The organism is Streptomyces sp. BoleA5 (assembly GCF_000373665.1).
In the GTDB taxonomy this organism is placed as follows: domain Bacteria; phylum Actinomycetota; class Actinomycetes; order Streptomycetales; family Streptomycetaceae; genus Actinacidiphila.
Genome location: NZ_KB892092.1, coordinates 1 through 57,671, shown reverse-complemented (window position 1 = coordinate 57,671; position 57,671 = coordinate 1). Strand labels below are relative to the sequence as shown.

Annotated in this window: 42 protein-coding genes and 1 pseudogene (1 of these 43 running past the window's edge); 15 read left to right on the top strand and 28 right to left on the bottom strand. The window is 71.4% G+C overall.

All coding sequences use genetic code 11. The features are described 5' to 3' along the window. A protein-coding gene (locus tag B085_RS41670; protein WP_158689683.1) for an ALF repeat-containing protein crosses the window boundary here: on the bottom strand, positions 1-1,061 show its beginning. 2,539 nt of this gene lie to the left of the window's left edge; only the first 1,061 of its 3,600 coding nucleotides appear in the window; it begins with the start codon at positions 1,059-1,061; the stop codon falls past the left edge of the window. Between the two features lie 384 nt (positions 1,062-1,445). Between B085_RS41670 and B085_RS46670 the strand changes: the two genes are divergently transcribed. The 5 genes from B085_RS46670 to zwf all read left to right on the top strand — a co-directional run bounded on the left by B085_RS46670 (position 1,446) and on the right by zwf (position 8,179). After that, positions 1,446-1,964, top strand: coding sequence for a hypothetical protein (locus B085_RS46670; protein WP_063741000.1), 519 nt, complete (start codon positions 1,446-1,448; stop codon positions 1,962-1,964). Positions 1,965-2,112: 148 nt separating this feature from the next. Then, the gene (locus B085_RS0107730; protein WP_018557998.1) at positions 2,113-4,290 is read left to right on the top strand and encodes a S1 family peptidase; all 2,178 of its coding nucleotides are present in this window, start codon (positions 2,113-2,115) and stop codon (positions 4,288-4,290) included. Positions 4,291-4,721: 431 nt separating this feature from the next. Further along, positions 4,722-5,369: a hypothetical protein gene (locus B085_RS49190; RefSeq protein WP_158689682.1), complete on the top strand. Its 648-nt coding sequence runs from the start codon at positions 4,722-4,724 to the stop codon at positions 5,367-5,369. 313 nt (positions 5,370-5,682) lie between these two features. After that, the gene (gnd, locus tag B085_RS0107715) at positions 5,683-6,714 is read left to right on the top strand and encodes a phosphogluconate dehydrogenase (NAD(+)-dependent, decarboxylating) (RefSeq protein ID WP_026250781.1); all 1,032 of its coding nucleotides are present in this window, start codon (positions 5,683-5,685) and stop codon (positions 6,712-6,714) included. A gap of 7 nt (positions 6,715-6,721) precedes the next feature. After that, a complete protein-coding gene (gene zwf, locus B085_RS0107710) occupies positions 6,722-8,179 on the top strand; it encodes a glucose-6-phosphate dehydrogenase (protein WP_037731438.1) in 1,458 nt (485 codons plus the stop codon). Between the two features lie 83 nt (positions 8,180-8,262). Here the strand turns inward: zwf and B085_RS0107705 are convergent, their stop codons facing one another. From B085_RS0107705 to B085_RS0107680, 6 genes are all read right to left on the bottom strand, one after another. Continuing rightward, positions 8,263-9,945 carry a hypothetical protein gene (locus B085_RS0107705; RefSeq protein ID WP_018557993.1) on the bottom strand — a complete coding sequence of 561 codons (1,683 nt, stop codon included), beginning with the start codon at positions 9,943-9,945 and terminating at the stop codon, positions 8,263-8,265. Next, positions 9,942-10,667 (bottom strand): ABC transporter ATP-binding protein, encoded by a 726-nt coding sequence (locus B085_RS41665; RefSeq protein ID WP_037731437.1) that lies wholly within the window; start codon positions 10,665-10,667, stop codon positions 9,942-9,944. The genes B085_RS0107705 and B085_RS41665 overlap by 4 nt, the downstream gene beginning before the upstream one ends. A 1,149-nt stretch (positions 10,668-11,816) precedes the next feature. Further along, positions 11,817-13,070, bottom strand: a complete 1,254-nt coding sequence (locus B085_RS0107695; RefSeq protein ID WP_018557991.1) for a TIGR02679 family protein — start codon at positions 13,068-13,070, stop codon at positions 11,817-11,819. Next, positions 13,060-17,148 (bottom strand): TIGR02680 family protein, encoded by a 4,089-nt coding sequence (locus B085_RS0107690; protein WP_018557990.1) that lies wholly within the window; start codon positions 17,146-17,148, stop codon positions 13,060-13,062. The genes B085_RS0107695 and B085_RS0107690 overlap by 11 nt, the downstream gene beginning before the upstream one ends. Then, on the bottom strand, positions 17,145-18,569 hold the full coding sequence (locus B085_RS41660) for a TIGR02678 family protein (protein WP_018557989.1): 1,425 nt from the start codon (positions 18,567-18,569) through the stop codon (positions 17,145-17,147). The genes B085_RS0107690 and B085_RS41660 overlap by 4 nt, the downstream gene beginning before the upstream one ends. A gap of 61 nt (positions 18,570-18,630) precedes the next feature. Continuing rightward, complete coding sequence (locus B085_RS0107680) at positions 18,631-20,154, bottom strand: TIGR02677 family protein (protein ID WP_018557988.1); 1,524 nt, start codon at positions 20,152-20,154, stop codon at positions 18,631-18,633. Positions 20,155-20,690: 536 nt separating this feature from the next. Here B085_RS0107680 and B085_RS0107675 point away from each other — a divergent pair. Continuing rightward, positions 20,691-21,065 (top strand): hypothetical protein, encoded by a 375-nt coding sequence (locus B085_RS0107675; protein WP_018557987.1) that lies wholly within the window; start codon positions 20,691-20,693, stop codon positions 21,063-21,065. A 114-nt stretch (positions 21,066-21,179) separates the two neighbouring features. After that, positions 21,180-21,537: pseudogene (locus tag B085_RS50570) on the top strand (transposase family protein); the annotation flags it as partial. A 90-nt stretch (positions 21,538-21,627) separates the two neighbouring features. On the opposite strand, the gene B085_RS0107670 reads toward B085_RS50570, so the two are convergent. Both B085_RS0107670 and B085_RS0107665 read right to left on the bottom strand, forming a co-directional pair. Then, on the bottom strand, positions 21,628-25,914 hold the full coding sequence (locus B085_RS0107670) for a trypsin-like peptidase domain-containing protein (RefSeq protein ID WP_018557986.1): 4,287 nt from the start codon (positions 25,912-25,914) through the stop codon (positions 21,628-21,630). 42 nt (positions 25,915-25,956) lie between these two features. After that, on the bottom strand, positions 25,957-26,322 hold the full coding sequence (locus B085_RS0107665) for a CU044_2847 family protein (RefSeq protein ID WP_018557985.1): 366 nt from the start codon (positions 26,320-26,322) through the stop codon (positions 25,957-25,959). 314 nt (positions 26,323-26,636) lie between these two features. Between B085_RS0107665 and B085_RS0107660 the strand changes: the two genes are divergently transcribed. Further along, positions 26,637-28,856 (top strand): carbohydrate-binding protein, encoded by a 2,220-nt coding sequence (locus B085_RS0107660; protein WP_026250779.1) that lies wholly within the window; start codon positions 26,637-26,639, stop codon positions 28,854-28,856. Positions 28,857-28,927: 71 nt separating this feature from the next. On the opposite strand, the gene B085_RS0107655 is transcribed toward B085_RS0107660, so the two are convergent. The 4 genes from B085_RS0107655 to B085_RS0107640 form a co-directional block, all read right to left on the bottom strand. Next, positions 28,928-30,097, bottom strand: a complete 1,170-nt coding sequence (locus B085_RS0107655; protein ID WP_018557983.1) for a hypothetical protein — start codon at positions 30,095-30,097, stop codon at positions 28,928-28,930. 38 nt (positions 30,098-30,135) lie between these two features. Further along, positions 30,136-31,428: a replication-relaxation family protein gene (locus tag B085_RS0107650; RefSeq protein ID WP_158689681.1), complete on the bottom strand. Its 1,293-nt coding sequence runs from the start codon at positions 31,426-31,428 to the stop codon at positions 30,136-30,138. 887 nt (positions 31,429-32,315) lie between these two features. Next, positions 32,316-32,483 (bottom strand): GntR family transcriptional regulator, encoded by a 168-nt coding sequence (locus B085_RS0107645; RefSeq protein ID WP_018557981.1) that lies wholly within the window; start codon positions 32,481-32,483, stop codon positions 32,316-32,318. Positions 32,484-32,532: 49 nt separating this feature from the next. Next, a complete protein-coding gene (locus tag B085_RS0107640) occupies positions 32,533-32,784 on the bottom strand; it encodes a GntR family transcriptional regulator (protein ID WP_018557980.1) in 252 nt (83 codons plus the stop codon). A gap of 153 nt (positions 32,785-32,937) precedes the next feature. On the opposite strand from B085_RS0107640, the gene B085_RS49945 reads away from it, so the two are divergent. Continuing rightward, positions 32,938-33,216, top strand: coding sequence for a hypothetical protein (locus tag B085_RS49945; protein WP_199789169.1), 279 nt, complete (start codon positions 32,938-32,940; stop codon positions 33,214-33,216). Beyond that, complete coding sequence (locus tag B085_RS0107630) at positions 33,213-33,674, top strand: hypothetical protein (protein ID WP_158689680.1); 462 nt, start codon at positions 33,213-33,215, stop codon at positions 33,672-33,674. Before B085_RS49945 ends, B085_RS0107630 begins: the two co-directional genes overlap by 4 nt. Positions 33,675-34,158: 484 nt before the next feature. Here B085_RS0107630 and B085_RS0107625 read toward each other — a convergent pair whose 3' ends face one another. After that, positions 34,159-36,042: a DUF2075 domain-containing protein gene (locus B085_RS0107625; protein WP_018557977.1), complete on the bottom strand. Its 1,884-nt coding sequence runs from the start codon at positions 36,040-36,042 to the stop codon at positions 34,159-34,161. Between the two features lie 417 nt (positions 36,043-36,459). On the opposite strand from B085_RS0107625, the gene B085_RS0107620 reads away from it, so the two are divergent. Further along, complete coding sequence (locus tag B085_RS0107620) at positions 36,460-36,768, top strand: transposase (RefSeq protein WP_018557976.1); 309 nt, start codon at positions 36,460-36,462, stop codon at positions 36,766-36,768. After that, positions 36,765-37,637, top strand: a complete 873-nt coding sequence (locus B085_RS0107615) for an IS3 family transposase (RefSeq protein WP_018557975.1) — start codon at positions 36,765-36,767, stop codon at positions 37,635-37,637. Before B085_RS0107620 ends, B085_RS0107615 begins: the two co-directional genes overlap by 4 nt. Before the next feature lie 107 nt (positions 37,638-37,744). Here B085_RS0107615 and B085_RS0107610 read toward each other — a convergent pair whose 3' ends face one another. From B085_RS0107610 to B085_RS0107585, 6 genes are all read right to left on the bottom strand, one after another. Beyond that, the gene (locus B085_RS0107610; protein ID WP_234018521.1) at positions 37,745-41,131 is read right to left on the bottom strand and encodes a CHAT domain-containing protein; all 3,387 of its coding nucleotides are present in this window, start codon (positions 41,129-41,131) and stop codon (positions 37,745-37,747) included. 135 nt (positions 41,132-41,266) lie between these two features. Beyond that, on the bottom strand, positions 41,267-41,431 hold the full coding sequence (locus B085_RS49185) for a hypothetical protein (RefSeq protein ID WP_018557973.1): 165 nt from the start codon (positions 41,429-41,431) through the stop codon (positions 41,267-41,269). After that, a complete protein-coding gene (locus B085_RS0107600; RefSeq protein WP_267881084.1) occupies positions 41,431-42,060 on the bottom strand; it encodes a DUF6338 family protein in 630 nt (209 codons plus the stop codon). Before B085_RS0107600 ends, B085_RS49185 begins: the two co-directional genes overlap by 1 nt. A gap of 346 nt (positions 42,061-42,406) precedes the next feature. Beyond that, positions 42,407-42,583, bottom strand: coding sequence for a hypothetical protein (locus B085_RS46665; RefSeq protein WP_158689679.1), 177 nt, complete (start codon positions 42,581-42,583; stop codon positions 42,407-42,409). 41 nt (positions 42,584-42,624) lie between these two features. Next, entirely contained in the window at positions 42,625-43,545 is a 921-nt protein-coding gene (locus B085_RS0107590) for an NAD-dependent epimerase/dehydratase family protein (RefSeq protein ID WP_026250777.1), read from the bottom strand. A 30-nt stretch (positions 43,546-43,575) separates the two neighbouring features. After that, positions 43,576-44,613: a ScbA/BarX family gamma-butyrolactone biosynthesis protein gene (locus B085_RS0107585; RefSeq protein WP_018557969.1), complete on the bottom strand. Its 1,038-nt coding sequence runs from the start codon at positions 44,611-44,613 to the stop codon at positions 43,576-43,578. Between the two features lie 372 nt (positions 44,614-44,985). On the opposite strand from B085_RS0107585, the gene B085_RS0107580 reads away from it, so the two are divergent. Further along, positions 44,986-45,762: a response regulator transcription factor gene (locus B085_RS0107580; RefSeq protein ID WP_037731447.1), complete on the top strand. Its 777-nt coding sequence runs from the start codon at positions 44,986-44,988 to the stop codon at positions 45,760-45,762. A gap of 123 nt (positions 45,763-45,885) precedes the next feature. Continuing rightward, positions 45,886-46,512, top strand: coding sequence for a ScbR family autoregulator-binding transcription factor (locus B085_RS0107575; RefSeq protein ID WP_026250775.1), 627 nt, complete (start codon positions 45,886-45,888; stop codon positions 46,510-46,512). A gap of 55 nt (positions 46,513-46,567) precedes the next feature. On the opposite strand, the gene B085_RS0107570 is transcribed toward B085_RS0107575, so the two are convergent. The 8 genes from B085_RS0107570 to B085_RS0107535 are packed head-to-tail and all read right to left on the bottom strand — an operon-like array spanning position 46,568 to position 56,636. Next, positions 46,568-47,137, bottom strand: coding sequence for a TetR/AcrR family transcriptional regulator (locus tag B085_RS0107570; protein ID WP_018557966.1), 570 nt, complete (start codon positions 47,135-47,137; stop codon positions 46,568-46,570). Continuing rightward, positions 47,130-48,482 (bottom strand): MFS transporter, encoded by a 1,353-nt coding sequence (locus tag B085_RS0107565; protein WP_018557965.1) that lies wholly within the window; start codon positions 48,480-48,482, stop codon positions 47,130-47,132. The genes B085_RS0107570 and B085_RS0107565 overlap by 8 nt, the downstream gene beginning before the upstream one ends. Positions 48,483-48,541: 59 nt before the next feature. Further along, positions 48,542-49,528: a 3-oxoacyl-ACP synthase III family protein gene (locus tag B085_RS0107560; RefSeq protein WP_018557964.1), complete on the bottom strand. Its 987-nt coding sequence runs from the start codon at positions 49,526-49,528 to the stop codon at positions 48,542-48,544. A gap of 46 nt (positions 49,529-49,574) precedes the next feature. Continuing rightward, positions 49,575-50,828 carry an ATP-grasp domain-containing protein gene (locus B085_RS0107555; protein ID WP_018557963.1) on the bottom strand — a complete coding sequence of 418 codons (1,254 nt, stop codon included), beginning with the start codon at positions 50,826-50,828 and terminating at the stop codon, positions 49,575-49,577. Beyond that, a complete protein-coding gene (locus tag B085_RS0107550) occupies positions 50,825-52,840 on the bottom strand; it encodes an acetyl/propionyl/methylcrotonyl-CoA carboxylase subunit alpha (RefSeq protein ID WP_018557962.1) in 2,016 nt (671 codons plus the stop codon). Before B085_RS0107550 ends, B085_RS0107555 begins: the two co-directional genes overlap by 4 nt. A gap of 7 nt (positions 52,841-52,847) precedes the next feature. After that, positions 52,848-54,452 carry a carboxyl transferase domain-containing protein gene (locus tag B085_RS0107545; protein WP_018557961.1) on the bottom strand — a complete coding sequence of 535 codons (1,605 nt, stop codon included), beginning with the start codon at positions 54,450-54,452 and terminating at the stop codon, positions 52,848-52,850. A gap of 46 nt (positions 54,453-54,498) precedes the next feature. Continuing rightward, positions 54,499-55,710 (bottom strand): aminotransferase class I/II-fold pyridoxal phosphate-dependent enzyme, encoded by a 1,212-nt coding sequence (locus B085_RS0107540; protein ID WP_018557960.1) that lies wholly within the window; start codon positions 55,708-55,710, stop codon positions 54,499-54,501. Positions 55,711-55,748: 38 nt separating this feature from the next. Continuing rightward, positions 55,749-56,636 (bottom strand): 3-hydroxybutyryl-CoA dehydrogenase, encoded by an 888-nt coding sequence (locus B085_RS0107535; RefSeq protein WP_018557959.1) that lies wholly within the window; start codon positions 56,634-56,636, stop codon positions 55,749-55,751. An 875-nt stretch (positions 56,637-57,511) separates the two neighbouring features. On the opposite strand from B085_RS0107535, the gene B085_RS46660 reads away from it, so the two are divergent. Then, a partial coding sequence (locus tag B085_RS46660; protein WP_158689688.1) for an IS110 family transposase occupies positions 57,512-57,671 on the top strand: 160 nt, incomplete at its 3' end.

The following is a 57,671-nucleotide window of genomic DNA, read 5'->3' as shown; positions in this document are numbered from 1 at the left end:
TGCGCGTCCACCGCGGCATCGGCAGCCGCGTTACGGGCACGGGACGCCGCCTGAGAAGCACCGGCCGCAGCGGCGGCCGCTTGAGAGGCGGCATTCGCAGCGACCCGAGCGGAGTTGTTCGCCGCCCGCGCGGCGTCGATCGCCTGCTGAGCGGAGGCAGCTGCCTGCGAAGCGGCTTTGGCAGCCCGGCTGGCGGCACGCGCTGCCTTGTCCGTGTCGTCCTTGGCGGCCTCGGCCTCGGCCGCGGCCTTCAGCGCCGCTTCCTTGGCCAATTGTGCTGCAGCGACGGCCTTGGCGGATTCCACCTTCGCGGACGCCGTCTCCTTCGCGGCCTGCCGGCCCGCCTCCTTCGCCTGCTCGGCAAGCTGGGCGACGGTGGCGTGCTCCTGATCCTTGGCGCGCGCGACGAACTGGCCGACCTCCAGGAACTCCCGGCGGTCGTCCGATGTCCCGTACAGCGCGATACGACCGGCAGCCCTCACATTGGGGCCACCCACACTGATGATCTGAACGAGCTGCACCCGCTCGTCCTGCTCACGCTGGGTGTACTGCCCCTCGCGCAGGAACGCCCTGACGTCGTCGATCGTGCCGTTCAGCGCCGCACGCCCGGCGTCCTGCACATTCGGACCGGATGTGCTGACGATCTGGGCCGCTCGGATCCGGTCATCCTGCGCCGCTGGCGCTTCCCAGCCGTCGTCCAGGAAATCCTCGAGCGCGGCCGGAGTGTCTGCCAGTGCCTCTCGGGCTGCCGCCAGCAACTCTGTGCCGCCCACGCTCGCGTACTGGGCGGCGCTCACTCGCATGTCCTGAAGCGCGATGTCGTCGACGGCCGCGAGAAACGCCTGCACGTCGGCGTCGCTGCCGGTCAGTGCCACCTCGGCGGCCGCCCTGACCCCGGGGCCGCCTTCCCTCCAGTAGTCGACGACCAACCCGCGCTCAGTCGGAGTCGTCTCCGCCTGGGTCACGCCGTACCCGGCGTCCGCCGGCATCTCCTGGGCTGCTGCCGGTGTGGGCGCCAACGACCCCAGGACAAAGGCCAGGGGAATGAGAGTCAGGCTCAAAGTGCGTATCGCACGCGACACCTTCCCCGCTAAGCCCGGCCCATTAATGCTCTGCTTCACAAATGACTCATCTCGTAGGGCGACGACTCATTCCGAATCGCCGACTGTCCGTGACGCGAGATCATATGCGGACCGGGATGCAATGCCCATGGGAAAAACAACAGGCAAATGGAACACCAACTCCCGGTCAAGCATCCCTGATCCAGGCCACACCTAAACGAGCGATCCGTGTGACACACGTCACATTTCTGGGCGCGGGGTGCCGAGGTAGTCTGCAGGACGCTTTGTCGACTACCCATCAACTGCGCGTAACGGGCCATCCTTCCCAAGGAAACCAGCGCTTCGGGCTTGGGATCGCCGCGCGCCACCCGAAAGGATTCTTCGGTGCCATCTGACCTTCGCAGACGCTTATTTGCCGGTGTTGTCGGTATTTTCGCGGCCCTGGTGGGGGTGTCCACCTTCGCCGCAGCCGCGCCTTCCCCGACCACAGCCAGCCGAACGGCCGTCGAAATTGCCCCGTTTGCCGTCGAGGACTTCTCTTATCCGAATGCCGCGAACGTACTTGCAGAAAAGGGCATTCTGCTCAAGAGAGGTGACGGCCACATCGTGTTGGCCGAGTGCGGAGCAACGGCGAACCAGATCAGGGTATTGACCGTGAAGGATGCATCGGTCGGCCGGGACGAGCTGTACTGCTTCCAGGCCACCGCCGGCACCGGCTATCTCACACTGGAACTCCCCCGCGTATTCGCCTTGGAGACCGCGGACCACCCCATCAGCGCGGACCTGACCGCCGACGGAGTGACCACCACCGTCGAGGTGGCAAAGGACGACTTCGCTCCTGTCGGCGAAGGCACTGTTGGTGGCGCCCGGTCCGTCCTGGTCGAGATACGCGTAACCGGCTGACGCTTCCTGCTCGCCCCAGCACAGACACAGGTCACCCGTCACAGCCGGCCGACCCCCCACACGAGCGCGCCTCTTCCGGCTCGCTCAAGTCACGACAGGATCCTTAATTGTGTTAAAGCCCTTTTCCCGTCTTGCACCCGCGGCCACCGTGCTCGCTTCCGGGCTGGTCTACGGTGTGCTCGCCGGCGCTCCGGCCCAGGCCGTCACCGGAAGCCCGGCCGCCAGTGGCAGCTACGCCTTCACCGCTCGCATCGACATCGACAACGGCGCACGAGCCTGCTCCGGAGCGCTGGTCGACACCGACTGGATCGTCACCGCCGGATCGTGCCTCGTGGACGACCCCGCGAGCGGGACCACACCGCCGGTCGGCAAGCCGGCCAAGCCCGTCACCGCCACCATCGGCCGCACCGACCTGACCACCACCTCCGGTGAGGTCCGAGGCGTCGTCGAACTGGTGCCCCGCAGCGACCGCGACCTCGTGCTGGCCCGGCTCAGCCGTCCCGTCACCAGCGTCGCACCGGTCAAGGTCTCCTCTACCGTCCCGGCCTCCGGCGAGCAGCTCACGGTCACCGGTTACGGACGCACCAAGACGGAATGGGCGCCGCTCAAACTGCACTCCGGAACCTTCAGCGCGGGAGCCACCCAGACCACCACCACACAGATGACCGGCCAGAACGGCGCCGCGGTCTGCGCAGGGGACACCGGCGGCCCCGCCCTGCGGCCTTCCGGCAGCACGTACGAGCTGGTCTCCGTCAACAGCCGCTCCTGGCAAGGAGGCTGCTTCGGCCAGGACACCGCCGAGACCCGCACCGACGCGGAGAACAGTCGCGTGGACGATCTCGGCGACTGGGTGCAGAGCGTCGTCAACAAGCCGAGGATCTCGGACTTCAACTGCGACGGCATCGAGGACGTCGCCGTCGCCGACCCCAAGGCGACCGTGGGCGGTGACAGCGGCGCAGGGCTGATACGCGTCATCTACGGCGGCGGAAAGGGCACAGCCGAGATCAACCAGGATCTCGACTGGGTGCCTGGCGGAGCCGAAGCCGACGACTGGTTCGGCGAGTCCATGGACGCTGTCGACTACAACCAGGACGGCTGCACCGACATCGTCGTCGGCACGCCCTCCGAGGACCTCGGCACCGCCACCGACGCCGGTATGGCGGACATCCTGTACGGTGCCGCCAACGGAGTGGGAGCGGGCACGCTCAAGTTCACCCACTTCGAGCAGGGCCAGGGCACCGGCGTACTGGGTTCCTCGGCTCCTGAGACCGGCGACCGGCTCGGCCAGGCCCTCGCCGCCGGGACCACTACGGCGGGCGAACCCTTCCTCGTCATCGGCATACCCGGTGAGTCCCTCGGTTCCATCGCCAAGGCGGGCAACGCGCTGTACGTACACGGCAGCAGCCTCTCCGTCGTCGGCATCAGCCAGGACAGCACGGGCGTGCCGGGTACCGCGGAGGCGAACGACGGGTTCGGCAGTGTCGTCGAAGCCGACGCCAACCACATCGCCATCGCCGCACCCAACGACGCCATCGGCACCAAGACCGGCGCCGGTACGGCCATCGTCTTCGACCACAAGCTGAACACCGAGGGCAAGCCCACGCCGTTGTTCGGCCTCGACCAGGACCTCGACACCGTCGCCGGCGCCGCCGAGGCCGGCGACCAGTTCGGGGCTTCCCTTGCCCTGATCTCCTACCGGCCCACCAGTTCCTCGACGGCCACAGACTCCATCCTGGCGGTGGGCTCGCCGGGAGAGGACCTGGACATCGACGGTGCCGCCAAGGCCGACGCGGGCAACGTCATCACCTTCCGTGTGACCGCGGCCGGGACCTACAGCCAGATCACCGAGATCGACTCCGGTACCGCCACCGACGATGTGACCGGCACCTCCGAAGCGGGCGACCGCTTCGGCCAGACGCTGGCGGCGGTGAACACCGCACCCCGCGCGGTCGGCTCGGCCGCCACGCTGAAGCTCGCCGTCGGTATCACCGGCGAGGCCATCGGTACCACCGCGAAGGCCGGTGCGATCAGCACCTTCTCCCTTCTCGGCTCCCCCGGGGCCAACGACCACTGGATCGAGTCGGGAGACGCCTCCGGCATCCCGGGAGCCCCGACCGCCAACGCGCAACTGGGTGCGAGCCTCCACTTCACCGCGACGAGCCTCTACGTCGGCATGCCCTACGGCCCCAGCACCTACGGCGCCGTCCACTCACTGCCCATGAGCAACGTGACGGCGGGCGGCGCGGACGGCACCGTCACCACCTTCCAGCCGGGCAGCGGCGGCCTGCCCGCGGCAGGCGCCCGCTTCGGGTACAACGTCCGCTGATCCGAGCGCGTGCGATCCCCGCCCGTCCCCCGACGCCGATCGCGTCGAGGGACGGGCGGGATGCCTCTCTGAATGCGGCCACGACCCTTTGAATCCGGGCGCCGCCTGACGACGTCGGCGTCCTCTGCCACTGCGGCCTGATCGACGGCATGAAACCGCGAAGCCCTCTGCCCAGCCGCCCCGGCGTCCGGCAGAGGGCTTCGCGGTTTCCGCAGGGCACCGGCGGAGCGCGTCTCCCAGGCCCCCACAGGGTCCGTCACCCGATCCCGATGTGGCCGCGTGGTCTGCGCGTATACGGAATCGCAATCGTCGATTCGGCTTCCTGTGCAACCTGTCAGGGCCGCGGCGTAGTAGAGAGTGGCGAGCGGATCACCGCCTCCGTCGGCCGAGGCCGTACGCGCGAGGCTCAACAACCAGCGAGGAGCGTCACGTTGTCCGGATTCAGAGGTGTCTCCGTAGCCGCCGCGCTGCTGGGCGGGGTCCTGTTGCTGACGGGGTGCACCGGTTCCTCCGACTCCGCTGCCGCCACGGCCACTTCGCCTTCGCCGAAGGCGTCCGCCTCGGCGGAGGTGTCCGCTGATGTATCGGCCTCGGCGGGGGCGTCGGGGAGCGCCCCTCCCTCGGCCTCGTCGTCCGGCTCCGCCGCGCCGCGGCCCTCGTCCCGCTCCACCACCCCGAAGGCCACCGGCGGCACCCGGCAGTCACCGGCTTCCGTCCCCGGCTGCCGCAATCTGGCCGCCGGCGGCGAGGTGAAGGCCGCGGTGACGCGGGCGTACCAGCGCGGTTTCCCGCGCCTCGTGCACATCGCGCCGGCGCCGGGGCGGTTCTTCTACGGCCAGTGCGGCACCGTCCGCTACGCCGCCGCCCAGTTCCAGCCCACGCAGGGCGCCACCGAGGGCGAGTTGGTGAGCCTGCAGGACGAGGGCAGCGCCATGAAGTACTTCCGCGCCTCCTCGGGGAGCGACTGGAGCTACGTCGCCACCGACGGCTTCCCCGCCAGCGAGGGCGGTTGCCGCGCCATCCCGCAGATCCCGCGGGCCCTGGCCACGGCCTGGCGGAACTGCCGCATCGCGCGCTGAGGTGCAGCCGCCGGGGCGGGGCGGCGGCCGGGACGCCGTCCTGCCCGCGCCGGGGATCGGTCGGCCGCGGGCCGCGGAACCAACGCGGCAGGACGGCCGCGTCACCGGGACGGCGCAGTGCGGCAGCGGCGCTCCGGCCGCGGCGCCAAGCCCGCCGGCGAAGGGAAATCGCAGGTCCGGGCCGCCGACGTACGGCGTTCCCCTCATCGCACCAAATGCCGTGAATGAGTAGATTCCCAAGGAGCCGCCCTGAGGCATGGGACAACAGGACCTCCGGCCCGCCGGAGGCCGCCGAGGAACGGGGAAACCGACGATGGCCACTGACTCACCCGTGCAACTCGGCATGATCGGCCTCGGCCGCATGGGCGCCAATCTCGTGCGCCGGCTGATGCGCGACGGCCATCCGTGCGTCGTCCACGACCTCAATCGCGACGCCATGCTGGAACTGGAGAAGGAGGGCGCCACTGCCGCCGCCTCCCTCCAGGACTTCGTGCAGAAGCTGGCACCGCCCCGGAACGTGTGGCTGATGGTCCCGGCGGGGGTGGTGCAGTCGACGCTCGACGAGCTGGCCGCGCTGCTGCAGCCCGACGACACCGTCATCGACGGCGGCAACTCCTACTACCGCGACGACATGACCCGCGCACGGCAGCTCGCCCCGCGAGGGATCCACTACGTCGACTGCGGCACGTCCGGCGGTGTCTGGGGGCTCGACCGCGGCTACTGCCTGATGATCGGCGGCGAGGACGCGCCCGTGGCGCGGCTGGACCCGATCTTCCGCACCATCGCGCCCGGCCGCGGGGACGCCGAGCCCACGCCCGGCAGGACCCGGACGGACGGGACGGCGCCGGAGGGCTATCTCCACTGCGGGCCGAGCGGCGCCGGCCACTTCGTGAAGATGGTCCACAACGGGGTGGAGTACGGGATGATGGCGGCCATCGCCGAGGGCCTCAGCATCATCCGGCACGCGGACGCGGGGCTCGGCCGCAGGGACGTCGACGCCGAGACGGCGCCGCTGCGCGAGCCCGAGGCGTACCAGTACGAGATCGACGTGGCCGAGGTCGCCGAGGTGTGGCGGCGCGGCTCCGTGATCGGCTCCTGGCTGGTCGACCTCGTCGCCGACGCGCTGGCCCGCTCGCCGCAGCTGGACCAGTTCACCGGCCGGGTCTCGGACTCCGGAGAGGGCCGCTGGACCGTCCAGGCGGCGATCGACGAGAGCGTGCCCGCCCCCGTCATCAGCGCCTCGCTGGCCGAGCGGTACGCGTCGCGCGGACTGGGCGAGTTCGGCGACAAGGTGCTGTCCGCGATGCGCGGCGAGTTCGGCGGCCACGCCGAGAAGACCGGGTGAGGCCGCCATGTCCCAGGCTTCCCCCTCCCCCACTCACGGCCTGGTCCCCGAGGACCATGTCGTGGTGCTGTTCGGCGCGACCGGCGACCTCGCCCGGCGCAAGCTGCTGCCGGGGCTGTTCCACCTCGCCAAGGCGGGACTGCTGCCGGCCCGCTACCGGATCGTCGGCTCGGCGCCCGCCCAGAGCGCGCTGAGCGACGAGGAGTTCCGCAAGCACGCGCGGGACGCGGTCGCGGAGTTCGGACGGTCGAAGCCCCGGGGCCGGGCGTGGGAGGAGTTCGAGGCCGCCCTGTCGTTCGGCGCGTGCGACACCGGCGCCGCCGGGCCGCTGATCGCGGCCGTACAGGAGGCCGAGCGGGCGATCGGAGGCAAGCCGCGGCGGCTGTTCCACCTGGCGGTGCCGCCGAGCGCCTTCACGTCCGTGGTGGAGACGCTCGGGGCGAGCGGGCTGTCCGAGAACGCCCGGGTGATCGTGGAGAAGCCCTTCGGCACGGACCTCGCCTCGGCACGGGCGCTCAACGCGTCGATCCACGCCGTCTTCGACGAGTCCCGGGTCTTCCGTATCGACCACTTCCTCGGCAAGGAGTCGGTCGACAACATCCTCGCCCTGCGCTTCGCGAACGGCCTCTTCGAGCCGGTCTGGAACCGCGACCACATCAGCCATGTGCAGATCGACGTGCCGGAGAGCATCAGCATCGAGGGGCGCGCGCAGTTCTTCGAGGGCACCGGCACGTTCCGGGACATGATCGTCACGCATCTCTTCCAGCTGCTGGGATTCATCGCCATGGAGCCGCCGACGGCGCTGCAGGCGCAGTCGCTGCGGGACGAGAAGGAGAAGGTCTTCGAGTCGCTGCAGCCCGTGGATCCGGCGCATGTCGTCCGCGGGCAGTACGAGGGGTACCGGTCCGAGCCGGGCGTGGATCCGAAGTCGGACACCGAGACGTTCGTCGCGCTGCGGGTGGGGATCGACAACTGGCGGTGGGCCGGGGTGCCGTTCTACCTGCGTTCGGGCAAGTCCCTGGCCGAGGCGCGGCATGTCGTGACGCTCGGCTTCCGGGAACCGGCGCTGCGCATGTTCCCGCTGGCCGCGCGCGGCCACGCCGGGGCCCGCAGCAACGCGCTGGTGATCGACTTCGACGACCCGGGCCGGATCACGGCCTCGTTCCTGGTGAAGGACCCGGGCCCCGCCATGCGCCTGAGCAGGGCGGAGATGGTCTTCAGCTACGCGGAGTCCTTCAACTCCATGCACGCGCTGGAGGGCTACGAACGCCTGCTCCTGGACGCGATGCTGGGCGACCAGTCGCTGTTCACCCGCTCCGACGGCATCGAGCGCCTGTGGGAGGCGTCGACGCCGCTGCTGGAGAACCCGCCCCCGGTCGAGTCGTACGCTCCGGGCTCCTGGGGCCCGGACAGCGTCCGGCATCTCATCGCGCCGCACCACTGGAGCCTTCCGCACCGGAGGTGAGCGGCAGGCGGCCGGGAATCGGCGGACGGCCTCGACAGACGTCGCCGGCTCACCGCCTGAGGCGGCGGCCGGCGACGCCCCCGTCAGTCCGCCAAGGGAGCCGTCAGGTTCCCGATCCGCGTGACCGCCCAGCGCACCATGATCCCCGTCACCATGGCGCTCGCCACGGCGGCGGTGACGATCGAGGCGGCCGAGCCGGAATGCAGCGCGGTCAGGAACGGGACGACCAGCGTGGCCACCGCCGCCAGCGCCCCGGCGCCGTACCAGCCCAGGAACAGCACCGGGCCCATGCCGCCGGCGGGAGACTGGGCCGACGACATCAGCAGATGGTGCTTGGTCGCCCCCCGGCAGGCGTTGACCAGCGAAGCGCCCACCAGCGGCGGCACCAGGGCCGGTGCCAGCCACGCGCGGGCCCCCGCGCCTTCGCCTGCCAGCACCCCCGCCGCCGCCAGCGCGACCAGGAGCCCCAGCGCGACGGGCACCGCCGTGTGCCGCAGCATCAGGCCCCGGTAGGGGTACGGCGCCCACGACCCGCGTCGGGTATCGTCGGTCTCCACCCGGGCGGGCTCCAGCAGCTGGGTCAGCGACCAGTAGCCGAAGACCAGTGAGGCCAGCGCCGCCGTCACGCCCGTCCCGCCGTGCGCCGAGGCCGCCAGCACCGCGCCCAGCACGGCCAGGACCCCCAGCACCACTGCCCGGCCCAGCCGGCCCGGGGTCCGCAGCAGCGCGAGTGTGTCCCGCCACGGCACCGCCAGTTCCGGCCGGCGGGGCGCCGGCAACCTCCATCGCACCGACCGGCCCCCGCCGGTGACCCCGGCCACCGCCTGCCGCGCGGTACGGAACTCCACCGTGCGCAGGGCGGCCATCACGCCGGTCGCGGTCCGGGATCGCCGCCGTACCGCGGACAGCGCCAGCGACCCGGTGAAGCGGTGTGCCGCGGCCAAAGCGCCGACCACCACCACCGCCAGCAGGACGCCCGCGGCCCAGCCGCCCGGCAGCGCGGCCGGCGTGGGGGCCAGCGCGGCCAGCCCGGCCCAGCCCCACGGCCCGGACCACAGCTCCACCCGCTCCAGCCCGGGCAGCCGGTGGCCGGCGACCGCCAGCACGGTCTGCGCCACCAGCGCCAGAACCGCCATGGCGACGTACGGAGTGGCCAGCCGGGCCCAGCGGGCCACCCGCTCGCTGCCCTCCACCGCGGTGGCCAGCGCGGTCGCCAGCAGCGGCAGACCGCTGCCGCCCAGCAGGCACCAGCCGAACGCGGCCGGCAGCCCGACACCGACCGTCAGGCCCAGCGCGATCATGCCGATCACCGAGACCAGCAGTCCGGCGCCGCCCGCGACGGCGGCCGACCCCCAGAACCACGGCCGCAGCACCTTGGCGACGTTCACCGGCTGGGCCAGCAGCCAGTCCACGCTCTCGCGCGGCGGCACCACCGGCCCGCGCCACTGGGCGTCCCAGGCGGCGATCAGCAGCCATCCCAGCCCCAGCGCGCAGGACCCGGCCGGCAGCGCGGCCAGGATCGCCGGTCCGTGACCGGAGTAGTCGGCGCCCATCGACTTCTCGAGGAACAGCCCCAGGCTCGGCAGCCCTCCCCACACCGCGAGGAGCAGAGCCACGCAGTACACGGCGTAGGCGATCTGGCCGGTCCTCTTGCGGCGGTGCGGGGTGCGCAGGTCACGGACCAGCCGCAGCGTCTCGCGCGTCCAGTCGTCCTCGTCGGACCAGGCCGCGGAGTGCTCACCGGTCTCTTCCGAGAGGGTGGTCACCGGCCACCGTCCGGGCTCTCGGCCAGCCAGGTCAGTCCGTCGGTCCCGGTGGCGAGCACCTCGTCCGGGTGGCCGTCGGCCACCACCTTGCCGTCGCTGAGGACCAGCACCCGGTCGGCGACCGCCCGGGCCAGTTCTCCGTGGTGCGTCACCAGCAGCACTCCGACGCCTTCCGCGGTCTCCTTCTTGATCAGGTCCGCCAGCTGCCGCCGCGCGCCCGGGTCCAGTCGCTGTTCCGGCTCGTCCAGCAGCAGCAGATCGCGCGGCCGCACCATCGCGGAGGCCAGCAGCAGCGACTGGAGCTGCCCGGAGGACAGTGCCCCGGGCAGCGCGTCGGCGTGGTCGGTCAGCTTCCGCTCGGCCATCACGTGGCCGATCCAGTCGCTGGCGTCCTCCACCCCGTGGGCCACCGCGACCAGCTGCAGATGCTCGCGCACGGTGAGGTCGGGGTAACAGGCCGCGGTGTCGCCGACGACCGCCACCCGGGCCCGGACCGCCGGGTCGTTCTCGTTCATCGGCTTGCCGTCGAACGTCACCGTGCCGGTGCTCGGCTTGTCGCGACCGGCCGCTATGCGCAGCAGTGTCGACTTGCCGGAGCCGTTGTGGCCGAGCAGCGCCACGCACTTCCCGGACCGCAGTCGCAGGTTCATGGCGGCCAGCGCGGTGCGCTTGCCATAGACCCGGCTGACGCCGCTGAGCTCTAGCAATGGTGGTGCACCCATGTCGCCGGGCCTCTCGTCTACCGCGAACGCTGTCCCCGCTTCGGCCTCGGGACGACGGCCCGGAGCGGCTCGGCCATTGTCCACGCTCCGCCCGGCCGGGGGAGCGCTGGGTGTCCCTGGTCACTCCGGGTGCAGGGTGCCTGCGAGTCCATTGGTGAGAGGTCGCGGTCCCTGAAGACCTGGTGATCGGCTTGCCACTGCGCGGTCAGCCGGTCGACGGTGGCCGACGACGGTCCGGTGGCGGAACTGCGGACCTCTCCGGCGCGGGCACGAAGTTCCGGGTGGACAGCCGGTGCGGGTAGAGCGGCGTCAGGACCTCGGCGGCCTTCGGGGGCTTGCGGCACCTCGGCGGCAGGACCGCCGAGGAGAACCCGCCCGCGCCCCGCCCGCAGCCTCGTGCGCCCGCCTCTCGTCGACCCGCGGCACCTTGCCTCCACCACCGGGCCGACGTGGCGCCCTTCCGCGGCTGGTGGTCGCCGTTGCGCACCACCAGCGCCGCAGAGCCGGCCGGATGTCGCAGTCGAAGGTGATCACATGGAGCTTTCTACAGAATTTACCAAAAACCTATTGACTCTCTGAATATGCCGTGCATCGTGGTTTATAGGCCATAGCACCGGAAGAGTCGCAAAGCCGATGAGGACGTCTAGTCGGGGGAGCGACTTGGACAGGATGTGGTTCAGGCCCCCGGCAAGCCGGCGCGATACCGAGGCGACAGTGACGACTGAAGCTTCAGGACACGCGCAGATCTACCGGGGACTGTTTTGCCCTCGGAGCCTTCGCACAGGCCGGGCGCCGGTGCGGAGGCTCTGGCACGCCCACTCTCCCGACGGGACTGGCGCAGCCGGGCACGGGCCTGGCCGAGTCCGGCGGGGGGCCTTGCGGGGAGGGCCGCCACACCAGGCGCAGCTTCGTTCCGGTGGAGGTGGGCCGCTGCTGCGGTTCGTCGTTCATGGCGGCGACCTGGCGTTCGGCTGCGCCGATCAGTTCCTGGAGGGTGCCGGCGACCTCGGTGATGAGGGGGTCTCCGGAATCTCGCGCTCGTGGGCGGACAGGATGCGGGTCTGCTCGCCGACCTCGGCCGCTCCGCGCCTCGTCGGTGGCATCGGGCAGGTCCGTCCCCGGCCCGATGGCCGCGGATCGTTCGGCGCATCAGGTGCGGGCGAGGTCGGACAGGAGTACGGACAGGAGCCGTTCCTCCATGACCGCGCGGCCGGACCCGGTCATGGCCTGGGCGAGTCCGGGGTCCCAGGGGCTGTGCGCGGGTGGTCCGGCCAGGGGGGTGGACTCGCCATGGCCGAGGGCGGCGGTGTAGTCGGCCGCGGTCATCCGCCAGGTCCGGGCGCCGTGGCGGGCGAGGGCGGCGGCGGTGATGCGCAGGCCCGGCCAGTCGAAGTCGGCACGCCAGTGCAGCCGCACGCCGGCGCGGGCGGCGTCGCCGAGGAGCCGGTGACAAGCGGCGGACGGTACGCCCTCGGTGCAGACCAGGGCGGCACCGGTCTCCTGCAGTTCGGCGGCCGCGGCTCGCAGTACGGCCGGGTTCTCGCAGACGAAGACGGTGCGGGCGGCCGGGATGACCGGGTCGGGGGCGGAGGCGAGCTGGTGGAGGGTGAGCCGGAAAGGGATGGCGGCTTCGGCGGCCTCGCGCAGCCAGCGGCACACCGGACTGTCGCCCCTGGCGCCGGTGTTCAGGACCAGGACCTGGCTGGCGAGGTCGTCGGCGATGACTCCGGCGCTCTCCCACAGGACGCGCCGTCCCGCCCGGTCGCGCGGGACCTCGCCGTCCCCGCGTTCGGCCAGCGCGCGCAGCACGAGCTGTTCCAGCGGAGTGCCGGAGGCGAGAGACTTGGTGTCGCCGGTGGCCTGTTCGGCGAGCACCGGCAGCGGCACGATCCGTGCGGCGTCCTCGGGAAGCGCTTCCAGGACGCGGACGGCGGCACCGAGCAGGGGTGCGTCGGCGCGGCGCACCAGGCGGGTGAGGGTGCCGTCGGCGGCGATCCGGTCCAGCCATCGGGTGAACCAGGCGTGAGCGGCGAGCCGGCTGGAGCGGGCGGAGTCCAGCGCCGCCGCGCGGCGGGTGCCCTCGGCGGCGCGTTCGGCGGGCCGGTCGCGCAGCGGGCCGTCGAGTCGGGCGAGGGTGTGCGTCAGGCCGGTGCCGTATCGGTGGCGCAGGTACGCGTCCAGGTCGCGCAGCGGCACGGTCAGGCGCCGCACGGTCTCGGGCCGGTAGCGGCCGGTGATGCCGATGACGGTGCGGCGTTCGCTCTCGGCGGGCGCGGTCAGCCCGATGTCGCCGTCCAGCGCGCCGCCGGTCCGCTCCAGCCTGCGCCGGGCCGCGGCCAGCAGCCGGGCCCAGCCGTCGCCGCGCAGCTCCTCGTATGCTGCCGGTCCGTCCTCAGCCGGCAACCGCGGCCTCCCGTTCGGCGGGCGGGACGCGCCGGGTGCCGGGCGAGCCGAGGGCGGCGGTCAGGTCGCCGGTGTCGTCGGCGAGCAGCCGCGCGCCGTCCCAGACGAGCAGCAGCGCGGAGACGGTGTGGTCGATCGCCGAGTGGGCGAGGTCGTAGTGGGCGGCGGCGGGCACGGCGGCGTGCGCGGCCCACAGGTCGTACCCGGTCATGAACAGGTCGAGGTCGAACTGGGCGGCCAGCGACATCAGTTCGCCCCGCCCGGTGTCGTCGACGCCCGCGAACGCCTCGTCGAGGGCGAGCAGCCGCGGGGCATGAGGGTGGGCGGAGTTGAGCATGGCGTGCGCAGCGGCGAACAGCGGCAGGTGCAGCGAGACGGACTGCTCGCCGCCCGACAGGCGACTGTGCCGGGCGCGGGTGAGCTTCTCCTCGGACTTGTCGGGGCGTACCAGCTGGAACGCGAACTGCCGCCAGCGCCGGTAGTCCAGCACCTGGGTGAGCAGGTCGCGGTAGGGCAGGTCGCGGTGGCGGGCGCGGGCGTTCTTGATCTGCGTGGCGAAGTGGATGCGCGTCCGGGTCAGCCCGTCGGGGCCGAGCCGGGCGGCGTCGGCGTCGAGGAGGGCGCAGACGGCGCGCTGCTCGTCGTCGAGATGGTCCGCGAGCAGCCAGCTGACGCCGACGGTCGTGCCCGAGGACATGGTGCGGCTGCGCATGTCGGTGTTCATGCGCCGGATCAGGTCGCGGGCGTCGACGGTGCGGTCGTGGATCTGCTGGGCGAGCCGGGTGAGCAGGGCGTCCTCCAGGATGCGCTGCTCGGAGTCGCTGAGGAGTTCGGCCTGGTCGCGGCGGTGGGCGGCGATCTTCTCGGCGAAGGAGGCGACGGGCAGCGGGCCCTCCTCGTCGGCGACGCGCACCAGGATGACGCCGTCGGAGCCGTCCCATTCGGGCCGGTAGTCCTGTCCTGCGGCGGCGAGTTGGGCCTGAAGGTCGTCCAGGGCCCGGGTGAGGCGGGTGACGGACTGCTTGATGCTGCTCTCGGTGGGCGCCAGGTCGCGGGTGGCGGCCAGGATGGCCTGGTGCACGGCGGCCACGGCGGGCGGCAGGTCGTCGCCGGTCCAGTCGGCCTCCTGTGCCGGCCAGGCCAGGCCCGGCGGGCAGCGCAGGATGTCCAGCAGTTCCCGGGCGGCGTACGGGCGCAGCCCCCGGGCGGTGTCCTTCTCCTCGGCTGCGGCGACCGACCGGGCCTCGGCGGCTGCTGTACTGCGTGCCTCGGCGGCGGCGGTGGCCGCGATCGCGGTGTGCTGGGCGGCACGGGCCGCCTCGGCCTCCCGGGCCAGGGTGTCGATGCCGTCCTCGGTCTCCTGCACCTGACGCATCACGTCCTGCGCCTCGGCCCCGACGGCCTCCTGCAGGGCGTCGAGCTTGGCCGCCTCCTCGGTGTGGCGGCGGCGTGCGGAGCGTTCGGCGTCCGCCGCGGCCTCCTCGTCCTCGGCGGCGGCGGTGAGCCGGTCGGCGGCGGCCCGGGCGGCCTCGAACTGCCCGGCGTGTTCGCGGCGCCGAGCGGCCAGGTCGCGTACCGCCTGCTCGAAGGCCCGGACGGCGGTTTCGACGGCGTCGGTCCGGTCGGCGGGGATGCCGTGCTCGGCGGCGGCGCGCTGCAGGGCGCGGTGTGCGGCCGAGCCGGCGGCGATGGCTTCGTCGTACGAGCCCTGTGCGGCGTCGGCGGCCTCGCGGGTGGCGCGCAGGGCGGCCGCCGCCCGGTCGAGCTCGCGCAGCGCCCGGGTGATGCCGCCGGTTCGGGGCAGGGCGGCGCGGGCGTCGGCGTAGGCCTCCAGGGTGCCTTCGGTGCGGGCCTGGGTGCGGGCCAGGTCGTCGCATGCTGCGGTGAGTTCGGCGATCCGCTCCTCGCACGCGGCGATCCGGGCGGCGCGGCGGCGCTCGCGGGCGGTGGCCCCGACGTACTCGGCGTGCTCCTTGTTGTGCGCGCCGATCAGCACTCCGGCCGCGTACCGGCCGTCCGGGCTGATCTGCGGGGTGCCGGACGTGAGGTCGCCGGTGATGGCGACGGAGCGCAGTACGGCGGTGATCCGCTCGGTGGGCAGGGCGGTGCCGTCCTCGGGCCGCAGCAGGTCGGCCAGGCTCGGGCCGTTCACCGGTTCGCCCGCGCGCAGGTAGCCGTCGCCGCATCCGGCGGGCACGTCGGTGTCCTCGGCGGTGATGAGGGCGTCGAGGAGGCCGGAGGCCTCCAGGGCGGCTTCCAGCCCGGCGCGCCGGCTGTCGCTCAGGTCGTCGGTGAAGTCGACGAGTTGCCACAGCGGTGCGCCGTGGCCCTGCGTCCGGTCGGCGGTGCGGCCGCGGGCCGGGGGTGGGGCGTCGTCGTGCTCGGCGGCGATCCGGTCGCGCTCGGCCTCGGTCTCGGCGCGGCGGCGTTCGACGTCGGCGGCCTGGGCGCGCAGCGAGGCGAGGGTGTCGCGCAGTTCCTGCACGGCCGGGGCGGTGGCCTCGGCGAAGACGTCGGCGAGGCCGGCCGCCTCGGGCTCCCCGGTGCGCTCCAGGGCTTCGGCAAGCCGGTCGGCACCGTCCGGCGGGAGGAGCGTGCCGTGGACGGCCTTCCACTGGCCGAGTGCGGTGCGGGCCTGTTCGCGGGCGGACTCCACCGCCGACTCGCTGTCGGCTTCGGCGGTTTCGGCCGCCGCGACGGCTTCCTGGGCGCGGTCGAGTGCGGCCCGGGCCAGGTCGCGGGTCTGCTCGGCGGCGCGGCAGGCCTGCTGGGCGGTGCGCACGGCCCGTACGCCCTCCTGGCGGGCGGCGGCCAGTGCCGCGGAGCGCTCCCCGATCCGGCCGGGCTCGGCGTCGGCGGGGCTCCAGGCGATGCCTGCGGCGTGGGCGTGGTCGGCGACGGCGGCGGCATCGCGGGAGACTGCGGCGTCGAGTTCGGCGGCGAGGCGCTCGGCCCGCTCCGCGTCGGCGCGGGCGCGGCCGGTGGCGGCGGTGCGGCGTTCGCGTTCGGCCGCCGCCTGGCGGGCCGTGTGCTCGCAGGTGCGTACCAGACGTTCCAGGTCGGCGAGCTGCTCGACGGCCTGGTAGGCGGCGGACGCGCGGAGCTGGTCCAGGCGGGCGCGCTGGGCGGCCAGCGCGGCGTCGGCGTTTTCCGCGCGTGTTCCGGCGGCGGCCTGCCGCTCGCGGGCCGCCGTCAGCTCCTCGCCGGCGGTGTGCAGCGCGGCGGTGCGGTCGGCGGTCTCGGCGCGGCGGGTGGTGAGCCGGTCGGCGGCGGTGCGGGCGTGGACTCGCAGATAGGTGGAGTAGCTGAGCAGGAAGGCCCGGGTGGCGTCGTCGGCGGCGGTCAGGCCCTCCAGGGTGCGCTGGACGGACTCCATGTCGTCGAAGGAGCGGGCGGCTTCGGCGATCAGGTCGTCGTCGAGCGGGCGCAGGCCCTCGCTGAGGGTGTCGGACAGCTTGGCCGGGTCGAGGTTCTTGGCGAGCTGCGGGCGGCGCAGCGTGAGGATCAGGGTGAGCAGCTGCTCGTACCGTTCCTGGCCGAGGCCGAACAGGCGGCGGTCGACGGCGGCGCGGTAGTCGGTCGCCGAGACGATCAGCTCGTGTCCGAGTTCGGCGGCGAGCTGCTTCTTGGTCATCGGCCGGTCGTCGTCGGTGAGCAGGGAGAAGTCCTCGCCGACCCGGCCTTCGGTGACGAAGTGCCAGCGGGCCGGGGTGTCCCGGTGGCGCTGGGCGTGCAGTCCGATGCCGCAGGTGACGGCCTGGCCGGTGGTGGAGTGGGTGAACTCGATCCAGACGTAGCCGAGCGCGCTGTCCTGCCCGCGGAAGAGCAGGTTGGACTTCATGGTGCGGTCCTCGGCGGCGAACGGGTTGAGCCGCTTGGGGTCGATCCGGCCGTCGAGGACGAAGGGGAAGAGGACTTCGAGGGCCTTGGTCTTGCCGGATCCGTTGGGGCCGCGCAGCACCAGCCAGCCGCTCGCGAAGGAGAACTCCTCGTCCCGGTAGTCCCACAGGTTGACGATCCCGGCGCGGGTCGGGACGTAACGGGAGCGCGGGGCGGGGGCCTGAGCGGGGATGCTCACTGCGTCGGGTCCTTCACGATGTCGTCGGAGGTCGGTGCGGGGAAGGGGCGGCCTTGTGGCCTGGCGGGGGTACGGGTCTTCACCTGGGCGGTGACGCCGCGGTAGCGGGCGAGCAGCGGCAGGGCGAGGGCGCCGCCGTCGACGCGGGCGATCAGCGACATGGCGGCCAGCAGGCCGAGGGCCTGGTCGAGCAGCCGGTCCGGGTCGCCGCGCAGGTCGGCGGAGAAGCCCGCGCCGTACTCGCCGATGATCTCCTTGAGCCTGCCGCGCAGCCAGGAGTCGGTGACGAAGGGGTGGCGGACCTCCACCGGCGGCTCCTCCTGCGCCTGGTACGGGGAGGCCCTCGGCTCGTCCGGCTCCGGTTCTCCCAGTACGCCCGGGGCTCCCCGCGCCGGGAGGGCGTCGTCGATGCGCCGGGCGTGGGCCGCGAGGCGTTCGGCGGCGGTGGGCGCGGACAGCAGTTCCGGGGCGTGCCGTCCGGTGCGCTGTGCGGCCGCGCTGATCCGGGCACCGAGCAGCAGGGCGGCCTGCGCGACCGTGCCGCCGCCGGGAAAGCGGATGTCGGACAGTCGTCCGGAGGTGTCGATCAGGGCGACGCCCTCGGCCCTGCGCTCCACCGCCAGCCCGGTCAGGCGTTCCAGGTCCTCGGTGAGGGCGGGGGCGCGCAGTTGGCCGACGAGGTCGGGGTCGGTGTCGGCGTAGTACGCGACCGGGTTCTCCAGCACCAGGCGGCGGGCGCGGCGGGCCTGGTCGCGGCGCTGGGCGGCGCGGCCCGCCGACATGCTCAGCGCGCTGCCGGAGCCCAGCAGCGCGGTGACCGAGGTCAGGTGCTGCAGGACGCGGGTGGGCTGGTGGACGGCGGTGAGGATCTCGCGGTCGATGTCGTACAGGGCCTCGGCGCGTTCGGGGTCGCCGGCCCAGGCGGTTGCGGAGCCGTCGGCGAGGGTGAGCGCGCCGCGTTCGGTGAGCCAGGTGACGGCGTCGACGAACGCGTCCCGGTCGGCCTTGCGGGTGGTGTCCAGACCGAGGCCGTCGATGCGCGCGGCGTCGGCGGCGACCGCCTCGGCCAGCTCGCCGAGGGCGACCTGCGCACCGTGGCGGCCCAGGGCGGCGAGGGTGAGCACCAGGTAGGCGTAGCGGCGGCGGTCGAAGGGGCGGCCCGCGCGGGTGAGGGCGGGGCGGGTGGGGTCCAGGCTGTCCTGGGTGCGCTGCAGCCGGGCGGTGTCGGCGGTGGTGATCAGCCGGTAGCCGAGCGTCTCCATCAGGTCGGTGCGCAGTTGCTCCGCCCAGCGGCGCACGATGGGCAGGGCGGCGGTGTCCGGGTATCCGGCCGTGATCAGCGAATACCGCAGGACCAGCCGTACGGCCTTCTGGTAGTCGGCGAGTTCGAGCGGGGAGACGTCCTCGGCGACGCGGCTCATGCGGCCTCGCTCCGCTCGGCCGGGCACGCGCCCGGCGCGCGCCTTGGCGTCGTTCGCTCGCTCATGCGGTGACCTCCAGGCGCAGCCCGTCCAGGTGGAGCCGTCCACGAACGGTGTCGACGGTGGTGGAACCCTCGGCGGGCGTGAGGGTGAGGCGTACGCCGTGGGCGGACCCGGATGCGGCGGCGACGGTGCGGCTGGCGGGAACCCGGGCGGCCAGCGCCACGTCCAGCAGGGCGAGCAGCGCCCGCGTCTCGGCCTCCCCGAGTGTCCTGCCGTATACCCCGTCCGCCGCCAGGTGGGCGGCGGCGTCCCTGCGCTCGGCCTGTTCCTGCAGCTGCCCGGCGCGCAGCCGGGCCCGCTGCGCGTCGTTGCGTTCGATGCGGCCGGGACCGTGCAGGGCGGGGGTGCGGCCGGACTGCACCAAGGTGCGGGCCAGCTCCACCGGCTCGGCGTCCCACCAGGACGCACGGCCGGGGATCTGCTCGGGGTCGGCGTACGGCACGCCGGCATGGCGGGGCGCGCCGAGCCCGAAGACCGCCTGGAACAGGGCGTGCGCGTCCTCGTCGCTTTCGCACGAGGTGAACCACTGTGCGAGGTGGCGTAGTTGGCTCTCCCGGCTCACCCCGCCGCGCCGGGCCTCGGTGACCCGTCGCAGCAGGGCGAGGACGGAGCGGATGGCGGTGACGGTGGCGTCCTGCAGTCGCTCGGCCTCGCTGTGCTCGCGCTCGGCGAACCAGTGGACGATGCCCTCCCACCGGTGCCGCCAGTCCGCGAGGCGCTCGGCGGGGCTGCGGAAGAGCCGCTCGTCGGCCTCGGCGGCGTACTCGACCATGCGCTCCACACCGGTGGCGGCGGCCTTCTCGACGGCCTCGGCCAGCAGCGGGGCGTACCGGCCCAGCTCGGCGGTGAACTCGCGCATGTGCGCCAGCAGGGTGTCCTTGTGGGTGAGGAACACCTCGGGCCGGGTGTCGTTGGTGCGCGCCAGGTCGCCCAGCATGAGGTAGAAGCGGGCGGCGCGCTGCGCCATCTCGTTCAGCACGGAGTCCAGGCGGCCGAGCTTGCGGTACACCTCCTCGGCGTCCCCGGCGGTGTTGGCCTCGGCGAGCGCGTGCAGATCGGCCAGGACGTCCGGGAAGACGAGCCGGGACAGTTGGGCGTCCTCGAGCCGCGCGCCGAGCACGTCCTCCACGGCCCGGTACGCCCGGTATCCGGCCTGGGTGAACTGGTAGACGTAGTGGCGGTTGCGGTACTCCGCGAGGTTCGCCGCGCGTGTCCCGTCGTACGAGCGGTCCAGGATCCGCCAGTCGGCGAGCGCGTCGAGCAGCGGCTGCACGTCACCCACGGCCGCGGCGGCGGGGTGGTCGGCGGCGATCCGCTCCAGCAGCGCGGCGGCCTCCGAAGCATGCAGCAGCACCTGGTAGTTGGCCCGCCCGCGGTCGAAGGCGCGCAGCAGCCAGAGGTAGTCGCCGCGCTTCTCGGCGGCGGCGAAGTGGAACAGCCGCAGTCGGTCGTCGAGGGTGAAGGCGTCGATACCGAACGCACCGTCGGGCGCGGTGTCGGGGACGTCGGGCTCGTCATGCACGGATGCGGCGGCTTTCCTGGTTTCTCAGCACGGGCGGACACCAGTCTGCCGCACCCGGACGGGTGCATACGACGGCCGCCCTCATCGCGCCGGAACGTGACCGCAAATGATCGTGCCCCACCGCCTGCGGCGCCCCGGCGACCACCATCCCATCCGGGGTCTTGCGTCACCCGGGCCGAGATGCCTCTCGGGCCGGGCGATCCTGATGGCATCTGCTCCTCCGTTCCTCCCGTACCAACCACTGGCCGAACCGGTGTTGCCGTTGGCGGCTCCTTAGCGTGCGAGCTGCCCAGTGTGGCTCTCGGTCTCGTCACCTTCCGGAACACCCCGGCTTCACGGCTCGAGAGTCCCGATGACCTGCGTACTCTCGTCTACGGTCGCCCGCCGGTTCATGTCTGGCGAGTCTCGTTGGACCTTGTCCATACGGGGAAGACGCCCAAGCCGGCGATACGTGTCCACTCTGGCAAAAGTGGATTTCATCCCTTCCGTGGAGGGAGATCCCTGCCGTTACGGGAGGCCGAATAGACTCTGCTGTCATGTCGAACCCTGATGAGCTGCTCGTCGCCATCTCCGCCGCGGTGGAGTCCGAGCGAAGCAATCAGATGTCGCTGACGGTGGTCGTCGGCGGTGCCGTCATCACCGGGCGGTTGGCCCCTGAGGCCATGTGGCGGGAGCGGGTGGCCGAGGTCCTGAAGAACTCGAATCGTCTCGGCCCGTTCTCGGACATCTTCGCCGGCGGCCCGGGGGTCAAGCGGCCCGGTCCCGGTGCGGCACCCACGCATCTGCACTTCCATCTCGCCCGAATCCTGCAGGGCAGTCTCGGGATCCCGGAGACAGGCGGGATGTACCGAGTCGCGATCAAGGACGTCAGCGCATGGACCGTGGGCGATCTCAGCTACTTCGACCAGTGAGACGCTGTCTCCACCCCGCTGTCCAACCGGCGGTATCCCAGCGGACGGCGGCGCAGCGGTGGGGGCCCTGGCCATGCGCGCCGGCAGGGCCCCATCGGATCCTGAGGCTTGTGGCACGACACCCTCGCGCGGATCGCGGCCTTTCCGGATCAGCGTGGGCACCGCCCACGCCCCGTGCCCGCGGTCATCGATCGCCTCGCCCACCTCGCGCCGGGCCTGACCCGCGCCCTGTTCACCACGGTCGCGGAGTATGTTCTGGTGGACGGCACGCTCGCGGAGTGCGAGCGGATCGGTGACGGCCGCGCCGACTACTCCGGCAAGGGCCGCCGCCCACGGTGCGAACCCGCAGGCCATCACCGACCCGCGAGGCGAGATCGTGTGGATCTCCCGGGCGCTGCCCGGCCGGACCCACGACCTGACTGTGGGCCGCGCCGACCGCAACATCGCCGATTACGTCCGCTCTCAGGCGCCGGCGCGTCTTCCATCGCGCCCTCGCAGCCCCAACCGCCTGGCGTCAGCAGTCAGCGCCTTCCTCACCCTGGAGAGGCGACGCTGAAAACGCTCAGTCGCAGACCTGGTCCGTCCGGCTTCCCGGCGGGGTCAGGGCCTTCTCCCCCGCCGTGAGGCCGCGCCCGGCCACGGTGCAGAGCTTCTCCAGCCAGCGCTCCGCGTCGAGTTCGAGGACGTACCCGTCCGAGCCATCGACCACGCCCATGGACGCGCCGTTCTCGGTCAGATCGGCGGTCGCGCCGTACCCCGGCGTGAAGGCGTAGCGCTGCGTGCCGCTGCGGACGTCCCAGGTGGTGTACTCGTTCAGCGTGCTCTGGGTGCTCAGCGTGGATTCCGATGCGAAGGCGCCGAGCCATTGGACGCCGCGGTACGTCAGCGGCTCCAGCCACTTGTCGTTGCCCTGCTTGTCCGTGTCCCACACCCGTACGACGCCCTCGTAGCTCAGCACCGCGAGGAACCGCCCCGTCGGGTCGAAGGCCAGCTGCTTGACGACACCGACCTTCCGGGCATCGATGGACGCCGCCTCGCGGCCGTCCTCGAAGTCCCAGATCACGATGTCGTACTTCCCCGAGGGTGTGCGGACGGCCGCCTGCGCGTGCCCCGGGCGTGCCACCGCCCACGTGCCGGCGGCCGCGAGGGACACCTCGACCGGCTCCTGGGCCCTGGGCTGGTAGGGCGTGCCCACCGCCCGGCCGAGCGCCAGGTCCCAGCGCACGACGTACGACAACGCGGAGATCACCACATGGTCCCGGTCGTCGAAGGTCGTGGTGACCCACGCCGGTGTACGGCCGGAGCGCGGGTCGGGGCGCGTGGGGTCGATGCCGGGCGGGCGCGGCAGATCGATCGGGTCCCGTTCCTGAAGGGTGTTCCCGCGCACCTCCCAGACCAGGACCGAGCCGCTGTCGGCGGCCGGTGTGAGGACCCGTGTGCCGTCGGGGCTGAACGTGGCGTACAGGGCGGCCAGCGGACGGGACGGACGCGCCGCGGCCAGCTGGCGGTGCGTCCGCAGGTCCCACAGGCGCAGCGCGTTGCCGTCGGCGTCGACGCTGACGACGCGGTCGTGGTCGGCGTCCACGGTCCTGATCCGGGCGGTGAGCATGGCGCTGTCGAACCCGGACGGTGCCGGAACATCGGCCACCATCACCGTCGCCCCGACACCGACCGCGGCACGGAGCCTGCCCGGTGGTCCGGTGAGCGCCACGGCGGGCAGCTGGGAGTCACCGGTGAACGACTCGTCCTGCTGGGCGGGCGCGGGCAGGTCGAGGGTGGCGGGGCGCCCCTCGGCCAGGTCGAGCACCAGGAACCGGAACCTGCCGAGCGCGGTACCGAAGCGCTGCACCGGGTTGAGGAGGAAACGGCCGGTCCGGTCCAGGCGCGGCACGTACAGCGGGCAGACCAGGCCCAGTTGCCGGGTGCTGTACTGCCGGCGCACCTTCGGCGTGCCGGTCAGGTCCCAGGACTGCAGGATCCCGTCCGCGGTGCACCGCACGAGCGTCCGGCCGTCGCCGCTGACCGTGACAGGACCGGTCAGGTCCGTTCCCCACGGCGACGGGTCCCGCAGGCCGTCGGCGAGGTTCCAGCGCACCAGGCGGCCCTGGGCTCCTTCGGCCGCGCCTTCCCGGGTGATCCGGCCGATCACCGTCCCCTCGGGGCCGAACCAGGCCTGGGCCGTCTGCCAGCCCTTCGGTGGGCGCAGCTCCCTGCCCACGCGCCTGCCGGTCTCCGACTCCCAGACCAGGACCCCTTCGCCGGGCTGCGCGGCGAGCACCCTGCGTCCGGTGCCGTCGAAGCGGAGGTCGGTGGCGGCGCGGGCGTTGGCCCGTACGGCGTCGCCGTCCCGCAGGACGACCGTGCGCCAGCGGCCGTCCGCGTTCGGCCCGATCCCCAGTGACACCTTCCCGCTGACGGAGGCCCGGGCGGAGATCCGCCCGTCGGGCGAGAGCGCGACGATCCTCGAGCCCCCCGGCAGGCCCCTGCGGTCCACCGTGTCCGTGCCGAGCGTGAGGCCGACGGCGTCGCCGGAGGTCATGCCCACATTGAGGCGCCGGCCGTCCTCGCTCATGGCGACATCACGGACCGGGGCGTGGTCGTCCCACACCACGCGCTCCACGTGCCGGAGCCGCAGGTACTGCCTGATCAAGGCGGTGCGCGCCGCCGGCTCCTGGGCCGTGCGGTACGCCGCCCCCGCGAACAGGGCCGACGTCACCACCGAGACGTCGTCGAGTTGCTCGGCCTGCGTCGCCAGCTGCTGCGACGCGGCCATCCGCAGCTGGCCGTCGAGTTCCCCGTTGCGCCACAGAAAGAGCCCGGAGGCGACCAGCGCGAGCACCGTCAGGACGGCGAGCCCTCCGATGAACCACCGCTTCTGCCGTACCCGGCGCTTCGCGAGCTCCTCCTGGGCCGCGCGTCTGCCGACGGAGTGGTCGATGAATTGCCGCTCGGTGTCGGTCAGTGCGGGACCCCGTTGCGCCAGCCATCGCTCTGCCGTCGCCAGCGGCTCGCCCTCCAGCAGTTGCCCGCGATCCACGTCGTGCCGCAGGTCCGCACGCCAGGCGAGGAACCTGCGGTCCTGCCGTACGCGCTCCTCGAGCCGCTTCCAGGCGCCGATCAGTGCCTCATGGGCGAGTTCGGCGCTGACCGGTTCCCCGCTGCCGCCGCGCAGGACGAGCAGCCGTCGCTGGGCGAGGGCGGTCGCGATCCTCCAGCGTTCCTCGCCCGCCTCCTCCTGTCGCAGGGCGTTGCGCATCGGGACGTCGCCGCCCGGCAGGAAGCGGACGAGGTCGGTGAGCAGCCGCATGGCCTCGGCATCGTCCGCCTCGCGGACGCAGCTGCGCCAGGCGGTCTCGGCGTACTTCCCCAGGGCGCCTCGCACGCCCCCCACTTCGCGGTAGGTGTCGAACCTGAGCCTGCCGCCGGCCTGTCCGTCCCACAGCTGTGCCATGACGAACCCCAGCAGCGGCAGCGCGCCGGGGCCGTCCCCCGCGTCGTCCAGCATGCGCTCCACGAGCCCGTCGTCGTAGGTGACGGACGGTGTCAGCTCGAGGGGGCCGAGGATCACCTGCGCCAGCTGGTCGCGGGACATGGGGGCGAGCGGATACACGCTGCCGCGGCCGAGTGCCGGGCCGAGGCGGGGATGGCTGAGGGCGGCGTCCATGAAGTCGGACCTGAGCGTGATCAGCACCCGCAGGCCGTCGGACCGGCGCTCGGGGAACAGCAGCCGGACGGCCTCCCCGACCGCTTCGTCCGGTTCCGCGAGGAGCTCCTCGCCCTGGTCGAGCACGACGAGAAGCCGTTGCTCCGCTTTCCCGCTGGTGGTGCGCAGGACGTCGATGAGTCCGCGGTCCGCGAGGAGGTCCTCCACGGCCCGGACCTCCCGCGCTCTGGCGGCGCCGATCAAGGCGGGATGGACGACGGTCACGAGTTCGGAGGCGAGCGCCGCTCGCAGGGAGGAGTCCTCACCGGCGCGGACCACGACGACGGCGTGGCCACGCTCCCGCATCCGCGGGACCACGCCCGCGCGTGCCAGCGAGGACTTGCCGCAGCCGGAGGGGCCGACGAGGGTGACACACGGGTCGGGCCCGGTGAGGAGCGCGGTGACCTTAGCGCTGTCGCTCCGGCGGCCGAAGTGGACCTCGGAGTCGGCTTCCTGGAAGGTCGACAGGCCGCGGTAGGGGGTGGCGGGGCGCACCACGGGCGCAAGGTCGGGCAGTTCGCCGACGAGGGTGCGGGTGGGTATCAGGAAGCTCTGCTGGACCCCGCCGGGCTGGATCACGACGACCATTCCCGCGACGGCGCGCAGTTGTTCGTCCCAGACCGGGCTGCCGCTGAACCCTTCCTCGACGGGCACGCCGTGTGGGTCGGCCTGCGAGAGCTGGAGCCAGCCTTCGGCGGTGGCGCCGCGCAGCCGCCCGTAGTGCCAGACGCCGCCCGGGGAGCGCCAGGGGAACCCGGGCACGCGTACGTCGTGTCCCCAGACGCGTTCTGTGTCGGCCATGTGCACCGGGTGGGCGCCGGGTATCGGGGCGCGCAGCCGCAGGACCGCGATGTCGCCGGTCTGGTCGGGGCGCACGGGCACCCAGTGCTCGAGCTCCGCGGTGCCGGCGCCCGATGCGAAGGGCAGGTCGACGTGGAGTTCGGTGCCGGCCGCCACGTCGTCCTCGCGGGGCCGGCGCAGAGCGTCGCTGACCACGTGCGCGCAGGTCAGCACGAGGTCGGGTGCGACAAGGAAACCGCCACCCACGGGTTCCCCGTCGGGGCGTTTGACGCGGACCACGGCGGCCGCGAGTGCCTCCTCGGGGCTGCGGGACGCGGCGCCCGTCGCCGTCACCTCGGCCGTCACCGCAACCTCCGGTCCCCCGTGACCCCCGGTGGGTCAACTCCGTTACGGAGTATGACCGTTGGGGTCTGGTCGGTCACCCCGGTTCCAGGTCAGCGTGACCGAGAAGTTGGCCGCCGTGGCGGTGCTGGCGATCACGACATCCGCCTCGGCGGACAGGGAGACGCCGAATTCGAGGGTGACCGCGTCCGGGGCGTGCGCCATCCCGCGGACGCGGCTCACGAAGCTCTCCGCCACGGGCCGCACGGTGTCCAGCATCTGCCCGAGGGACCGTTCGGCGCGCGCCACGGCGCGGCCGCCGCGACCGACCCGTACAAGACCGTCGTCCAGGTCGCGCACCTGGACCCGGATCACGTCGTCGCTGCCGTCGCCCAACGGCACTTCCACGATGCGCACAGGGCGTTCGGTCATGGCGGTCCTCCTTGGCTCCGGGGCGGGGTGCGGCGATCTTAACGGCCTCAACGGAGCCTTTGGCAGGGCAAGTTGGAGGTTCGGGGGATGCGTGCGGCGGCCGGGCCAGGACGGCCTGCGGACCTCGATATCCCGCCGAGGAGGCACGGAGGAACTTTCTTCACGCCTTTCTTCACGCCTTTTTTCATGTCTTGACAGAACGCGGACAAGGCTGTTTCGATCTGCTCGCGTCCCGAGGAGGGAGAGGGGGCGGATCCGTCCGAGGGATCGGGACCCTGTACGACCCGCGCATCCCACCAGAAAGGAAGGACACCGTGAGACGTTCCCTTATCGGGGCAGCCGCAGCTCTCACCTTGGTCGTTCTCGCCGGCACGGAGTCCGCGGCCCCGGCCGCCGTACCGCACCACCACGGCTCGTCGGTGGCGGGCACCTACTCCACGGGGGCCGGCCACGCGTGGCAGCCGGCGCCGGCCGTGAGCCCGGACGCCCCCGCCGACACGACCGTCGTCGTCGACCCGAGCAGCCCGCGTCAGCAGTACTCGGGCATCGGGTTCTCCCTGGACGAGACGAGCGTGTCCAACCTCTGGAAGCTCACCCCCGCCAAGCGCGAGGAGGCCGTCCGGCTGCTCGTCGACCCGAAGACCGGGGCGGGCCTGAACCGCTTCCGCCTCACGATCGGCAGCCCCGACCTCATCGAGCACCTGCCGTTCTGGTCGGAGGACGACCTTCCGGCCGGCGTGACCGACGACTTCCAGCTGAAGCACTTCTCCATCCAGCGCGACATCGACCTGCACATCGTCGACACCATCAAGCTGATCCAGCGCTACAACCCGAAGGCGACGTTCTTCGCGTCCGCGTGGAGCGCTCCGGCGTGGATGAAGACCAACAACCGGTTCACGGGCGAGGTGGCGCTCAAGCCCGGAAGCACGACGGACTACTACCAGGTCGGCAAGCTCCGGGACGACTGCATCGACGTCTTCGCCCGCTACTACGTCAAGTTCGTGCAGGCGTACGCCCGTCACGGCATCCGCGTCGACGCCCTGACCCTGCTGAACGAACCCGGCATGGACGTGGTCTACCCGGCGATGGACATCAGCGTCGCCCAGCAGCAGAAGCTCGCCGTCGCGATCAAGAAGGCCCTGCGCAAGGCCGACCTCGACACCGGGCTGTACGTCCACGACTTCAACTTCTGGGACTGGCGCGACCCGAACAGCACGGCGACCAAGAACTACTACCGCATCTTCAACGACGCCCCGGACGGATCGGTGACCGGCAAGCAGGTCCTGAACGCGACGGACGCCGTGGCGTTCCACCCCTACTGGGGCGACCCGAAGGTCATGCGCGACGCGTTCGAGCAGACGGGCAAGCCGGTCCACATGACGGAGACCAGCGACCTGTCCGCGGCGACCATCCTGAACTATTTCCGCCTCGACGCGAGCTCGTACGTCCTGTGGGCGCAGGCCACCGATCAGGACGGCGGCACGCTCCACTGGACGCCCGCGCGGGACAACGACATCGACTGGGACGAGGTCGCCGCGACCACCAAGTGGCCCGACCGCCTGGTCAAGGTGAACACCACGACCAGGGACTTCACCGTCCGCGACGAGCTCTACACCATGGGGCAGTTCGCCAAGTACCTCGCGCCCGGCGACGTGCGGCTGGAGTCGAGCGCCACGACGGACGGCGTGAGCAACGTCGTCTACCGGCACGGCGCCGACAGGTTCGTCGCGGTCCTCGGCAACGCCAACAGCACGGACACCACGGTGCGGGTCGTGCTGGCAGGCAAGTCGTTCGCGGTGAAGGTCCCGGCGAACTCCTACGCCACGTACCGCTGGCAGCAGCGCATCCCCCGGCCCCCGCACAACAGGGCGCCCGTGGTGGCTGCGGTGCCCGATGTGGTGGCCGACCAGTACGGCACGACGCAGGTGCCGCTCAAGGCGACTGACCGCGACGGCGACCGGCTCGCCTTCTACGCGACCGACCTCCCGGACGGCGTCACCGTCGACCCGGCCACGGGGGTGGTGACGCTCAAGCCGACGGTGGCCGGCGAGCAGGACGTGACGGTGACCGTCACGGACGGCGCCGCGCACGCAGAGGTGACCCTGCACGTGACGGTACAGCCGCACAGCGCACCGGTCGGAGTGAGGGTGGAGGCGGAGTCGTACGCGGCCCAGCACGGCTGGACGGCGGGCGGAGCCAACTTCATCGAGGCCAACCCCGCCGCCAGCGGCGGCGCGAACGTGGGGTGGACGGCGGCGGGCAACTGGCTGGACTACGCGGTGGACGTGCCGAAGGCGGGCACGTACGACCTGGAGCTGCGCGTGGCCACGGGCGGCGGTGCGGCCATCCCGGACGCGCTGTCCTTCCGCGACGCGAGCGGCACGACACTGGCCACCGCGTCCGTCCCGAACACGGGCGGCTGGGCCTCGTACCAATCGGTCCACGTCCCGGTCACCCTGGCCGCGGGCGACCAGGTGGTCAGGCTCTACTGCGAGACGGGCGGCTTCAACATCGACTACCTGCGGCTGTCGTAGCGCCTACGGTGCTCGCCGTCGTCGCTCCCCGGTCGCCCACGGGGAGCGACGGCGAGCACCATAGGAGACGGCTACTTGGAGATACCCATGTCGTCGAAGCGCTGCATGAGGGAGGGCTTGCCCCGGTGTGCGGCACGCAGTTCTCCGGCCCGCCGGTCGAAGTCAGCGGTGCCGCTGGTGCGGGCCTCCAGGTCGCGCAGATCCATCAGAAGGGCAACGGCGGCGTCATAGGCGCCGGACTTCTTCTGGGCGATCAGGCCGTCGACGTCGCGCCACGCCTGTTCGGTGTCCTGGGCGAGCCGTTCGAGGTGCGCCTCGCGTGCCTTGGCGGCGGCGCGCGCCCGGCTCTCCTCGGCCGCGGCGCGGGCAGTGCGCTCGTGCTGACGGCGCTCGGTGCGGCGGCGGTGCGCCGCGTCAAGGAGCTCGGCCGCGGAGCGCCGGGCGGTTCCGCCACGAGGGGCGGGGACGGCGGTGGCGCGGTAACGGGCCAGGAGCTGGGGGCCGGGGGAAGGCGCCGTGCCCAGCGCCGCCTCGACCAGCAACGCGTCCTTGTCGGCGGCGGGAAGCCCGGCGACGAAGGCCGCCAGTGCCGAACGGTCCACGGCGTTCGCGGTGGCGGGGCCGCTCCCCTCGGCGGCGGCCGCGAGCAGGTCCGCGTCGACGCCCAGGAAATCCACCAAGGCCCGCTGCGATCCGGTGAGTGAGGCCAGCCCCGCGGGGACGGGCGGCTCGACGGTGCGGGCGTATTCGTCCTCGTCGTCGTCGGCGAGCTCCCATACGGTGAGCCCGGCAAGCCATGCCAGGTACAGCGGCCGCAGGTCCCCTGCCGCGAGTTCGGCGCGCAGTCCCACGAAGGCCGAGAGATCGTAGGACGTGTCGAACTCCCATTCAGCGCCGTCCTCCGAGGACACCGAGAAGTCGACCAATGTGTGCCCGCAATGGGTCCAGGCACTCAGCGACTCGTCCAGGGCGTAGACGTTGGCCTTCTTGGCCGTGAGCGAGCCCGCGGGCAGACGCAGGACGAGGCGGCGGCTGCCCCAGTTCGCGTAGTACAGGTGGGCGTCGTAGTACCGCTCGACCAGTTTCGTCGTGTCACCGCGGAAGTCGCCCCAGTGGTACTCGTTGACGAAGCGGGTGGAGGTGATGTCCGCGCGAGTGGACAGCGCCCGCACCTGGCTCATCTCGTCGGCGTCCAAAGGGCGGTCCACCGCGAGGAACTCGTAGTACTGGTACTCGCTCACGACACTGCAGCCTATCGGCCACACACGCAGGGGGTGGGTCAACCACGGAGCCAGCCGAACAGCCCGCTGCGGCGCTCGCGTTCCCGCTCGGCCTCTGCTTCGGCTTGCTCGGCCGCTCTGCGTTCGCGCTGCCGGCGGCAGTATGGGCATTCGTCGCCGCGGACCAGGTGCGGGGCGTCGTCGGGGTAGACATCGTCCTCGCAGGTCGGGCAGGACCACTTTGATGCCTCCCGTCGTTTCTCTCTCCTCTCTTCCCGACGCACGCGCTTCTCTTCGATGGCGCGCCGGACTTCGCGACGCTGCTCCTCGCGGCGAAAGAAGGCACTTCGGTTGTCGGGGTTGTGCAAGGCGTCGGTGAGGCTTTCGGCCGTGCCGTGGCCGAAGCGCCACCAGATCGCCCCGCAGGGGCCGTGCTGGCGCAGCCGGGACAGCGTGGTGGCGAGGACGGGCACCATGTCCTCGTAGTCCCGGTAGCCGTCGCTGTCTTCGCCGTTCGGGGTGTAGTGACCCGCCTGCCAGCTGCCCTGCCAGTGCTCACTGGACAGCCGCGCGACCTCGTGTATGCGAGCTCGCATGGCCTTGGGGCCGACCTGTTTGGTGAAGACGAACGCCACGGGAGGTAGACCCTCGCGACCGGACGCCTGCCAGACGGTCGACCACAGCGGGACGTGCTCCCCGTCGTGGTCCTTGATGGTGCGCTGGAAGAAGCGGCGGTAGCGGGCGATCTTGTCGGCCACCGTGGCGGGTGGTTCGGTGCCGTTGTCGACCTCCACGAACAGCACCGGCAACCCCTCCTCCGGAGCAGTCAGAACCGCGTCGGCGCGCAGGCTGCCCCTGCCCGGCGTGGTGAAGGTGCCGGTGACGGGGAGAGTGACCTCGGTGCGCCAGCCGTGAAGTGTGCCAAGTCCTGGGGGGCGGCCAGTGAGTGGGCTCGTCGGCCCATCGGCGGGCGGTCTGGCACGGCGGACGATTGGCTTGGTCGGCTGAGGCGGTGACTGCAGAAACGCGTCAATGGTGTCGGTCACCTTCACCGCGTGCGCCGCACCGACCCTGGCCGCCTCCCGCGCTGTACCGCCCATCTCACCGAGCGGCCGGTCCAGCTCCGCCGCGGCCGTCGCCAATCCGGCCGTGGTGAGATTCCACAACTGCTCGCTGACCGGCCGCCCCGACGGGCCCGTTCCGGTCGCCTTGCCGACCGACTCCACCAGCCCGGTGTCGCGCAGGTCCTTGCACGCGTTACGGACGGTCTGTACGTCGGCGGTGCCAGGAAGAACAAGCTGACGGAGTTGCGTGACAGTGGCGACCTTCACCACTCCCAGCGCCAGCAGCACCAGACTCCGCGACCGCGCCGTCGACCCGAACCGCCACCGCTTCGCACCCGTCACCACGCTCTCCCTCCCCAGTGCGCCCGGCGCCGCACCACCCCACCCGGGGACCCACGGTCCGCGCCGCCCCGGCGGCAGCCGGAGATCCGGGGCTGGGACGGGCACCCGGGGCCCCACCTCGCGACCCCTGCACGACCACTCCACCACCCCCCACTGACACACAAGACCAGGAACAGCAGGAGCAAAGGGGTTGTCGAGGCGCCGCCCACCGGCAAACATGGGAACTGGCCTGCGGCAACACCGCACGCAACGCGGAAAGTCACCGTAGGGCGGGGTGTAGGGAGGACTGTAGGGAACGCTGTAGGAACGTTTGTACACGCCCACGGCAACTGCGCCTCGCTACCGGACAGGACCGCAGGCACCGTGCACCGCTTCCTAGCCGCCCCACCACTCACCGCCCGACTCCCCGACAGCCCACGCGCCACGAAACGCACTCTCGGCTTTCGGATGCCTGCTTGAAGTACAACGGAGAGTGGCCAGCCCGAGTGGGAACTCACCGACTACTGCGGCCCCACTCACCGTCCAAGGCTGACGCGGTGGTCGGTGAGTGGTGTCGGGCTAATGCACCGAGCGCCCCGGTGGTTCGCGATGCTCGGCGACGAGCAGGGGCGCGCGCTTGGCCTCAGCCGACCGTCGGACAACGTGACGACGCGTGGACCGGTTTACCTGTGGGTCCTCCGCCTGGGCACACCATCGCTCTCGCGGGGTCCGGGGCGTGAGGACGTCTGGAGGTCATGCCGCCATGGGGCGATCATCACTCCTGGGCGTCTGGCCTGGGTCAGCGTGGCGACAGCTCCCGCCTACGGCTGGTCCCGATCCTCCGGCCTCAGCACCTACGTGCCCATGCCCTCCTCGGAACGCGTCAGCCCCTCAGCACGTACCCGCTCCATGGCACGCTGCGCCGTCGAGTTGACCACGCCGAACTCGGCCGCAATCTGCACCACGCTGGGGACCTTGCTGCCAGGCAGATAGGCGCCGTCCGTGATCCGCTTAATGATCACGTCAGATGGCGGCCGCCGATGCTGGTTGGCCCGCGGCCATCCCGGGGCGCTACGCGGACGGGTTTGCCGGAGGCAGCGGGTCAGCGACGAACGTCCCCAGCCCGACTTCCCCGCGCGTCCAACCCTCCTCGCGCACGTGCTTCATAGCCTTCGATGCAGTCGCGTTCACGACATCGAACTCTTGTGCGATTTCTAGCGTGGAGGGCACGCGGCTCCCGGGCGGATAGGTGCCGCCCTGAATCCGCTGGATGATCTCCGCTGCGATCTGTCGCCACAGCGGGCGCGTGCGATCAAGCTCCATAGGTTCAGCGTGGGCACCCACGGTCTTCCGTGCATCCGTAGATAACCGTGGATAGCTGCGAGTACTGTGAAGAGTGGCAGACACAGAAACGCCCCCAGGGCGGCCGGGCAAGGGCCGAATCCCGGGGGCTGACCGAAGAATGGAGCTTCGGCTATGGCAGACCTTACCGCCGCGCTCATTGCGTGGTTCCTGCCCGCTCATGGTCGTCGTCGGGCGGAAGCCCCCCGGCCAGCGCAACGGGTGCGTACCTCGCTGCCTGCCTACCGCTCACCGCGCCCGGCAGAGGTGATCGACGCTGACGACCTGCCGCTCGTGCCCCGCTATCTCGTCGCCTTCGAGCTGCGCCGAGAGCAGCAAGCACAGCGGGAACGGCGCACGGCGGCCGTGCTGGCAACCATGGGCATCGACTACACGCCGGAGGCTGCGGCATGAGCGCGACTGTGAAGGCTTGCGGACAGCGCCGCCCCGGACGCGAGCACGGCGGCACCGGACGCGGCTGCGTCCTGCCAGCAGACCACGAAGGGCACCACTTGAACGGCTTCAACGACGCGTGGTCCGGCGACCTGCCGATCGTGGACGCGGAGCCTGCGCGCGGCATCGCGGGCCTGCGACTGCTCCCGTGGACCGGGCCGGACGGGAAGCCCGCCTACACCCCGGACGACAATCCCGAGGGCATGATCGCGCGACTCGCCGACCGCATGGAACGTGAACAACTCACCGCAGCGTCAGACCTGCTTGAGTTTGCCCGTCAGACGCTCTCCGTTACTGAGCCGCTGACCCCGGACCAATCTCGTTTCGTCGTGGCCCGTCTTTGCGACGTCCTGTCGAACCCGCTACGGGTCGCCGAGTCACGCGGCATGCGTCTGACGACCGGAGGCGCCGATGCGTAGGCGCGAAGCTCCACTGATGACTATGCGCGTATCGCGCGACGGCGGGCAGACGTGGGGGCGCTGGCTGCGCTTCCACAGCAGCGACAACCTCAAGCCCCTCCAATCCTCCGTGTGGCCACCGTGCGAGTGCCGCCGATGCATGCCGGGACTGCACCGCATGTAGCGAGCCGGCCGAGCAGAGAGGGGCCCTGTAGCGACCTGCCGATTCCCTGGTCGCTACGGGGCCCTGGTGCCCGGTTCGTCTCGTGGCCTCAGAGCTCCCAAGCACAGAATGAGTGCGATGCCTGCTGCACGACTCCACGCACGGGTACTGCGCATCGTGATGTCCACGCGGGGCGACCGACTGTCGCAGGCCAGCCGATCGCCCACCTGCGCCAAGCCGTGCGGCGGCCTCCTCCTGGTCGCCTCCCTGACTCTCTCGTGAGCCGCTCCCCCTCTTCGACCGGGGCCGCCACAGAACCCGCTGTCCAAGGACCTCACTCCGTCAGACGTCGGCAGTCTGCCGCTCCAGACCCACCAGCTCGCGCAGCTTGTCGCGCGTCTCCGGGTCAGTCGCATACACCACCGTGCCGACCATGCCTCGAGTGAGCAGGACCTTGTAGGTGTTCCTGATCAGCCGGTCCACGTTGGCGTCGGGCGTGGACTTCTTGAAGACCGGGTCCTTGGACTTCGTACGGTCGGTAACCCAGCGGTCTGTGCGCCAGACAAGGTCGGGACCGATGATGACGCCGGACCAGTCGTACTCGAAACCCTGCGCGGTGTAGACACAGCCGATCTGGCCGAAGCCGGCCGGATCGGTTGCCCATAGGGCCGACTGCGGAGCTCCGGAAATCGCGCGTTCTCCGCGCAGGTTCCAGGGGCGAGCCCAGTCGCCGATCACCACGTCCGGCGGGAGCGGGTCGCCGGGCTTGGGCTCCGGTGACCACGGCCAGCAGTAGCCAGCCGACATCCGGGCGCCGTAACCCTGAGCGCGACGCTCCTCAAGGAACGCCTCCATCTCCTGCGGGCTCTCGGCGACCAGAAGCTGCATGCGGTCGTCGGGATCCCACGTCACCGAACCGCCGGGCTCCAGACCGAGCAGCCGTACGACCCACCGCAGATAGGCATCGCTGCCGCCGCAGCGGAACTGGCTGTCGAGCGGCACGACGCGGCAGATTAGCCCCTTTCGTTCGGCAGCCGTCTTGATCTCTGCCACGGTGCCCATCTCACCGGGACGCACCACCTGGTGTTCGTCGAGGAGGAAGACGGGCACCCGGGCGACGTCGATGAGCTCGTCGATCTGCGGCTTGCCCGTCCGGTGGGCAGACGAGGTGTAACGGTTCGCGGAGGTCTCGCGGATGCGGTGGGCCTCGTCACAGACCACGACGTCGAGAGTGTTCTTCTCGGCCGTCATGAAGCTGTTGAAGTACTTGAAGAGGTCCTGGACCTCCCGCTTCCGGGCGCCGGCGACCTTGCGCATGGTCTTGGTGAAGGACTGCGAACCGGTGGCGTGCAGAGCCGGCACGCCCTCCCGGTACAGCTCGCCAAGCAGGGAGAGCGCGATGACGCTCTTGCCGGTCCCCGGGCCGCCGGTGACGACCACGACCTCCTTGTGGTCGGACCGCTTCGCCTTACGCACCGCGTTGAGCACCATGCGATAGGCGACCTGCTGCTCGTCGAGGAGGATGAACTGCTCTCGCTCCCGCACCTCCTGCGCCGCCACGGCCATCAGCTGCTTGGAGGGGACCGTCTTGCCCGCAAGGAGCTCGTCGGCCGCACGGGCCCCCGAGTGCTTGTCGCTCAGCCTGGCACGGAGGTGGTCGAGGAACTCGCCTCTGGACTCGGCGGTGAACAGTTGACCGCGGTCGTCGAGCTCGATTTCGCGCAGGCCGCTGACCCCGAACTCGGTCGCGTTGTGGAGGTAGGCCACGCCGCCGACCCGCTTGGGGTGCTCGGCGACGGCTCCGTTGAAGTTGACCAGGTAGTCACAGTAGCGGCGCACCTGCTCGATGGGGTTGAGCACAGGGTGGGCGTAGGCGTCCACCAGGCAGAGGGCCGGGTCGTCCTCGTAAGGGGCCGCCTGGCTCCACTGCTTCAGCTCGACGATGACGTAAGACGGCTCTCCGGTGGACGGGTGCACCCCGGCGAGCACGGCGTCGGCCCGCTTGCTGTTCAGCGGCAGCGCGTACTCCAGCATGACCTCCACACCGCCGAGCCCCGCATCGTTGAGTGCCCCCACCAGCACAGGGATGCTGCGCTCCCAGGAGCGGGCCTCGGAGGTCCCCGGGCGATAGCCGTGCATGTGGACGAACTGTTCGGTCAGGCGGTGGTAGAGCGACCCGTCGTGGGCCATGACGGCGACCGTCCTGGCCGACTCGCGGAGCAGCAAGGAATTCCCCCAGGCAGCACGAAGTGACTCGTGCGGGTGGGGGCATGTCCTTCGAGACTCCACCGGAGCGGAGCGGAAGCCCGTCGGGCCGCAATGATGTGATCAAGGGTACTCATGAGGCTGGCGGCGGTGAAGGTTCTTGTTTGCCGGCGGTCTTTCGGTATCGCTCGGTGTCCTCGCCCTGATCACGTCTGACGCCCGGAGCCTCACGCACCCGGGTCCGTCTTGAGATCCGTTCGGTCCGGGTAGCCCGCGGTCCGTTCAGTCAACCGCGACGCTGTACTCCGGCCGTCCCAGGTGCTGCAGCACGGCTGGTGGGCCCGCCAGCCGTCGGGGAACTTCGGCGGGACTGGGCTCGGTCCTCTTTGACGGACACCTGAGATCAGGGGTTTGCGCCCCGGAAGGAAGATGTCTGTCATGGAGAGCATGGGGAAGAAGAAGCCGCGTCCTCGCCGCTCGCTCACGCCGGAGTTCAAGGCCGAGATCGTCGAGCTGTGCCGTCGCGGTGACCGCTCGGTCGGTCAGGTCGCCAAGGACTTCGACCTGACCGAGACCGCGGTGCGGGACTGGGTCAAGCAGGCCGAGGTCGATACCGGCGAGCGGGACGGCCTGACCAGCGACGAACGAGAAGAGCTGGCCCGCCTGCGGCGGGAGAACCGCCGCCTGCGCGAGGACGTGGAGATCCTCAAGCGTGCCACGGCTTTCTTCGCGAAGGAGACCCGGTGACGGTGGACCCGTTCATCGAGGCGGAGAAGCAGGGCGGCCACAGCGTCAAGCGCGCCTGTGAGCTGCTGCAGGTCTCCCGTGCCGCCTTCTACGCCCGCCGCACCGACGCTCCGGGGCCCCGCGCGGTCTGCGACGCCGAGCTGACCGAGAAGATCACCGAGGTCCACGCAGTCTCACGCGGCAGCTACGGCGCCCCGCGCATCCACGCCGCCCTCCAGCGCGAGGGCGAGCGGTGCGGCCGGCGTCGCGTTGCCCGCCTCATGCGCCAACGCGGCCTTCAGGGGCAACACCGCCGACGACGCCAGCGCACCACCATCCCCGACCCGCGCGCGGCCATGCGGCCCGACCTCGTCCTGCGCGACTTCCAGCCCAACCCCGCCAAACTCGATGTGCGCTGGTGCGGCGACGTCACCTACATCCCGACCGAAGAGGGCTGGCTCTACCTGGCCACCGTGATCGACATCGCCTCCCGGCGCGTGGTGGGCTGGGCCACCGCCGACCACCTGCGCACCGAACTGGTCGCCGAGGCCCTGCGAGCAGCCTGCCGCAGCCGCCGACCCGGGGGCCCGGTGATCTTTCACTCGGCCCGCGGAAGCCAGTACACCAGCCGCGATTTCGCCACTCTCGCGAGCGAGTTGGGCATCAACCTGTCGGTCGGCCGCACCGGCCAGTGCTGGGACAACGCCCTCGCCGAGTCGTTCTTCGCAACCATCAAGCGCGAGTTGATCGACGACCGGTCCTGGCCCAGCCGGGCGGCAGCCCACTCCGCAATCTTCGAGTGGATCGAGGGCTGGTACAACATACGTAGACTCCACAGCAGCCTCGGCTACCGCACTCCCGCCGAGTTCGAGGCCGCCCTCGCAGCTTGACCAAGACACCGAACGTGTCCGTCAAAGCGGAGCAAGCTCACAGACAGCTACCAACGCAGTTGGCCGAGTCGACTGCGGGTCGACCTCCGATACGACGGAGTGCGTCATCAGGCGCCGGCGTGGACGTGTGCGGCCCACACCGACGGCAGGTTCGGATACTTCGTCCTGAGCTGCCTGACCGTGCGATGGACCGCCGCCGACGCGCACAACGCACCGGATCGATCCGCGATCAACTCGCCGTAGATCTGCTGACTGAAGGCTGGTGCCACGGCGTCGTCGACGCGCCAGAGTGTGCCGACCACCTGGGAAAACCCGGCTATCTGAAAAGCCGCCAACGGGTGGATCGCCTCGTCGGACAGGCGCGCGGTGGTGCGGGCCGTGTCGCAGGCCGACAGGAATGCGAACTCCGCGTTCCGCAGGCGCAGCCCGGAAATGTCCAGCACCCGAAACGGCGTGCGATCGTGGTCGTGCAGCGCGAGGTGGCTGTCCGAAGGGTTGTCCGGGTCGCTGTACCCGTGGCAGGCGAAGTGCGCCCAGCTACTGGCCGGCAATGCGTCGAGAACGGCGTCACGAGTCGCGTCCGCGCCGACCAGGAGCGTGGCGCCGGGTATGAGAGCGGCCAGGTGGTCGGCTTCGGCCTGTGTACCGGGCAGGTCCGGGGCGTCCGGAGTGACCGGCATCGCGACCACCAGCAGCCGCGGCTCGTTCCGGTCGTCGCGGCGGCCCGCGCGGGCGTGCCCCAGGGCGCGGATCGTCGGCGTCGTCGAGGAGATGACGCGGTCGAGGAGCACAGGTCCGCCGTCGCGGTGGTGACCCGCGGCGTGCAGCGGGAGCAGGCTGAGCGATCCGACCGGGGCCCACCAGATCCTTGGCCACGGACCATCCGCCGCCGGTTCCGCCGTCAGCCCCAGTTCGCCCAGCACAGGGCCCACGACGGTGTCCCACAGCCACTCGAGCGTGTCATGGATCGCCTGCTCGGCGATCAGCCGCCCTTCCGTGAACGCGGTGTGCAGAGCGCGTACTCGGTGACTCACGGTCTCTTCGCTCAGACCGTCCAGCGCGCGTGACCGGACCCCGTCCGCAGTGATGATCAGCGCGTCACACCGGTGCCGGCTGACGTTGATGTACACGATCGGGCCCTCGTGCGCCTGCGCGGTGAGGTCGGTGAGCAGCGGCGGCCGTAGGAACCGCTCCATCCCGGGCAGCGCACGGATCCGGTCGGTCATCGCGTCGAGCTCGTCGGCGAGCGCCACGCGGTCGCTCGTGGTGTCGGTTTCGAACTCCGCGGTGAGCGTCCGGAAGCGCTCGGCCAGCTCGGGTGCCTGCTCGCGCAGACCGGAAAGATCGCTGCGGCTGTCGAGTGCCTGGGCAGCGAGCACGCAGCGCCCGGATTCAAGCAGGGTCACCGCGCTCACCTCGTCGCCGACGGCCAGCGCGCACGCAGCCGCGTCGGCGGCAACCCCGGCGAACCGGCCGAGCCAGTACTGGGCGTCCTCGCGGCCCAGGCGGCGCCCGGCAAGCCGGGGCAGCAGCCGGACCGCGGCGGCGTACCCCTCGGCGGCCACGTCGAACTGGCCCGCCTCGGCTGCCAGACCGCCCCATCGGTCCGCTGCTTCCGCCCGACTCGCCGTCGGCGATCCGGCAGACTCCGCGGCCTCCCGATAGCAGCCGAGTGCCTCGGCCAGCGCGTCGCCGTCGCCGAGGTGCCGGAAGCCGAGCGCCAGGACGTCGGCGACGCGGGTCAGTGAACTCGCCCGCCAATAGGCGTCCTGCTCGGGCCTGCGCGCCGCACTCCGGGCCAGGCCGACCGCCTCGGCGAGGACCTGCGGATCCGGCGGCTCCCGTCGCGCGACGGCGGGTGCGACGGGGTTCGTGCACCAGTCGCCGAGCGCAGCGGCCAAGCTCGAGGTGTACCGGGGCCAGTGCGGGCTTGCCTCCGCAGTCGCGGCCACGGACGCGCGCCGCGCCGCGATGGCGTCCCGCAACGCGTTCCGGTCGCCGAACTTCTCGTACGCCATCTCCAGCACACCACCGAGATTGGCCAGCCGCACTGCCCGGTCCGGGTCGTCGTCCGCCGTCACATCCGTGGCCGCGCGGTGCGCGTCGATCGCCTCGTCGAGCACGCTCGCCTCGCCCGTCCTGACGAAGCAATCCGACAGCATGGCGCCGAGGTTGGACAGCCGCTGGGCCTGCCCGGGGACGAGGCTCGCTCCGAGGCGGACGGACTCCCGCGCGCGCTCGACCGCCTCTGACAGAACCTGCAGTTCGCCGGTCACCCGGAACCGGGTGTGCAGCACGCCGGCGAGGATCCCGAGTACATGCGGGTGGCGGTCCTGCCCTGCCGTGACCTCGGCGGCACGGCGAGCAACGTCGATCGCGTCTACGACGTGAGCCAGCTCTCCGGTTGCATGGAACAACGCGTGCAGGTTGACGGCGAGGTTGCCCATGAACTGGACCCGCCGCGGATTCCCCGCGGATGTGCACGCGACCGCCTCCCGCTCGATCATGACGGCCTCCGCGAGCGCGACGCGATCCCCGAACGCTTCACCGCGGGTGGCCAGCGCCGCAGCGAAGTGGTCCAGCCGCACGCCGCGGCGTGGATGCCCGGCGGGGGTTGCCGCCGCCACCGAGCGTCCCAGCTCGATCGCCCGCGCGAGCAGGGCCGAGTCCCGGGTCAGCTCGAACTCGGCGGCGTAGCGGCCGCACGCTTCGGCTTCGGTGTCGGCACGTTCCCAGTCGGCGGTCCGTTTCGGGCCCTCGCCGGTGAGCGCGGCCCAGTCACGTTCCGTGGTCGTCAGCTCGACGAGGTTCTGCGAGTGCCGCGGATCGGTGACCGGGGTGTGGGCCACCAGTGTCTGCCGGACCCGAAGCAGTTCGGACAGATCGTCCCGCGCTCCGCGCTCCCGGTAGCGGTCGTCGAGAAGGTACGCGAGGTTCTTCAACCGGTCGAGCACGTCGGACGACCCGGCCGGCGTGAGCTCCACCGCTCGCCGCGCGGCGTCGACAGCCTCCTCCACGACACCGGTCTCCCCGGTCTCATGGGACCAGTCGCGCAGGACCACGGCGAGGAAGTGCAGACTCCTCGCGGTCAGCACGTCATCGGGGGAGCACTCGACGGCGGCCCGCGCGTGCTCCACTGCTTCCGCCAGGGAGGCGAGGTCCTTCGTCACAGTGAACGCCGTCCGCAGCGCGACAATGAGGTTACCCAGGTAGAACGCCTTCTCCGTGGACGGTTCCTCGTCAACGGCCGTCCGGCTCCACTCCAGCGCGTCGGCCAGGGTTCCGCGGTCCTGGTTCTGCCCGAACGCGGTATGCAGCAGCATGCCGATGTTGTTGGCGTAGTTGGCCGAGTCCTCCGGGCTTTCGTAAGCCAGGAAGTAAGCCTCCATGACAGTGCGGACGGCTTCCTGCAGGAACTCGAAGTCGCCTGTCTGGTGGTAGCGGGTCTGCAGCAGGCCCCCGAGATTGGACAGCACCAAGCGGCGCTCGGCCACGTCCTCCGCGGCCAGCACGGCACGGCCGAGGCCGATCGCCTTCTCGACCGACGCGGGGTCCGCGCTGTGCCGGGCCACGTGGAACGCCTCCCAGAACCGCTCGGCCAGGCCGTTCACGGGCCCGCCTCCCACCCGTCAGTCCTCGTTGCCGTTCGAGGTGCCGGCCGGGCCCCCAGGCGCCTCGTCCGGCTCGGCGACCGTGCGTTTCGGGGTGTAGCCGCGGTCCACGGCCTCCTGCAGCAGTGCCACCTCTTCAGACGAGAGATCGGGTTCGGGCCGGGGCACGGGTTCGTTCGCCATTATCGCTCCTCCTCCGGCACGGTCGCCGGTTCTGCGGGTTCGACGAACTCCAGCACGTCGAAGTCTTCCGCCCGCAGCCGCAGGCCCGCCGTCCCGCGCACGCGCGCACCGAACGCCCCGTCGGCACCCATCACGCGCGCCGATTCGAGGTACAGCTCGGCCGGGTGGGGGTACGAGGAGGCGTACGACCGGTTCCCGTACCAGCCGCCCGCCCAGTTGCCGTCCTTGAGCCGCACGCGCACGAAGCATGGTTCGCGGTCGCGGAATGCGTGGTCCCAGGCGCTGGGCGTACGCAGGAACCGAGCCTTGCGCCGCTGCCGATCCACCAGGGAAACGATGACCGCCGCCATGGCCGGCACGACGAGGAACAGCACCACGGCGACGAAGCCGACCACTCGCGGCCGGTCCACGAAGCCGTCCCAGCCGCCGCCGGCGCCTCGAGCCAGGCGAACCAGCGCCGGCCCCGCCACCACTGCGTACAGGCCGTCCAGCGCGATCGACGCGACGATCGCCCGCAACACCCGCTCACCCAGATCACGCTCACCGGGCACCGGACCACGGCGGCGTTCCCGGACGAATTGATAGGTGACCCCGGGCAGCACCAGAAGGACGAGCAGAGCGAGTTGCACGACGGTCGCAGGCGCCTGCACTCACCACCCCCATGTCTCACGGACTCCGCTCGATCAGGCTACTGGCTTGCGACTCCGCGATCGGCGGAACACCCCTTTCCGCGGCTACTGCGAGGCAGCGGGCCGGCCTCGGCTACGGCGGTCCGCATCAGCCTGCTGATCTGCGGGACGGGGCACTGTCCTAGGGCCGCGCGGACGTAGCCGACGACGGCTGGGCCGATGGGGCTCGCCGTAGGGAGGACACGGGTCGTCATCGGATGTCCACCTGCTGATGGTCGGGACGGCCCGGAGGGCGCCATGAGTAGAACGGCAGGCTGCGGTCGCAGGGTTCTTGCTCGACCCAGCGTCACCCTGTCGTCCCCACGCGATCAGCGTGCCGCGTCTTGCTCCTTCGTTGCGTGATGGGTCCTGCCTCATGAGAGTTGATCCCCAGATCGGCGGCCACCTGCCGAATCGTCGCCTCGGGCCGCGACTGGTACAGCGCGACCGCGTCCGCCTTGAACTGCGGCGGATAGTTCTTCATGACCACGAGGTGTCCGTTCTCAGATCCTCAGCACCTCCGCCCTACCTTGCCCACGCCCGCTCGTACCACGGCGCCACCCGGGCGAAGCCCGTCGCGAAGTCCTCGCCCGGGGGCAGGCGCAGGTCCTGCCACAGGGGTTCAGCGTCGAAGAAGTGGTCGGTGAGGAGCATCGCGAGTGCCGGCGGCAGGCCGTCCGCTGCCCCCGGCGAGGGACGCACCTGCTCTGCGCAGGCCACGCCGCCCGGCCAGTCCAGGCCCGCGCAGACTGCGACGGCGCGCATGAGTGTCCCCGCGGCCACCGGTGTGGGGTGCGCGGCGTGGTAGACGGAGGCTGTCAGGTTCCTCCTGGGTGCCAACGCTGCGCCCACCAGCAGCCGGGCCAGGTCAGAGACGGCGATCAGGGACAGGCGGGAGGCCCAGGCGTCCGCCGTGGCGGGCACCGCGCGCATGATTCTCACCAGGCCGGGCGCCACCCACCTGTCCCCGGCGCCGTAGACCAGGTGGGGCCGGAGCACGATCCCGCCCGAGGCGAGGACCGCGTCCTCGGCGCACGCCCGGCTCGCCGAGGTCGGCGAGCCGGGGTTCCGCGGGAGGTCCTGCGGGCGGGCGCCCCGGAAGGTTCCGCGGCCGTACACGGAGGCCGTGCTCAGATAGACCACGCGGGTCACGCCGGCCCGGCACGCCTCACGCACCAGCGCCTCGGTCCCACGGGCGTTGACGGTCTCGTTGTCCTCGACGGAGTCCCCGATGTGGGAGGCACAGTGGATGAGGATGTCGACTCCATCACATGTGCCGCGCAGGCTGTCGGGATCGGCAAGGTCCGCCTGGACCGTGATGTGTCCGGTCGGCTCCGGAGGCGGCCGACGGCACATGAGCCTCAAGGCGACCCCGCGGGACGCCGCCTCCGTCACGGTGTGCGCCCCGATGAAGCCGGTGGCGCCGCTGATGACCACGACTGGCACGCCGGCCCGCCTCCTTCCGACGTCGACGGTTCAGGCGGTGTGGGCCTGCAGGGCCAGGTCTGCGGTGAAGACCCTCTCGCCGCCCTGCACACCGCACACCCGCACCAGGGTCTGGCCCTGGTCGCGTCGCTCCACCGAGGTCACCTCGATCCAGCACGGCGCGTCGAGTTCCACGTAGCGCAGGAACCGGCTGTCCAGGGTCAGCAGGAGCAGGTCGGGTGCGCCCGCCGCGGAGCGCGCCGCCTGGCGGGCGGCCTCCAGCAGCACCATCCCGGGGACGTGGTCCACCGGGTGGTCGAAGAAGGTGGGGTGTGCGGTGTCGACCCGCAACTCCCAGCGCAGGCGGCCCATCTCCTGCGGCTGGGCAAGGAGCACGTCCAGGTCGCACACGCGGCCCACCGAGGCCCGCGCGGCGGCCGGCGGAATGGGCCGGGTCGTCGTAGTCGGCCTCTCCCCCCGCAGCCGGCGGTGGACGACCGGTGTGAGGCACTGGAAGGCCGCGTGGGCCGTGCCCAGCTCCCTGCCCTCGCGCACCATGACGACGTCGTAGCGCATCCCGCTCAACTTCCCGCCTGGGCGCGTCTGAGGGCGGCAGACGGTGCGCAACTCGACCTCGGTGGGGGTGGCCTGTGCGGCCAGGAGGTCCGGCTCCGCGGCGAAGGCGATCTCACCCATCATGAAGTGGTGCCCGAACGGGACGCCGAACTCGGCGTGGGCGAGGAGGGCGCCGATCTGGCGGACGGACTCGACGATCATCATCGGGTCCTGCCGGCCCCGCACGCACGAGAACAGGGTGTGTGCGCGCGGCCACTGGGCTCTCACCGTGAAGCTCGGCGTCGCGGCGTCCCCCGCCGCCGGTCTCCAGCCGGTCAGGAGCACCTCCGAGACTGCACTGCGGTGGACGTACTCACGGGGGACGGTCGTGGTGAGCGTCCTGGTGTGGGCGAAGGCGGCGTAACGGGGGGCGGCGTGTCCGGACACGGCATGGCCGGGAGTGGTGTGACGTACGCCGTGCGGCGCGACGACGTCGACGAGGTTCGCGTGGGGTGGGTCGGTGAGAGCAGACACAAGGGACTCCTGTCAGTCGCGACGAAGGCAGGGGAAGTCGCTTGATCTCAGCCACCCCCCGTGGGCCGATCCCGGCTGGCGACAACATACAGACAAGCCTGTACGTACGAACAGTAAAAGTTTCCCCATGCACGAATGCGGGGCTTCACACCGCCCTGAGCGCGTCAGTGACGGTTCGTCCGACTCCCCCTCGCCGGTTCTCAACTGCCGTACGCGGGATGCCAATCGTTCGGTGACGTGCCGACCGTCGTTCACGCGGAAGCGCCTCCGCTCATCGGACCCGCATCCCACCTTCACGAACAAACAGATAAGTCTGTATGTTAAGTTGCCGTCATGCGCCTCGCACCGATGGCGCCCCACCGGGAGGACCAGATGACTCGGGACACCGCAGATCTCTTCGTTCCCCTCCCGGGGCGCCGCTCGGGGGCCCGGGAGCCGTTCGCGCCGCCGACCGCCGTGGTGGGCCATCCCGCTCCGGCCGCGGAGGCGCTGCGCGTACTCGTGGCCGAGAGTGAGTCCGCCGACGCCGACTCCCTGGCGCGGGAGTTGACCCGGCAGGGCTTCGTCGCCCGCAGTACGGGAACGGGGACCAGAACACTGCAGCTCTTCACGGAGGCCGACTTGGTCCTCCTCGACCTCGACCTGCCCGACATGGACGGGTTGCAGGTGTGCCGGGCCATCCGGTCGGTCAGTGACACACCGGTCATCGCCACCTCTACGCGCGGGGCGGAACTGGACAGGGTGCTGGGCCTGCAGGCCGGCGCCGACGACTACCTCGTCAAGCCCTACGGAATCCGCGAGTTGCTGGCGCGGATGGACGCCCTGATGCGCCGGGTCCGCCGCCCGTCACCCGACGCGCGGACCGTCGTACGGGGGCCGCTGCGACTCGATCCGGGTTCCCGGGAGGTCACACTCGAGGGGCGACCGGTGGCGCTGACCCGCAAGGAGTTCGAACTGCTGCACCTGCTGGTCTCCCATCCCGATCGCGTGGTGACCAGGCGTCACCTCATGTCGCAGGTCTGGGGCGACAGTACGTCCCGGCAGTTCCGCACGGTCGACACGCACGTCAGCAGCCTGCGCGGCAAGCTCGGATCGAGCGAGTGGATCATCACGGTCCGCGGCGTCGGCTTCCGCATAGGGCATCCCTGAGCGGGCCGCCCGTGTCGCCGGCCCCGACCGCGCCGACCACCCACAGCCCGGGAAGAAGGCCCACACCACCGGGCCGGGACAATGTAAACAAGTCGGACTATTTCTCCGGAATTGGGGCGCAGCATGGCCAAACAGGAGCGAGGGGCACGCTCGCGGCAGCAGATCCTTGAGGCGGCTGCCAGCGTGTTCGAACAGCGAGGCTACGACGCCGCCAGCACCACGGAGATCCTCTCCCGCACCGATCTGACCCGCGGTTCGCTGTACCACCACTTCCCCTCCAAAGAGGCCATCGCCACTGCCCTCATGTCAGTGCACGAGGATGCCCTGGTGATGCCCGAGCATCCGGTGGCCGTCCAGGCCGTCATCGACCTCACGCTCGGCTTCGCCGAACGCCTGCAGAAGGACCAGGTGTTGCGTGCCGCCGTGCGGTTGGCCACCGAGCACACGTCCTTGTCCCATGGACGGGCGGCCCCCTACGAACAGTCCCGGACGGCCGTGTACCACCTGCTGCGCCGCGCCGAACAGCAGGGCGAGCTGCTGCCGGGAATCGACCTCGAGGCCGCCGCGTGGACCATCGTGGGCTCCTTCACCGGCCTCCAGATCATGTCGCAGGTCTACAGCGGGCGCCGTGACCTGCTCCAAGGGGTCAACGCCTTCTGGCAGTTCATACTGCCCGGTCTGGCCGCACCGTGGCTCCTGCTGAGGCTGCGCACCACCCCGGCGCCGGGCGAGGCGGACGCGGACAGCTGAGGCCGGGGGCGTCGGCGGTGTGCCGCAACGGGCGTCCCGCCCGGCACACCGTCACTCACGTCGCCGGGCTACTGCCGGGCGCGGCCCCTGCCGCGGCGAACAGGGGTTTCAGCAGCTGCCACTGGGAATCGAACGCCGTCGCGTCGAACCTGACCGCGGCGACTCCCGCCGTCACCAGCTCCGCCACGTCGACCAGCGGTGCCGACGCCGTTTCGTCCTCGCCGTGCTGGCCGCGCACATAGGTGCGCACGATTGCCAGCACCTCGTCCCGCAGGGACGGTGGCCCGGTGGTGCCATCGGCGGCCAGCTGCATGCCGGCACGGACCACCTCGTCGTCGGTCATCTGCCCCCCGAGCTCGGCGAGGAAGCACCCCAGGCCCTCGGATGCGGGGCCGACCAGCAGTGCCCCCGCCATCGCGAGCACCCTGCACCGCGCCTGGCGGTACACCGTCGCGATCAGCTCGGTGGTGGACGGGAAGTGGTGGTACAGGGCTCCTCTGCTCACTCCGGCCCGGTTGACGATGGTCACCAGACCGGCGTCGGCGGGGCACCCTTCGGCGATCACCTGCGCCGTGACGCGCACCAGCAAGTCCCGTGTGCGCTCCGACCGGCCCGCGTCACGCATGACCCGTCCCCTCGACACATTTGCGGGGCGCAACCGAGAGTTCGGCGGCGGCGTACGGCACGGCGGCCTCGACCGAGTCGGCAGCCACCATGGTGGGAGCCGTGCCGTGCTCGCCGGCGGGGGCCGCCTGCTCCCCGTCCGCCTCGGGGCGGGGCGCTGCCGTGCCGCGCTGGGCCCAGCGGGTGACGGGCGGGACGGCGAGGCCGGTGAGGGCGAAGCCGACCCCGACGATCCACCAGCCCAGCCTGCCCTGCCCGATACACAGGGCGATCAGGACGGAGGGCCCGAGGGTGGTCCCGAGGCCGAGGCCCATGCCGAACAGGCCCTGGTACTGGCCCACGGACTCTTTGGGGGCCAGGGCGAAGGAGAGCTCGAAGCCTCCGGCGGCCTGCCAGATCTCCCCCACGGTGTGCGCGGTGACCGCCGCCAGCAGGACCACCACGACCGCCCAGGACGGCAGCCCCGGCAGCAGTGACATCGCGCCGCAGGCCACGAGGAAGGCGATGCCGGCCCGCCGGAAGGCCGCGGCCCCCGCCGGGACGGAGTCGATCCCCTTGCTGCCGCGGACCTGGAAGAGCACGACCAGAGCCGTGTTGAGCAGCATGACGGCGGACACCGTCCACGGCGGTGCCGAGGTACGGCCGAGCAGCCACAGCGGCAAGGCGACGGAGAGCACGCGGTACTGCACGGCCATCAGCCCGTCCAGGATCGTGATCGCCACGTACGGCCTGTCCCGCAGCGCCACCCATCGCGGCCCCGGGCGGCTGCGCAGCGGCGCCAGGCTCGGCAGCATGGCCGCCGTCAGCGCGCCCACCGCGTAGGAGACCGCGCTCGCGCCGATGATCAGCACGTACGCCGCCCGTGTGTCCCGCTCGATCGCCCAGGCCGCCACGACGGATCCCCCGGCGATCCCCAGGTTGGTCACGGCCCGCAGGTAGCTGCGGAACTCCGCCGGGCGGTCGCCTCCGTACTTCTGCACCAGCGGGGCCCGCGCCGCAGGTCCCGCGGCCTGAGCCACCGCGTTGAGCGTCGCGAAGACCACGAACGCCCAAAGGTCGCGGGTCAGGCACAAGCCGACCATGGACAGGCAGCCCACGGCCAGCGTCGCCGGGTACACCATGCGCGCGCCGACGCGGTCGGCGAGGTGCCCGATGGGAACGCCCAGTGCGAGGGAGACGGCCCCGGCGACGCTCATGCCGAGGCCGACCTGCGCGGCGGGCAGGTGGAGACCGCGCGTCAGGTACAGCACGCCGGCCGTCAGATAGATGCCGTAGCCCAACATCGTGGTCATCGTCGCGGCGGCGAGCAGCCGCTGCGGTCTGCCGTCCGGGAGCAGCGCGGTCATGAGGTGTGTCCGTTTCCTTCGGTGAGGGTGGGTGGGGGTAAAGGCGCAGCCGGCACCGGTCAGCGCTCCAGCAGCGCGAGTGCGCTGTTCATGCCGCCGCCGAAGGCGGCCAGGAGGACGGTGTCGCCCTCTGCGAGACGTCCCGCGCGTTCGGCTTCGTCCAGGGCGATGGGCACGGAGGCCGCCCCGGTGTTGGCGACCCGGTCCACGTTGATGTGGGCGGTCATCCGCGGCAGGGCCAGTTCGTCGCACAGCTCGGCGAGCATGACGCCGTTGGCCTGGTGCGGCACCATGTGCCGCACCTCGTCGCAGGGGACGTCGTGGTCGACGAGGAGTTGGTCGACCAGCTTGGGAACGTGGGCCGAGACGAACTCGCGCACGGCGCGGCCCTTCATGCGGAAGTGGTGCCCGCCTTCCCGGACGGTGCGTTCCGAGGCGGGCAGCCGGGCCCCGCCGGCGGCGACGCCGATCAGGTCGTGGTCCGCGCCGTAGCCGCGCAGTTGGCTGGCGTACAGACCACGGCCGCGCGGGACGGGCCCGAGCACGACCGCGCCCGCCCCGTCCCCGAACAGGATGGCCGTGCTCCGATCGGTCGGGTCCAGGATGCGCGAGTAGACGTCGGCGCCGATCACCAAAGCCTGGCCGCCGCGGCGTTGTGCGGCCAGCTGACCGTGTGCCATGGCCAGGGCGTAGACGAAGCCGCTGCACACGGCGTTGACGTCGACGGCAGCTGCCAGGTCCGCGCCCAGGAGGTTCTGCACCAGGCTCGCGGTGGCCGGCTGGGGATGGTCGGGGGTGGAGGTGGCGACGACGATAAGGGAGACTTCGCAGGCGTCCACGTCCGCGGCAGCCAGGGCCTGTGCCGCCGCGGCGGCCGCCAGGTCCGACGTGGCCTCGTGCGCGGCGGCCCGGTGCCGTGAACGGATGCCGGTCTTGCGCTCGATCCAGGCGGCGTCGACTCCGGCGGGGCCCGCCACCTCCTCGTTGGACACGATCCGGGAGGGCAGGTAGGAGCCGGTGCCGAGTACGCCTATGGCGTCAGTCATCAGTTGTCCTTCGCGAAGGGGGGAGCAGCCGGGCCGGGTGGGGTCATCAGGGCGTGCCGTCCTCCTCCACGGTGAAGACGACCGAGTCGATCAGCTCGCGGGCCGTGGCTTCGGCCTTCGGGCCGCTGTCGGCGCCGACCACGACCAGCCCGACGCGGTCGCTGGACCGACGCACGATGGGAATGCGGTCGCCGACGGCTGCGGTCAGCTCGCAGTAGAGCACCGCCGGATGGCGGCGCACCTCCTCCCAGCCCTGGACGCGGACCAGCCGGCCGGGCGGCGGGGTGAAGTACCGCACGGCCGCGCCCCGCGAGGGAGCCGGCTCGGGGTGCGGGCGCTCCACGCCCAGCATGTCGTCGTAGATCAGCCCGTGGATGTCGAGTCCGGGGATGGCGTGGGCCAGCATGCGGTGGATCCAGTCGCCGCCCCAGCGGCCGTGGACCTCGCCGAGCACCACCTCGTCGCCGGTGAGCCACGCCTCCACGTGGAACGCGCCGACCCTCATGCCCAGCGTCGCCAGCGCCGCGGTGACGCAGTCCCGTACGCGCGTGTCCTCCTTGGGGTGGAGCGGCGCGGGAAGGGTGTGCCCCAGCTCGACGAAGTAGGGCGGGGCCGTCTTGTCCTTCGCGGTGACGGCCAGGATCTGGGGCCGCCCCTGTCGGAACACGCCCTCCACACTGAACTCCGGTCCGGGCACGAACTCCTCGATCAGGAAGCGGTCGCGCTCCGGGAGGGCGGCCATCGCCGCGGGCAGGTCCTCGGGGTGTTCGACGAGGCTCACGCCCGTACTGCCCATGGCGTCACGGGGCTTGATCACCCAGGGCCCCTGGAGCTGCGTCATGAACTCCTCCGCCTGCTCGGCACGTTCGCACAGCCGCACCCGGGGCTGCCGGAACCCGGCCTCGGCCAGCGCCTGGCGGCACAGGTCCTTGGTGCGGACGCGACGCACGGCGTCGGGGGCGTTGCCGGGGACGCCCAGGGCCGCGGCGGCCTCCGCGACGGCTACCTGGGCCATCTCCTGGAGCGCGTAGACGGCTTTGAACGGCTGCTCCGACGTGGACTGGTGCACCGCCCAGCGGGCGAGCGTGTCCGGATCGGTGCACTCGACGGCGGAGACGGCGTCGGCTGCTTCGGTGACCGCAGGAGTGGCCGCCAGGGCCGCGGCCGGGGCGACGACGTGGGTCCGGATGCCCCGCGCCCGGGCCTGCCGCAAAGCGTCGAGCACGTTGTCGACGCTGACGGTGACGGGGCGGGCGCCGCCCACCAGCACGAGAGTGGGGGCGGTCTGCTCAGCGGTCATGTCCGGTCCGTTTCGTTGTGTGGGACAGATGCACCGGCCTTACCATCGATGCCGGCGGGGGTTTCCTCGGGCAGCAGCTCGGCGAGGACTTGTCCCGCGCTCACCTGGTCGCCCTCGGCGCAGCCGAGCGAGGCGATCCGGCCGGGCACCGGGGCCGGGAGCCGGTGCTCCATCTTCATGGCTTCGATCACCAGGACGGTGTCGCCGGCTTCGACCCGGTCGCCCTCGGCACGCGGGAGGGCGACCACGACGCCGGGGAGCGTGGCGCGGACCTGATGGTCCGAGGGCCCACCGCCCCGGCCTTCGCGTACATGCTCGGTGAAGGCGAACCGCTCACCGCCGACGAACAGTTCGTGTCTGTCCCCGTCACGCAGGCCCGACCAGGTGGTGTCGGCCACCCGTCCCGTCCATCTCCCCTGCTCGGGGATGGCAGTGACGAGGTGCCGGCGGCCGTCGACCTGGACGGTCACGGTGGTGCCGCTGCGCGCGAGCACGGTCGCACGGCGCAGAACACCGGCATGCTGTGTGGTGACGCGTCCCAGCGGGGCGTCGGGGTCCAGCGCCGTCCGGTCCACCGGGCCCAGACCGCCGAGCCAGGGCGAGCCGCCGCCACGGGCGGGAACGGCGGCCATCGCGGCCACGCACGCAAGCGCGCGGTCGAGGTGAGTGTCCCGTTCGGCCAGGACGAGGCCGTCCACGAGATGGGTGTCGGTGTGCCCGGTGAGCACCTTCGGCTCGTCGAGGAGCCGGGTGAGGAACCCGAGGTTGGTGGTCAGACCGAGCACGCTGGTGGCCTTGAGCCCCGCCGACAGCCGGCGCAGTGCGGTGGCACGGTCAGGGGCGTGGGCGACGAGCTTGGCCACCATCGGGTCGTAGTGCTCGGAGGCGGTGCCGGCGGTGTCGAAGGCGGCCTCGACCCGGAGTGTCGCCGGCCAGTGGACGAGCAGCGCGTGTCCGGGCGAGGGCTGGAACCCGGCGGCGGGGTCCTCCGCATAGACGCGGCACTCGACCGCGTGGCCGGAGCAGGTGATGGCGTCCTGCGCCAGCGGCAGCGGTTCACCCGCGGCAACGCGCAGCTGCCACTCCACCAGGTCGAGGCCGGTGACCTCCTCGGTGACCGGGTGCTCGACCTGCAGCCGTGTGTTGACCTCCAGGAAGAAGAACTCGCCGTTCTCGCCCACGATGAACTCGAAGGTGCCTGCGTTGACGTAGTCCAGGGCGCTCGCCCCTCGCACGGCGGCCTCCTGCATGGCCTGGCGTACGCGGGGGTCGAGTCCGGTGGCCGGCGCCTCCTCGACAATCTTTTGGTGCCGGCGCTGCAGTGAGCAGTCGCGCTCGTACAGGTGCACGACGTTCCCGTGGGTGTCGCCGAAGACCTGCACCTCGATGTGGCGGGGAGCGGGCAGGTACCGCTCCACCAGGACACGCCCGTCGCCGAAGGCGGCACGGCCCAGGCGGACGGCCTCTGCAGCGGCCTCGGGGAGGTCGGCCTCACGGTGGACGACCCGCATGCCCTTGCCGCCACCGCCGGCCGCCGGCTTGAGGATGACCGGATAGCCGACCTCGCGGGCGGCGGCCACGAGGGTGCCGACGGACTCGGTGGCCTGCGCGGATCCGGGAAGGACCGGGACGCCCGCCGCGGCCATGAGGGCCCGGGCCGTGGCCTTGTCCCCCATCGATCGGATGGTCTGCGGCGCCGGGCCGATGAACACCAGCCCCGCTTCCCGTGCCCGCTCGGCGAACCCGGCGTTCTCCGAAAGGAAGCCGTAGCCGGGGTGGACGGCGTCGCAGCCCTCGCGCACGGCGGCGTCGACCAGCTTGTCGATGTCGAGGTAGCTCTCGACAGCTGGGGCGCCGCCGAGGTGGACGGTCGCGAAGGCCCCGGCGAGGTGGTCCGCGCGGGCGTCGGCCGTCGAATACACGCAGACGTACTCGATGTCGAGACGGGCGCAGGTGCGGGCGATCCGCCGGGCGATCTCCCCGCGATTGGCGATCAGAACGCGCTTCAGCATCGGCCTCTCACATCCTGAAGACGCCGAAACGCGTCTCCTGCCGGGGCGCGGCCGCGGCCATGGCCAGGCTCAGCGTCATCCACTCCCGCGTGTCCACCGGGTCGATCACCGCGTCCACCCACAGCCGGGCCGCGAAATACACCGGTCGCGACTGCTCGTCGTACGCCTCGATGATGGGGCGCGCGATGGACTCGGCCTCCGCCGACGACAAGGTCTCGCCCTGCTTGGCGAGCTGTTCGGCGCGCAGCATGGTCATCACCTTCGCCGTCTGCTCCGCTCCGACGACGGTGGAGCGGGCGCTGGGCCACATCGCCATCAGGCGGGGCCCCATGGAGCGGCCGCACATGGCGAAGTTGCCGGCCCCGTAGCTGCCGCCGATGACGATGCTGAACTTGGGGACCCCGGCGGTGGAGACGGCGTTGACGAGCTTGGCGCCGTGCTTGGCGATGCCCTCCGCCTCATACTGGGAGCCGACCATGAAGCCGTTGATGTTGTGGAGGAACAGCAGGGGGATCTCCTGCTGCACGCACAGCTCGACGAAGTTCGCGGCCTTCAGCGCGCTGTCCGGGAAGAGGACGCCGTCGTTGATCAGGACGCCCACCGGGTAGCCGCCGATACGCCCGGTGCCGCAGACCATGGTGATGCCGTACCTCGCGCGGTACTCCACGAGTTCACTGCCGTCCAGGAGCCGCGCCAGGACCTCGCGGGCGGGGATCGGTTCGCGGAGCTGCGCGCTGACGATGCCGGGCAGCTCCGCCGGGTCGAACAGCGGCTCCCGGGGTGGCACCGGCGGTTCGCTGACGAGCGGCGCGGGACGTCGCGAGACGATGTCCCGGACGAGCGAGAGGGCGTGCTCGTCGTCCTCGGCAAGGTGGTCGGCCACGCCGGAGACCCGCGTGTGCAGGTCTGCGCCGCCGAGGGTCTCGGCGTCGACCACTTCGCCGGTGGCTGCCTGCACCAGTTGCGGGCCGCCCAGGAAGACGGTGCCGGTGCCCCGCACGATCACCGTCTCGTCGCACATGGTCGGCACGTACGCGCCGCCGGCCGTGCACGACCCCATGACCGCCGCGATCTGGGCGAGCCCCGAGGCGGACATCTCCGCGATGTTGCGGAAGATCCTGCCGAGGTGGCGCTCCCCGGGGAAGAGGTTCTCCTGCAGCGGCAGGAAGACACCGCCGGAGTCGACCAGGTAGACCGACGGCAGCCCGTTCTCCCGGGCGATCTCCTGTGCCCTCAGTTGCTTCTCCACGCCGAGCGGGAAGTACGTCCCGCCTTTGACGGTGGCGTCGTTGGCGTGCACCATCACGAGGCGGCCGCAGACCACTCCGATGCCCGTGACGAGGGCGGCCGAGGGAACCGGGACGTCGTACACGCCATGGGCCGCTATCTGCCCGATCTCCAGGAACGCCGTCCCCGGGTCGAGGAGCAGGGAGATCCTCTCGCGTGCGGTCAGCTTGCCCCGCTCCGCGTGGCGGCGGTGCGCGCGGGCGTCACCGCCCGCGACGGCAGCGGACCGGGCCTGCTCGACGGCATCGCGGCTGAGGGTGAAGTCCTCCACATTCCTGGCGTAGGCCGCCGATCGGGTGTCGATGGTGGTCTTGAGTAGGGTCACACCAGCTCCTCGCAGCGCGGTCCGTCGTCTGTGCGGCCTACGCCGATCATCGAAGCTGGTCCCACTGCTGGTTCAGCACCTCGCAGAACTCCTCGACGTCGGACTTGTGCATGTTGGCGCGCAGCATCAGGCGCAGTCCCGCCTTCCCTCGTCCGATGACGGGGAAGAAGATGGGCGAGGTGTAGTAGCCGTGCTCCAGGAGGCCCTTGGCGAGCCTGACGGTGAGTTCCTCGTCACCGAGGTTGACATGGCGGATCGGGAGTCCGTCACCGCGCTGCTCGGTCTCCACCTGCGAGTCGAAGAGGTCGATGACGTCCTGCAGGCGCTGCTGGAGGGTGGCCAGTTCGGCGGTCCGGTGGAGTTCGGCGGAGGCCAGCGTCGCTCCGAGGCCGGCGGTGTTGATGCGCTGGGACCACATGATCGGGCCGCCGTTGCGTATCGCGAGGGTGCGTCGACGTGACGATCCGCGGGGGCCCAGCAGGACAGCGCCGCCGGAAGAGCCGAACCCCTTGTTGAGCGAAGTGATGATCAGGGTGCGGTCGTTGATCGCGCCCATCTCGGTGAGCACGACTCCGCGGCCACGTTCACCGACGGTGGAGATGCCGTGCGCCTCGTCGAAGAAGAGGAACAGACCGTACGTCTCCTGCAGGCGCAGCAGGTCACGCACCGGCGCCTGGCCACCGGTACTGTAGACGCCGTCCGCTACGTAGGCGACCTGCTTGTGCTTCTTGCACAGGTCCTCCAGAGCCGCGACGTCGTTGTGGCGGATCGTGGTCACTTCGGCCTCGTCGGCCACGCTGGGCTTCATGGCATTGAGGCAGAAGTGCGCGTTGCGGTCGAACACCATGAGCGGCGGTTCACCGTCGGTGAAGAGACCCGAGGCGAGCAGCGGCAGCGTGGCCCAGGCCGCGGCGGCGCAGGACGCGACGGTGACGACCTCGGCGTCCCAGAGCTCGCACAGCGCGTCCTCGGCGTTGCGCAGCGACTCGAACCGCACACGCATCCGGGACGTCGAGGTGTTCAGGGCCCCCTCGGCCAGGACCGCGTCGGCCGCCGCCTGGACGAGCGCGGGGTGGGTGTCCAGGCCCAGGTAGGAGTAGGAGGACATGTTGAGGAACTCACGCCCGGTGTCCACCGAGCGGTGCACCCCGTCGCCGAGCCCCTTCACGACGATGTCGAACAGGCCGGCCTCCTCGGTGATGTCCCAAAAGACGTCGCTTGTCGCCGCGGACTTCTTGACGTTCAGGTACGAGTGCACGGTGATCCTTACGGGAGGGATACGGAAGGGTGGACTCTTCAGGCGTACTGGTAGAAGCCGCGTCCGGACTTGCGGCCATGCCATCCGATCTCCACGAGCCGGGAGAGGGGGGCCGGACTGGCGTACTGGGGCTGCTTGAACTCGCGGTGCAAGGCGTCGGCGATGGCCGCGACCACGTCGAGGCCGATGAGGTCGGCGAGCCGCAGCGGGCCCATGGGGTAACCGCAGCCGAGTTCCATGGCCTGGTCCACCTGCTCCGCCGTGGCCGTTCCCTGCTCGACCAGGCGCACCGCGTCGAGCAGGTAGGGGATGAGCAGGGCGTTGACGACGAAGCCGCTGCGGTCGGCCGTACGCACGCTGGTCTTGCCGAGGACCTCCTCGGCGAACCGCTCGACCGTGTGGCAGTGCCTGCCGTCGGTGAGCAACGTCGGCACGATCTCGATCAGGCGCATCGAGCTCACCGGGTTGAAGAAGTGGGTACCGACGACACGTTCGGGGTGCGCCGTGCCGCTGGCCAGCCTCGTGATCGACAAAGCCGACGTGGTCGTACCGAGTATCGCGTCGGACGGCAGGACCTTGTCGAGTGATGCGAACACCTCGCGTTTCGCGAGTTCGTCCTCGACCACCGCCTCGAAAACCACCTCGCGGTCGGCGAAGCTGCCGAGGTTCATGGTCACCGATATGCGTCCGAGGGCCACGTCCCTCTCGTCCTCGGTCATCCGGCCCTTCGCGACCTGCCGGTCGAATGACGCCTTGATACGGCGCGGAGCTTCGACGACGGAGGACTCACGAGACACCGCGAGACGCACGTCCAGGCCGCGCCGGGCGCAGAGTTCGGCGATACCGCCCCCCATCGTGCCCGAGCCGACGACCCCCACCCGGGTGAGCGGGCGGCTGTGAGGAGATGCGGCGGAAAGTTCCGACATACAAAAGACCCCTGTTCACGCCCGTTCCCGGGCTCCTGGTAGTGGACACCCGCCTCAGCCGACGCCGTGGGCACCCAGACGGGCGGTGCCCCGGCGGGAGGACGGCGCCGGGCACCCGTCCTCGTCCCGCGCCACGCACAACCGTCACCGCCGCGGGAAAGGGAGAGAAATACCGCGTCGAATCCCCGACCTCGTCACCCCGGCAAGCCGACGGAATCCTTCGCACGGAACACACAGGCTTACCCTCCCCCACCGCGGTGAATCCTGGCCTCCCCGCTCCGCCGGACCGAGAAATGCGCCCCACGCGACCGCCACGTCTTACCTATTCATCTTCATGGCCCCGCCGATGGCCACTCAAGGGCTCGCGTCGCAAAATTCGCGATGCTTCTGAAGACAAACGTCAGGAATTTCAAGAACCGTCAAATCCGCTACAGAGAAACGTCAGACCGCCCCGCCGGCAGCAAGGAGAATCCAGCCGACGGCTCCGGCCCGGAATCGGTGGCAACGAACGGTGACAGGAGTGGCCGGCATGGCATGGCATGGCATGGCGTGGCATGGCAGACGTCAACGAGTTTGTCAGCCAGGGCTTTCGGGGGCGTTGTGGCCCATACTGCCCGCGCGAGCTTGCCAACGGCGTCCCCCGCTACCTTCTTCGTGGCCCCGCAATGGGGCTCCCGGCCTCCGGTCCGGCATGACTGTTCCCCCCCTGTAGTTCGCATGATCCGGGGGGCGGTGTCACCGGGCCGGAGGCATCGGTAGACCGCTAATAGAGGCAGGACCACCAGCGTGCTGGGAGGCCTTCGTAACGTGGATGCCGGCGACTGATGCCACGCCAACGAGGCCGGGACAGCACGACCTCGTAAGGGATCAGCGCGATCGACACCGGCGATGTGGACGTCTTCCTCGGCCTGGACGTCGGCAAGGGCGAGCACCACGGAACCGCGGTGACCCGGGCCGGAAAGCGGGTCCTCGACAAGCGGCTGCCGAACAGCGAGCCCAAGATGCGGGCCGTTCTCGACAAGCTCACCGCCAAGC

Coding starts and splice junctions, on each gene's coding strand:
- gnd (WP_026250781.1), top strand. CDS start 5,683: ATGGCCACTGACTCACCCGTGCAACTCGGCATGATCGGCCTCGGCCGC.
- zwf (WP_037731438.1), top strand. CDS start 6,722: ATGTCCCAGGCTTCCCCCTCCCCCACTCACGGCCTGGTCCCCGAGGAC.
- B085_RS41665 (WP_037731437.1), bottom strand. CDS start 10,667: ATGGGTGCACCACCATTGCTAGAGCTCAGCGGCGTCAGCCGGGTCTAT.
- B085_RS41660 (WP_018557989.1), bottom strand. CDS start 18,569: ATGAGCCGCGTCGCCGAGGACGTCTCCCCGCTCGAACTCGCCGACTAC.
- B085_RS0107675 (WP_018557987.1), top strand. CDS start 20,691: ATGTCGAACCCTGATGAGCTGCTCGTCGCCATCTCCGCCGCGGTGGAG.
- B085_RS0107665 (WP_018557985.1), bottom strand. CDS start 26,322: ATGACCGAACGCCCTGTGCGCATCGTGGAAGTGCCGTTGGGCGACGGC.
- B085_RS0107640 (WP_018557980.1), bottom strand. CDS start 32,784: ATGGAGCTTGATCGCACGCGCCCGCTGTGGCGACAGATCGCAGCGGAG.
- B085_RS49945 (WP_199789169.1), top strand. CDS start 32,938: ATGGCAGACCTTACCGCCGCGCTCATTGCGTGGTTCCTGCCCGCTCAT.
- B085_RS0107630 (WP_158689680.1), top strand. CDS start 33,213: ATGAGCGCGACTGTGAAGGCTTGCGGACAGCGCCGCCCCGGACGCGAG.
- B085_RS0107620 (WP_018557976.1), top strand. CDS start 36,460: ATGGAGAGCATGGGGAAGAAGAAGCCGCGTCCTCGCCGCTCGCTCACG.
- B085_RS49185 (WP_018557973.1), bottom strand. CDS start 41,431: ATGGCGAACGAACCCGTGCCCCGGCCCGAACCCGATCTCTCGTCTGAA.
- B085_RS46665 (WP_158689679.1), bottom strand. CDS start 42,583: ATGAAGAACTATCCGCCGCAGTTCAAGGCGGACGCGGTCGCGCTGTAC.
- B085_RS0107580 (WP_037731447.1), top strand. CDS start 44,986: ATGACTCGGGACACCGCAGATCTCTTCGTTCCCCTCCCGGGGCGCCGC.
- B085_RS0107575 (WP_026250775.1), top strand. CDS start 45,886: ATGGCCAAACAGGAGCGAGGGGCACGCTCGCGGCAGCAGATCCTTGAG.
- B085_RS0107570 (WP_018557966.1), bottom strand. CDS start 47,137: ATGCGTGACGCGGGCCGGTCGGAGCGCACACGGGACTTGCTGGTGCGC.
- B085_RS0107565 (WP_018557965.1), bottom strand. CDS start 48,482: ATGACCGCGCTGCTCCCGGACGGCAGACCGCAGCGGCTGCTCGCCGCC.
- B085_RS0107560 (WP_018557964.1), bottom strand. CDS start 49,528: ATGACTGACGCCATAGGCGTACTCGGCACCGGCTCCTACCTGCCCTCC.
- B085_RS0107555 (WP_018557963.1), bottom strand. CDS start 50,828: ATGACCGCTGAGCAGACCGCCCCCACTCTCGTGCTGGTGGGCGGCGCC.
- B085_RS0107550 (WP_018557962.1), bottom strand. CDS start 52,840: ATGCTGAAGCGCGTTCTGATCGCCAATCGCGGGGAGATCGCCCGGCGG.
- B085_RS0107535 (WP_018557959.1), bottom strand. CDS start 56,636: ATGTCGGAACTTTCCGCCGCATCTCCTCACAGCCGCCCGCTCACCCGG.